The sequence below is a fragment of the Spirochaetota bacterium genome (assembly GCA_017999915.1).
GTDB lineage: Bacteria > Spirochaetota > UBA4802 > UBA4802 > UBA5550 > RBG-16-49-21.
Map to the genome: position 1 here is coordinate 112,250 of JAGNKX010000014.1, position 45,357 is coordinate 157,606.

A 45,357-nucleotide genomic window follows, 5' to 3' on the forward strand; every position below is an offset into this window, starting at 1 on the left:
CCGCCGTGCTCTCGCCGGTAAAGGGGAAAAATGTCAGCGACCTTATTTCAGGTGACAAGATAAGGGTCCTTCTGACGGGCAAAGACGTTGTCACTGACAAGATATTGAAGCTCCTGAACGCCTACGATGCAGAAGGGGCCCGTACGTCCATCACCGGAAGGGTGAAGGCGAAGGTTCCGCTGGAAAAGAAGGGATATATTCTCTATGCCCTTGTCGCCAAGGGCGTGCTGACGAAGATCATCGAGGAAGAGAACGTCAAGATCATGCTAGATCAGCCCCTGGATGAATTCGCCGAGGAACCGTCCGGCTTTGACAGCCGCCTGGTGTATATCATTTCCGCCATCGTAGGGCTGGTCATCCTGCTCGGAATAATACTCTTCGTGCTACTCTGAGTATGGGCAGTCGACTAACATGGGTTCTCCCGCTCATTTTTGCCGTTTCACTGACCTTCATGGGACAGATGCCCGACTGGAAATATTTCAGGGACCGTGAAGGCAACACCTACTTCATCGATCAGGCCGGGAAAATACGCCTTACCACCGTGAAGAAATACCGCTATAAGGCGGTATCACCCCGCGGTATCGATTATTACCTCGAATACGGCGCCGAGCTTATCAAGGAGCACCGTCCCATTGAGGGCCTGTCCGTTCTCAAGTCCATCTGCGCCCTCCCGAACGATAACAACAGGATTTACCGGGCCCAGGTAAAAGCCGCGGAGCTTGTCATGGCCCTGAGGAAGCGCAACGGCAATCGTTTCGACAGGATGAACGAGTCAGCGTCTCTCATGTTCTTCCAGACGGATGAAGGGATTGAAATCATCAATGACCTGATGCGCTATTCTCTCAGGGCGCCCGGACCGGTCGAGGTCATCCGCAAGGTCGACCGCGCCGGCCTGGATTACCGCTATTCCGGGATTCTCCTCGGCATTCTTCCGGCCGGGGCCGGCGATGGCCGCGGCGAGGCGGCCTATGAAATGCTGGTGGCCGTTGACACTGAGAAGTTTGCGGTTCCCTATAAGAATCTTTCCGAAGCCATTGAAAAATGGAAAGGTAACATCGGGTATGAAGGCCTCACCCGCGAGGTGCTGGCGCAGGACGGTAAACGGTTCATCTGCTCATTCAGGAACGGCGGGGAGCCGCGGTACGCCGGGATCGAGGGCGTTTTTCTCAACGGGACCTACAGCCATTACGTGAGGCTCATTTCATCGGGAAAGGCATATCCAGGCCTGGAGAAGCGCATGAGGACCCTCATGGACGGGTTCCGAGTCGTTGGCCGGAACGACTGACGGCGTTACCATGACGTGAATTCCAGGGCGGTTTCGGTGCAGTTGTCCTGCCTGTCGCAGTACATGCAGTCCTTCCAGATCTTTTCGGGCAGCGTGTCCATGTTGATCACGGAGAAGCCGTTTTTCTCGAAGAACGCCGGCGTATAGGTCAGGACGAAAATCCGCGGCGTGTTGGTCGCCCTGATCCGCGTGATGAGCGCTTTCAGCAGCTGCGAACCGATGCCCCTGCGGAGGTAGCCTTTGTTTACCGCCAGGGAGCGGACTTCCTTCAAATGGTCGCCGTAGTCGAAGAATGTTATCACGCCGACCGCGGACCCGCCGATTTCGGCGACCAGGAAATTATCGAGGGTGCGGGAGATGTCATCGAGGGTTCTCGAGAGAAGAATGCCCTCCGCCGAATAAGAAGTTATCATCTCGTGGATCGAATCGATATCGTTCGATGTGGCATCCCGTATAGCGGCGTTTTCTTTCAATGACCATACCTTCATGTTGTGATGCGGCTTCAGGGCCCTGCGGACGCCCCGGTCCTCCGGCGATCAAATGCCGAAAAGGCATGGCCCTTTCTTTTGCGTATGACAATGCCTACCGACCGCCGTGGACGCGGCGGACCCTGCCGATGCGGGGCCCCGCATACGGAAGCACAACCGCCTGTTTCCGTTCGGTGATGTTACCTTTTTATAATCCGTGTATTTTCCGCAAGCGAATATTTCTGGTAGGTGGCAATTTTTTTCAATGCCTCTTCGGCGTCGGCGCTGTTCTTGTAGGGGCCGACGAAGATGCGGTAGCGGGCGTTATTTTTTGATAGAATGACCGTATGGCCGCGGCGGCTTAAAAAGCCGGCGATTTTTTGGGACATATCATGGTCGTACTCGCTGGTGAGCCTGATGGCATAGGGGTAGCTTTTCTTAGGGAAAAGATTCTCCTGGGAAACCGATTCAGCGGGCTTTTCCTTGCTGAAGAGCGGGAGACTCTTGCCGATGTCGGCAACGGCATTGTATGTCTTTTTATCGACAAGATCGCGCTGGGCGCCGCCGACAAACTTTATCCCGATGACAATTCCCGCCGTGAATGATATGATGCAGAGGGACGTTATCAGGAAGAATATCCTGCTGGCTTTCTTTCTGACCCTCTCCATTTCACGCGGCGTGTTCTGGGCCATTCGGGGCAGGTATTCAGGGTCGTAGGTATCGGTGAATTGCGGAGGGGCTATCCGTATATTTTTTCTTTCATAGAAGTCGATATTTTGCATGTCCGGATCCTGTATGATAGTTTCGTTTTCATGGCGCGCGACCGGCCCCCAAAAGGTATCACGGTCTGAATGTACCATCCTTATTAAAATTCGACATTAGCAACCATTTGCATAAGAAAATATTTTAAGGCGGAGGACCCGGGGCATGGCGTGATCTGTCAATAAATGCAGATAAATTTTTACGAGGCAGTTTTTTTCTTGATTAGTTATGAATATATTGATTATTTCGTTTTCAATCCCAATCAAGGAAGAAACGGTTTAAACGTATTGTCGGAACCGGGAAGGCCCTTTATCCGGCCGGGGAAGGAACGACGTGGAACCTTTTATGCTCTATAACTTGGTATAACACATGATCGATGTAACAGCATATGATACCTACGCAATAATTTCGATCAAGATCGAGGAAATTGACTTTGTCAAAACCCCCCGGCTGTCGGAGATTATCAATCAGAACCTGGAGAAAATAAAGTATCCTGACATTATACTTAACCTGGATAATCTCTATTATATTGATTCGACCGGGCTCAGCTCCCTGATCAACATCAGCCGCAAGATCAAGGAGTATGATAATGAGATGGTCGTGGTCTGCAGCAGCGCGAAAATCCTTCAGCTCTTCGATATAGCCAAGGTGGGAATGTTTTTTAAGATTTTTGACACCGTGGAACGGGCCGGCCAGTATCTGGCAACGCGGAAAAAGCCGTAACCGGCCTCTTCACGGGCCGGCGGTTACTTCATGGCGGCCGCTTTTTTCAGATTTCGTATCTCCGTTTCGGTCAGGGTCCTGTGGGCCCCTTTCTTGAGGCGGCGCAGCGATAGCATGCCATAGGCGGTCCGCTCGAGGCTCTTCACCTTGTACCCGAGGTTCAGGAAGGTATACCGTATCTGCCGGTTTTTCCCCTCAGTCAGTACGACCCTGACACGCAGGCGGGCTTCATCGACGCACTCCACACGGGCCGGTCCGGTTTTTATCTCAAGCTGATGAATGTATACGCCCCGGGCTATGACCGCCCTGTCGGCTTCCTCGAGGGGCCTGTCCAGCACTACCTCGTATTCCTTCGTTACATGAAACTGAGGCTTGTTCAGCCTGTAAGCGAGATCGCCGTCATTGGTGAAGAGCAGGAGGCCCGAGGTGTCGCGGTCGAGCCTACCCACGGGGAACACGCCGGCGCGGCGGTATTTTTCAGGGATCAGGTCCATGACGGTGAGGCGGCCGCGGTCGTCGCTGACGGTGGTGACGTATCCTCGGGGCTTGTGCAGGATGAGATAGTGATGCCCGGTGCGCGGCTCCACCGGCGAGCCGTCGAGGGCCACCCGGTCGCCCGGCTCCACGAGGGTCCCCAGGGCGGTGACCTTCTTCCCGTTGATGGATACGCGGCCGGAGGATATGAGCTCCTCCACCGAGCGGCGCGATCCCAGGCCTGATTGCGACAGGTATTTATTGAGTCTTGTTGACATCGCCCGTGCCGGCAGGTTTCTTCTTTCCTGTTGCCTTGATCTCTGGTTCGGGGCTGGTCTCTATTGAAATCTTGGTGAAGCGCAGCTCGAAGTCCTTCATGCTTTTCTTTATAATGTAGTCGTTGCCGCGCTTGGCTATGCTCAGGTTGTGCTTGAACGAGGTGCCGTTGGAAAAGACGATCTCATTCTTGTTGAAGTCAAGCTTGTATGCGCCCACGATCGGCTTTTCCTCGTTTCCCTTCATGTAGGATTTGTACTTTTCGCTCTCGTACAGCTCGAGGCAATGGTCGGTAAAATCGCCGAATTCGTTGGTGCTCCACCACTTGCCCATGAGATACTGCTTTATCTGGGCGTGTTCGGCGTTCATGAAGCTGGAAACGACGCGGTTCATCGAATCCTTCGACTTCGACGAGTAGATGGATATATTCGGCCCGAAGACCCAGCCCGTGAGTCCTTCCTTGGTCGATACCTTGTACCAGTAGCCGCTTGTCTTTCCGACCCAGCTCTGCTCCCTGGATTTTTCCAGCACCTGCACCGAGGTGCCCTTGTTCAACTCCGTAACGATGCCGGAAAAAATCATCGGATCGATCCTCATGGCCGTGTATCCCTTGAGAATGATGCCGTAGGTGTCCTTGGTTATGGCGTCCCCGCTATTCGAGCAGGAGAGGCCGGCGATGGCGATAATGGCGGCCGTAATGAGGCCGAAAAATTGTGTGCTGGTTTTCATGGCACGATCACGCTATATCCTATTGATTGTTGTTCATCAGAGTTACAGGCATTCCATTTTTCAAGTATTTTCTTCAACCGGCGGTTATTTTATTGAACCGGGGCGGGATTGGATAGGAATACCCCGGAGAATAATGGACTTGCTTCGTAGAAATTATCTTGACGACTGGCGCTATTTTTGCAGTTATAATCAACCATTTGATGGGAAAATTCCGGTTAAACACATTTCCATATTCTTGGTTGTCCTCTTCTATATGCTCGGCGGCATAGAATATGTCAGGACATACGCACGGTACTATCGTGAAAAAAAGGCTCAGAACCTGTTTTATCATTTCGCTTCTTTTGTTTATGGCACTACCGGCATCCGCCTCATCCGAAAGCATGAGCATAATCCGTGCCGACGGCGGCGACTACCTGCCCCTCGATGAATTGATTTCCCGCGCCGGCCTCGATCATTCCTTTGACATGATATCCCAGAAGGGAAGGCTGTACCGCAAGAATCACACCGCGGTGTATGGGGTCGGCCTGGCGGTAATGCTCGTGGACGGCAGCCTGTACAAGTCATCCATGGCGGTTCGGCGTATCGGAGGAAGAGTGCTGATTCCCCTTGACGGGGGTGAGCGCATCCTGCTGGCCCTCAATCCGGACATGCGGACCCTTCGAAAGGGGGGAGCGCTGGAGTTGGAACTGGGGACCGGAGAGGAGAAGGTCCCGGACCGCAAGAAGGATACGCAGCGGCCCGGTGCAAGGGACCGGATAAGTTTCATCGTCATCGATCCGGGACACGGCGGGAAAGACCCGGGAGCGCTCGGACGGGGCGGCCTCAGGGAGAAGGATATCACCCTGAAGGTGTCGCGCTACCTTGAGAAAAAATTAAAGGCAAAGCTTCCGGAAATACGGGTGTACATGACGCGCGGGGATGACCGCTTCATCGAGCTTGCCCTGCGGACGGAGATAGCCAACCGCCTGCTGAAAAAGAACGAGAATGGACTCTTCGTCAGCGTACACGTCAATGCCTCCCTGTCGGCGCGCATATCCGGGTATGAAACCTATTTTCTCTCGCAGAATCCGACCAATGAAGAGGCGCGCAACACGGCCGCACTGGAGAATAATGTCGTCGTCCTTGAGAATACGCCAAAGAAGCGGGGGAGCCGCGATGACGCGGATTATATAGAGGCGATGATGATCACCACGCAGATACAGAAGGAAAGCTCGGCCCTTGCCGGGTCGATACAGGAGGGGATGGCGAAGATAAACAGGGCTTTCGCTTCCCGGGGGGTCAAGAAGGCCGATTTTTTCGTCCTCCGGGGCGTGTTGATGCCGGCGGCCCTGGTTGAAATAGGGTATATCTCCAATAAAAAAGAGTCGCAGTATCTGAAAAAGGATGCCCACCGGGAAAGCGTGGCGGAGGGCATAAGCAAGGGTGTCGAGCTTTTCATCAAGAAGTACAACAGCCTGATCAAGGTCAATTGACGACGGATCCCCGTGGAGAGCGTCCCCAAACCTGCATCCATTTAATCGGCGGCGCCGAAAAAAATCCTTGATTCTACGAAGGCCATTTCCTAATGTACCTCAATCGCGGTGCCGCATATGAAATTTGACATGAACAGCACGAAGAACAACATTAAGCGCATGGTCCGGGCCCTGGCGGAAAGAATACGCGCCTTCTATGATGTGCGGATAAAGAGAAGGATCGCTGCGGCGGTTACCATGGTGCGGACTGAATTTATCGATTATCCCGCCGGAAAGGAAAGGAACCGCCGCCTCATCCTTCTCTTCACCGGGATTTTCATCGCCGACTACCTGATGTACTGCCTCCATACGGATAAGAACATCGTCGACATATTCCCGGAACTGCCGTCCATGGCGCAGGAAAAGAATATATCGGTGTATCTCCCAGCCCTAGACGGGGCAACAATCTTTCGCGAGAAGCGCGCCATTCCCGTTTACAACAACGATGAAAAGACGGCTAAGCTTCTTTTTGAGATCGTCGCGAAGGGGTCTCTCTATGACAACACCGCCATGGCGGTGCCCGCCAACCTTTTTGTGAGGAAAGTCTGGATCCATGGACCTGCCGGGAAAGGCGGCACGGTGTGCGTCATTGACCTGGAGCCCGCCGAGCTGCGGTCCGCCGCGACGGTCATACGGAATTCAGAGAGCCTGTTCAAGCGGGCCCTGGAAAAGACCATAACCGAGAACATACCGTCGATCAAGACGGTCCTGGTGCTGGAAAAGGGAGTTTCCGGCACCGCTCTCTGGGAGCTTTAACCGGGCCACTCACCCTTAAAAACCTCCACTGCGGGCCCGGAAAGATAGATCGTGTTGTCGTCTTCCCTCCATTCGGTTCTTAGATCGCCACCCCTCAGGTGTATCAGGATTTTTCTCTCCGTCAGCTTGTTGAGAACACAGGCGGCCGTGACCGCGGACGCGCCGGTTCCGCAGGATAGGGTCTCGCCGGTTCCACGCTCCCAGGTCCGCTGCACCACCTCGTTACGATTGAGCACCTTGATGAATTCGACATTGGTCCTGTTGGGGAAGAGCCTGTGGTGCTCTACAAGGGGGCCGTATTTGTCGACGGGGAACTTATCTATCTCCTCCACGAAGATGACGGCGTGGGGATTGCCCATTGAGACGGCCGTAATGGTGAAGCGGGACCCGTCTTCCATTTGCAGCGACTCGCCCACCACCATGCCCTGGTTGCCGATCATCGGGATCCGGTCGCGCCGCAATATGGGCTCGCCCATGGTGACGGTGATGCTCGTCACATGCTTGTTCTTAACCACGAGCTCCAGGCTCTTCGTGCCCGCCGCGGTCTCGATCCGGAGCTCCTTTTTATTTGTTATCCGGTTATCATAGAGATACCTGGCAAAGCAGCGGATCCCGTTGCCGCACATTTCGGCTTCGCTTCCGTCCGGATTGAACATCCTCATGCGGAAATCGGCCGTTTTGGATTCGAGAAGAACCAGAATGCCGTCGGAGCCGACGCCATAATGCCTGTCGCTCATGGCCCTGGCGAGCTTGCCGTATGAGGCGGTTTTCAGCTTCCTCCCGTCAATGATGACGTAATCGTTGCCAGTCCCGTGCATTTTTGTAAATTTTATCATCGCAGTTTCCCCGTTGTCATGGCCCGGTATGGAATTCAGCGCCTTGCAGTCCGTTGTCTGAATGGAAATATCATACCATACCCCATTGAATTGTAAAGTCATAAAAATAATTCCTTGATTGAAAGAGCCTTGTTGTACGATACAATACTATGGTGGCGCTGCTCTGCCGCCGTCAGATTCTGTAATGGGTATTGAAACCGGGGCACCAGGCATGAAGAGCATCTATATTCTCATAGTCTCCATGGCCCTCTCCTTGGGCGCGGCACTCTTCTTTTATATAAATGACTACAATGAATTTTCCAGGGGGAGGATGGCGTGGCTCCACAAGGACAGGGAGATGCGATCGCGCCTGCTGATCATACCGATACTGCTCTATCATAATATCGACGGCAAGGGCGCCTTTTCGATCGATGCCGACACCCTGAGAGAGCATTTTCAGCTGATCAGGGACCGCGGCATACGGGTCATTCCGCTGCGTGAACTCATCCACAAGCTCGAGCACCCGGCGCCGTACCGGGAGCGGGTGATCGCCATCACCTTTGACGACGGATACGGATCGATGTATACCAAGCTGCTTCCCCTGGTGCGTGAATTCGGATATCCGGTCACCCTGTTCGTGTATACCGATAACGTTAAACAAAAATCGACGAAGAATCTCACCTGGAACAAGCTGCGGGCCATGGACCGGCAGGGAATCGATATCCAGGCCCATTCCATCACTCACTGCGATCTGACCCAGCTTTCTAAAAAGAAGAATGATCCGGAAGCTCAGAAACGGCTTTATGAGGAGCTCTATCTTTCAAAAAAGATCATGGAGCTTTATATGAAGAAGACGATCGATCTCTATGCCTATCCCTATGGTAAATATGATCTGTCCATTATCGATATGACGTCAAAATCCGGGTATCGCCGGGCGTTTTCAACGGATTACGGTTCCAATATCATCACAAGGGATAATTTCTGCCTGAGGCGGCAGCATGTGAAAAGCAGTTATACCCTGAACTTCATCGACAACATCATCAGATAATGCCTTCCAAAGAATGGTCCTGAGAGAGGTATTGGGGGACATAAAAAAAATATTTTTCATAAAAATTGAATAATTTACCAATATTGTATACAAAACAACGGGATTAATGAAAGCAGTCACTTGTTATGCGATTATTATACCGGGCAATATCCCATTTTTTTATTGACAAATATAATAAGTGTTAATTAATAATAAAATCTTCGTGAAAATTGTCTTCGGATCAATTTCAAAATACATAGAAAAACCACAAGGAGTGGACGCGGTAATGAGAAGCATAATCGGGACAGCCATATTTTTATTTTTTTTCTGTGGCGCTTCCTTTGCTGAGGAAGTAATCCGGGTTGATAATCAGTATGTTCAGGAGTACAAGGGCCGTCTAGGCATCTGGACTACGGTGGATTCGCAGCCCAAACTCAATTCGTATATCAGCAAATTCTATATTACATTGAAGGAATTCCAGGAAATTAATGGAACCTCAATAACCTGGGGCCAGTTCGTTTTCATACCCTATTCGGAGAAATATATCCAGGAACTGGAGGCGCAGGGAGTGAAGCGCGACAGCCTGATCAGCCAGAAGAGCGATTTTATCTGGCCGCTGACACAGGTTGAGATTATCTCATCTACGTTCGGGATTAGAAACGGCAGGCTGCACACCGGCACTGACATGCCGGCCACCAATGGAACGCCGATCGTCGCCGTCATGGACGGCAGGGTCCTGGCGGCCCGTTATGAGGGCGGCTTCGGCAAGACCGTCACCATGGAGCACAGGGATAATTTTATAACGAAATACGCCCACTGCGCGGAAATGTTCGTCAAGGCGGGTGACGTTATTAAAAAAGGCCAGGTCATAGGAATGGTGGGCAGCACCGGAATCTCGACGGGCAACCATCTTCATTTTGAGATAAGGTACAATGACATTCCCCTGAATCCCCTGGATTTTCTGCCCTACAAGCAGAACCTGACCCAGTTGCATTTGCTGCGAAACTGGAAATAAAATAATTGCAGTGGAAAATGAAAAGGCGGCATTCAATGCCGCTTTTTTTATGATTGCCGTAATCCCTTAATCGCCTGTCACTTCGTTTCTGATTTCGTATCGCTCTTCACTTCGGTTTTTGAAGCCTTATCCACGGCATCCTCGAGATTGATGTTGTTGCTTTTCAGGAGCCTGGCCGTATCCCCGTCGATATTGTAGAGCTCGTCGATCATGGCTTTGACCTTTTCCGGCGTGGGGAAGGTCTTCTTGATTATCTGCTCTTCCTCGGGAGAACCGTTATAGGCAAGGTAGGCGATCCTGCCGATTATTTTTTCCACGTCCTTCTGCGAGTTGTTTATGATGCAGACCAGGTTCGGCCCCGAATTGAAGCCCCATTCAAAACCATCGTTGCAATCGACTGTAAAGGTTTCGGTAATGCCATCGCCATTGGCGTCCTCCGCGGAATATATGGTTCCGCCGTCGGGAGTCCTGCCCGTGACGCGCGTCAGATATTTAACGGGACCGGTGTCCGATATCTTTCTCGATATCCTTTCGCGGGAAATGCTGATTTCCGCCTCCTTTCTGTTCACTATCAATGAAAGGAAGATCGCCACGTGTTTTTTCAGGACCTTGTCCCTCACATTGAGGTAGAAATCCTTGTAGTTGGCGCTTACATAGTCCTTTGAGGAGCTCTTCTGCAGCTCAATTTTTCGATCTGTTATAATGATGAAATTCGGGCTGCCGGAGATTTTATTGACCCACAGATCGGGGATGGCCTGTTTTCCGAGCTCATGGGTGAGCCTGTTGTTCCTGACTTCTTCCGGGTTGTCGTATCCGTCCTCGATGAACAACACTTTCTTGTCCTTGATGACCATCAGGGCCGCGAATGAGTTGTCGGTGTACTCATACTCATTGGAGTTCTCATCATGGATTTTTTCAAATTGCTGGTACATGACGCGGTTCTCGTCGTATCTGCTCAACTGTTTGATATCAATCATCAACATGGCTTTTTCTTTGGACGAGGAGGACGTCACCGGCATGAGAAACGCGATGACAGCCGCGAAGACCAGGATTTTACGAATTATATGTCTCATTGGGGTTCCTCCATGATTAGTGGCGTGATCACCGCCTTTCCATAGTTAATTGTAAGGTAATAGTAATCGGCAATTTGTCAAATATTTTTCATGGATTGTCGTTTTTATCATTGCGGCGTCGTTCTTTCCGCCACCGCGCCTTGTCGTACTTGGTCCAGCTTTCCACCGCGTGGCTGGTCAGCTTCTTTTCTTTATCAGCCTGTGTCAGGGGTGCTTTTTTCGGCTTTTTATGGCTGTGCTTGAGGCGGGCATTGAGCTCTTCCAGCTCCTTTGCGGTCAGGGTCGCTTCCTGGGCCATGAATTGTTCCAGGTCATGGGGCGCGCCGGTTGCGCCGTTCAGCGAATCGACCAGGGCCAGGATCTTTTTCCTGTTCACGAGATTGGTGACGAGGGTGTCAGGCTCAGGCGCTGCGTCATGGAGGCACGCGCCGATGGCGCCGGTCATAGCGGCAAGGGCCGCGGTCGAGCCCCCCTCGGACACGGCTGCGCCAAGGGGTATCGGTGGGGCAGGCGTCAGAAAAGTCAGCGCAAGGGCGTAGGGCAAGAGAGCCGACGGGTGATTGATCGTCGCGCGGGTAACCGGTGTCTTCAGGCTCCGGTTGACGCCGGAGACGATGATATCCTCAGCCGCCTGGAGCGTGTCCGCGGATGCGGTTTCGGAGAGGATGTCCATGAGGGATTGCAGCTCCTTCGTCAGGGAGCCGGGATTCACGGCCCGGGCGAACACGGCCGCTGAATCGTTCTCAATGGTGTCCAGGATGCGGTGGGCTGCTTCAATTGAAGATGTAATGGGATCTGCCGCAGGGCCTCCGCCGGCCTTCAGTATCCTGAGAAGTGTTGAGTAAACCAGGGCTGCCGCGACCGTGGACAGGTCAATTGTGAAAAGGCGCACGGCCGAAATGACATCCAGGATGTGGTCAATGGAACCGGAACTCCTGAAGCTGAGAGCCGAGATTATCGGGATGATCCGCGCGCAGGGCTGCTCGCTTGCCTGCCGGGGGGCTGCCGGATCCAGCATCCGGGCAATGAAATTCCGTTCCACGGCGCCGGCATAGCGGAAGATGCCGTAATCCGACCCTGCGACCCCGGGAGAGGAGGCGACTGCTCGCTGGAAGCTATCGGCGCAGGAGCCTCGGCGCGGGATGGACAGCGCCATGATGAGGGCAAGCTGGGAGATCGATGAGTAGAGGCCCGGCTTGCGCCACTGGTCGATCTTGTTTTTAAGGGCCTTTTCGGGATCGATATAGTCATTGATGGTCTTGAAATGGGAGCGTATGTGGCCCTTTGACATGCCCTCAACGGCCGATCCCAGGGCGTCACCGATAATCATGAATGTCACTACTCTTTGCAACATGGATCGCACTTTGCACCGGTCGCTGTTTTCATGCAATTATTTTTCTTTCTGCTGTGGAAGGGGCTGGCGCATTATGTTCCATATGTCCCCATAGCCGCGGCTAAGCCCCGGGATTTCCGAAGGGGTGCGTTCAAATTTGACATTTCGAGGCGTCCTTGACCTCGATTTTTATTATTTTTCTTGCATTATCCCCCTCACAGTTGGTATAATAATCAGAAATGCGTGGAACGACGGTGCCACTCCCCGGGGATGTGCCGGGGGATAAAATAAACATAATACGGGCACATCATTCACGGTTTCAAAAAGGAGGAGTTCTTATGAAAAAAACAATCGCTCTGGCGGTTGCCCTCGCGGCTCTGTCATGGGGCTGCACCAGGGAACGGGTAGATGAATACGCCATGGTCACCTTCATGATCGGCGATGTGATGAAGAACAGCGCGGCGGTTCAGATAGGAGATGTCATTCAAGAGAAAGATGTTATCCAGACGGGAACTGATTCCTTCTGCGACATAAAGATCGGTCAATCCCTCATCAGGGTCAAACAAAAGACGAAGGTCGTCCTGGCGACCCTGATCAGGCAGGGCGGCATGGAAAACACCGCCATTGACCTGAGTTCCGGCAAGATGCTCTGCAAGCCGAAAAAGCTCATCAAGTCCGAATCGTTCATGGTGAAGACCCCGACGGCGGTCGCCGGCGTGCGCGGCACGCAATTTACCGTTGAAACAGACTCCACCGGCACCTCCCGCATCAAGGTGTTTGAAGGGTCCGTGAAAGTGGCGAAGAGGGTGAAGGAGCTGGAGGAAAGCATGCCCGAGGTCCTGAGCATTGCCCCGGACCTGAACAAGGAAGAAAAGGTCGTCATAACCAAGGAAGACGTTGATAAGGCAGAGAAGATCGTGCGGAAAATAATGAAATCCGAATCGGCAAAGGGCGGCGAAGCCGCGAAGGAAGCCCTGATCAAAAAGGCCGGCAAGGAACTGACGGTGAGCAAAAAAAATATCGAGAGATTCGCCGCCAGTGACTTTGAGAAGGACAACCGCGAGATCATCGACATAAAGCCGAAGTCGGCCGAGGTCATCAGGGAGATCAGCAAAGCCGTCGAGGAGGAAAAGGAGGAGCCGCGGCCCAACGGAAGGCTCCTCATAACCCGCTTCGAGGTGTATTTCATTCAGAACGGCAAGGTCGAGTGGCAGGGCTCCCTTGCGGAGGAGCCGGTCAAACAGGGTGACAGGATCTATGTCGCATCCGGCGAATATGTGTTCTGCGCCTCCGTGGACGGGCCGGTCATCTGGAGAAAGCAGGTGGCCAACGAGGGAAAGCTGCAGATACGGGACAGGGCGCTGGTCATTTCCGCCCAGGGCCGGGAAACCAGGCTGGACCTCAAGACCGGGGAGAGGTTGTAATTTAATCCTAACTCCTCTTTTGGCTAAGGAGAATGGGGTTGGAGCCTCCTGATCGTCTTACCTTCTATTCAGCAGAAATTTATTTCAGAGAACGTGCCCATATAAGGTCCGCCCGAAGGGCGGACACCTATCGGGCGTCTGTTTGAAATCGAACCCCGCGCAGCGGGTTCGATGAGTTACGCCCGTAGCCAACGCCGGCACCTGAGGCGGCGGGGTGATGAAGAGCGCGAGAGGAAGAGGGAAGCCACCCTCTTCCTCTCGCAAAAATTGCAAGACCGGCTCCCGGTCACACCCCCTGTCAGGGGGAAATAGAAAAAAATATTCACATCAAATCGATAATCGACAGCACCACTTTCGTCCCGTTGATCAGATCGCGGATCATGATGAACTCGGCGGTGGTGTGCACCTTCCGCATGCCGGCGGAGAGGTTTATGGCGCTGATGCCGGCCTTGTTGAGGATATTGGTATCGCTCCCGCCGCCTGAGACCTCGAACTGGTGCCGGATCCCGACGCGCTTCATGGCGGCAGCCGCGAGCTGCGCGATGCCGTCATCGGGGCTGATGGAGAAGCCGGAATACTCCATGGTCCTGGCAATGGAGCAGCCTGCGCCGTAGCCGGCGGTGACCTCCTTCGTCCGTGCCCGGATGACGCGTTCCTGCTCGTTGAGCTTCCGCAGATTGAGGGAGCGCGCCTCGAGGACGCACTGGGCCTTTTCAGGCACGATGTTTGTGGCGCGGCCGCCTGCTATGGTCCCCACGTTGACGGTGGTTTCGTGATCGATCCGGCCCGCCGGGAGACGGGTGATGACATCGGCGAGAACATTGATGGCGTTGATGCCCTTTTCCGGCTCCATGCCGGCATGGGCGGCTTTCCCCTTTACGGTGATGGTCATGGTGGAATGATAAGGCGCCTGGAGCACGATCTTGCCGACGGGCCCGTCGCTGTCGAATACGAAGGCGTGCTTGGATCTAAGCACCGAGGTGTCGAAGCCCTTCATGCCGTGAAGCCCCGTTTCCTCAGCGCAGCTTATCAGCACCTCGATGGCGCCGTGGGCCATGCCGTTTTCCGCCATATACCGCAGGCTTTCCAGGAACATGGCGATGGCCGCCTTGTCGTCGCTTCCCAGAATGGTGGTGCCGTCCGAGGTGATCCTGGCCCCCGTCACCCGGGGTTTTACATGATCGCAGGGCGTGACCGTGTCCATGTGGGCCGAAAAGAGGACCGGCCTGCGCTTCGGGTCCCCCGGCTTGGTTAAAAGGAGGTTGTATGAATCGCCGCAGGGAATGGATCGTGCCTTCACGCCGAGCTTTTTCACCGCGTTCATGATATAGGCCCGCATCTTTTCTTCATGCCACGACGGCGATGATATTTTCGCCATGTCGGTGAAGGTCTTGATCAGGCGCTTTTCGTTGAGCTGAAACATTGATAAACCTCGTAACGGCGGATTTTATTGTCCACGGGCCCCTTGGGTCCGGTCATATGCTGCTCAGGTAGCTTTTTATCCTGAGGGAATACTTCTCCATGACGGCATCGCGGTCCTGCGTGGTCTCGCCCTCCCCATAGAGGTGTATCAGCGGCTGCGACGCATCGGGCAGTATCAGCACCCAGGCATTTTCCTCGCATATGCGGATTCCGTCAATCAATTCAATTTTTTTATCAGCCCCGGCCGTCGTCATCTCGCGCATGACCGCAGCCTTTTCGTCGGCGGTGCAGTATATGGAGGTGTGGATGATGTTGCCCTTGGGAAGGGACTCCTTGATCGCGTGGAGCGGCTTATTTTCGAGGGTGAGAAAGTCGAGGAGCAGAAGGAACACGATCATCGGGTCGTACCGCAGCTCGAGGTGGGGATAGCGGCCGGACCCTCCCCGGAAGAGGTCGGTGATCCCCTCCGGCGCGCGGAGCGTGGTGCTGGTGCGCGTCACGGTCCCGCCGGCGGCGCTCACCAGACGGTCGAGGGTCATTGACGAGGTCACCGGTATGTGTATGACCGTGTCGCCGCGGTATTTCAGGTGGTAGAGGCAGAGGATGGCGATGATGTCGTCGTCCGTGAGGATCTGTCCGCGCTCGTCCGCCACGGTTATATGATTGCTGTGGGGACCCACGATAACGCCGATCTCGCCGTTCATGCGCGCCATCTGCACGATGCTCTCGATGGCGTTGCGGGTGTCGGATTTGGTCTCCTCCTCCCTTGTGAATTCCTTGATCTGCCCCCGCAGGACCGTCGTGCCGCAGCCGTAGGCCGAGAGGAGCTCCGGGAATACGTGCGCGGCGGTGCCGTTGAAGCAGTCCATGATGACCTTCCATTGCTTCACGCCGGGGAATGATTCGGTGACGTAGAACCGTGTATTGTGTATGTAGGATTCGATGTGGTGGCTCGGGTAGAAGATCTTCCCGGTCTCGAAGGCCTCTTTCCGGGGATAATCGCCCCTGAAGAAAATGTTCTCGATCTTCTTTTCGCTGCCCAGGGGTATGTCGAAGCCGTGCTTGTCGAAGAGGCGTATCTGGATGAACTGCAGCTCCGTGAGCGGCGCGATCTGAATGTATACGCCCATGTCCGCGTTCAAAAACCGCGTTGTGTAGCGGTTCACCGGCATCGATTCGATTTCCATGTCGTAGACATCGACGCCCATGGAGAGGAGCCCGGCGGTGAAGGCCCGCATGATGAGGCGCGCCGCCGTCGTGGTGTCGCGGCTCACGGTCATCTTCGCGTCCTTGCCGAGAAAGGCTCCGATGGCGGATCCGAGCTTGGAGGCGAATTCGGGCGTTATCTTCACGTTGAAGGTGCCGACGATGCCGTCGGCTGAAAAGAGGGTCTTCTTCTCGCGCTGGCCCCAGACGATGTCCTCGGCGAGGCGGGTACCCGGCTCGATGTATTTGTCCGGCCAGATCCTGATGCCGGCCGCGATCTCGACGCCGGCGCCGATGCGGCAGTCGTCGCTGATGACGGAGCTCTCGTACACCGCCACGTGCTGCTCGAGGACGCATCGCTTCCCGATGACGGCGCCGCGGAGCTCGCACGTGGGGCCGATGATGGTGTTGTGGAGTATGACCGATTTTCGTATCGACGCGTTCTCCTCGATGACGCAGTTGTCGCCTATCACGGAGAATTCGGCCACTTCGGCCCCCTCCTTGATCTTTACGAAATCGCCCATGATAACCGGTCCTCTGATGAGCGCGGTTGGGTGTATCTCGATGTCCTTTCCCGCCCAGACGTCCGGGGCGATCTTTTTCCCGGGAAGGTCGATATTCACCAGGCCGCCGAGGATGTCCCGGTGCACCTCGGAATAGGTCGTGAGATTGCCGATGTCGCACCAGTACCCGTCGGCGATGTACCCGTAGAGGGGAATGTTTTTCTCATGGAGGAGCGGGAAGAGGTCCATGGAAAAATCGAACTTGGCGTCCGGCGGGACCAGCTCGTGTATGACCGCGGGATTCACCACGTAAAGCCCGGTGTTGGCGGTGTCGCTGAAGACCTCGCTCCATGAGGGCTTTTCCAGGAACCGCTCGATCCTGCCGTCCTCGCCGGCGATCACGATGCCGTAATCCGTGGGCTTGCTCACGCGCTTGAGGACGATCGTGAAGGAAGATTCTTTCCGCCGGTGGAATTCCAGGATGTCGGAGATATTGAAGTCGATGATACCGTCGCCGGAGAGGACCACGACGGTGTCCGTGCTGTCACCGATGGCCTTCTTGACGCCCCCGGCCGTGCCCATGGGCGTTTCCTCGAGGGAATAGGTCATTGAGACGTTCCACTCGGATCCGTCGCCGAAGTAGTTCTGCACGTTTTCCGGCAGATAAAAGAGGCTGATGATGATGTCCCGTATCCCGTGCCGCTTTAGAAGATTGATGGTATGTTCGATGACCGGCTTGTTCACAATGGGAACCATCGGCTTGGACCTGTTGCAGGTCAGGGGCCTGAGCCTCGTTCCTTCGCCGCCGGCCATGATGACCGCTTTGATCATGAATGCTATCTCCTCATTAGCGCGGTAAAGCGCTATACAGATTTGAACCGGGATGCCTCTGATATATCAAATGAAAAGATGCTCTGACCGGGATATGCGTTGATGGGCGCCTCTAAAAATTTGAATTTTCAAGAGAGCAACATTGAAAAATTCTAATTTTTACCCTGAAAGTGCCCCAAGGGAACATCCATATTTGATTTTTCGTGGTTCCCTTATTGCAGAGCGCGACGCATGGTGAAGGTAGTATGGCAGGGGAATCGGGAATGTCAACTACATTACTGGTATCACAGGGTACGGGCCCTCAATAGGTTGATTGGTTGATTTTTTGGATTTATCGAAATGACAGGATCGCGGCAAGTTTAATACTTGTAGATCATCCTGCCGATGACAAGGTCGTCCGCCACGGGGCCGAAAGTGCGGCTGTCGAAACCGTTGTCAAGGTCATCGCTCAGGACGAAGTAGCGGTTCCTCCCGACCTTAAGGGCCGGCATATTGTCCCGGAAGGAGAAATTCATGGGGAACACTCGGGTGTCCCGTGACCGTGTCTTCCAGGGGAAGCTGTAGGCGCCGTTATTCACGCGGAAGGTCTTGTCGCGGATCTCCACCGTGTCACCCTCAACGGCGGCGACCCTCCGGAGGAGGACCCGGTCCGGCTCGGAGGGATTTTTAAAGAGTATTATGTCCCCCTTTGCGGGTGAGATGTGCCTGAGGGCAAAAACATGGGCCCCCCTGGTAACGTTCGGCTCCATGGATGCGTCGGGCATGGTGAATGAAATGAAGGCTATTCTGCAGATTATGAAGCCCGTGATAATGCCCGCCACGGCGGATAGTATTTTAATGAGGATCCCGTTCCCCGTTCGTTCCTGGTAGTTCATGGTCCTGCCGGCAGATTCTTATAGTGTACGGGGATATCCGTAGGCCTTGTGTGAAATAAAGCAATAATAATTTTAATCGATTATGTCGTAAAACGGCATCTATGATGGCGGTCTAATTGAGGGAATGCACAAAGACTCATCATTAATTTCTTGACAAGGATGATTGAATCTATATTATTCATGTAAGTGAGGCCATTAGATCAATAGGCGGTACTTTTTTGGCCCCTGTTGATATTTTTTTGTGCTAAATATAAAATAGTAGGAAGCCGAATATCTATTAAGATAGTAACAATGTGGTGTACTTATCGTAAGGATATTATACTATAGAGAATATCATTTTCAAAGGAGTTGGCAATGAAAAGGATGACCCGGTTAAGTACATTGTCGTTAGCAATCGGATTGATGATGTTGTTTTTCGGCAGTGGAACAATAAATCTCAAGGCGCAGCAAGAGCCTAAATCGGACACCCAGAAGTCAGAGACCCAGGAAAAGAAGCAGAAGCAGGACGGGTTGGTCGTGGACTGGGTCAACGATTTTGAAGACTGCGAGGATTGGCGGGCCGTTGCGACCTGTCCTCTCGGCGATACCAAGACCAGAAAGATCCCCGGCAAGCCCCGTCCCGTCAATGATCAGGGACAGGCCGTCAACGAAGACGGTCAGGCGGGAGAATTCAAGAATGAGGTAACCGACGAGAACGGTATATCCCATAAAAATGATTTCGTGCTGGGCATTAAAACATATTTCATTGACAGGGGTTTCGACCGGGTCGAAGTGTTCCCGCCCAATGAATATATCATCAGGGGCAAGGCCCGCGAAATGAAGTTCTGGGCCCTGGGACGCAAGTACAGGCATACCATGTATATCAAGCTCCGCGATTACAAGGGCCATATTCACAAGCTGAAAGTCGGCCGCCTCGATTTCTGGGGATGGAAAGAGATGTCGGTCATCATACCGGGCTGGCTTCCCCAGTCTGCGAGCTACGCTCTGCTGGACAAGAACCTTCATTTTGTATCGTTCTTTGTCGAATGCGATAATTATGAAGTACCCGGTACGTTCTACACGTATATAGATCAATTCAGGGTCGTTACCGATCTGTCCGAATTCACCGGCGATGAAACGATCAAGGACACCTGGTAGAATTGAGATATGTTAAGCAAGATAGGATAAGAAGGGAGGCTTCTAATGAGAAGGTTTAATACAAGATCAGTTGCATTCATGTTAAGCATACTAACGGCCCTATGCGTAGGAATTATGGGGACCAGAACGGCGCAATCTAAGATTGTGACTAATGTTCCCTCCGACATCAGCGGCAATGAGCTGAAGGCCCTTGTGGTGGAGGATTTTGAGAATGTGAACATCGGAGATAATGGCTGGCAAATAGAGTCGGTTCCGAAAAAGTTTGTCAAGGCCGAGACGGAGCAGAAGCTCAAAATGAAGAACCCGGTGAACCGGCTGGATATGAAGATAATCAGCGCCTCTCCCAATGACATGAACGTTGAGGAGTGGTCTCTCACCGAAAAAGGCAAGAAGAAGGAAAAATGCCTCGGCGTGAGCTTCCAGTTCAGGTACCCGGGCGCAAACGAGGTCCATATCCTCGCTCCGCCCCAGTTGGACTGGAAGGAGAAGAGCCCGAAGCTTACTTATAACCCGAGCACCGGCAAGGATGAGCAGGAGCGCGGCCTCGAACTTCCCGGGCAGTCCAAGGGCATCTCTGTCTGGGTCCATGGCCGGGGGCACCCCTATAATCTGGAAGTGTGGGTCAAGGATTACCGCGGCTCAACGCATATCCTCAAGTTCGGGTCCGTCAATTTCGTGGGCTGGCGTCCGCTGAAAGTGGAGATCCCCTCAAGCGTGCCGCAGCAGTTCGAGTCTTTTCCGCAGACCCGGATAACCAAGATCACGAGGTTCGTCCTCAGGGCGGTTCCGAACGCCCCGCGGGAAGAGCTCATGGAAACAGCGTACTTTTTCTTTGACCAGATTAAAGTTCTGACAGACACCTACGAAGTCAATTTCGACGGCAACGAGCTTCACAAATTGATGGATGGCGGCTCCAAGGGAGGAAGCCAGGGACAGGACAAGGGTGGTGAAAAGAAACAGCAGTAGATAGATAGCTTTACATTCCTTTCATTTCTTTTTTTATTGTCTGCAAATACCCATCTTCTTCAATGATGGGTATTTTGTATTTTTGAAATATTGATTTTCCGGCGGGGCGGCCGGGGGGCGCCGCTGCCGCCGTGATCGCCGGGAACAGCGGGCCGATTATCTCGCCGGCGGGCGCCGGCTTTTTCAGGCGCTATCCCGATACTATACAGGCAGGTTGATGGTATGGCAAAACAGAAAATAATGGAAAAACTCGATTCCCTTTTCAAGGAAGAAATGTGGGGGAGGATCGAACCGAAGGACATAGGCATCTCAAAATTCAAGATCCTCGACGATCTCTTCAATGCGATTGTTTCGGAAGAGGCGATCCAGGAAACGCTGGACGCGTGCAAGAAGCACATGGAGGAACACCCTGATTCGATCACGTCCATGTACCTCATCGGTGAGCTCGGGTATCACCTCGATCGCCCGGAGGACGCCAAGCAGCTCCGGCGCCTCATCGATATCTTCACCGGATACCACAAGTGGGCCGTGGTGGAGCTGATCGCGGAAAAGATCCTGGAATACGGCGAATCGAGCGCGGCCCTGCGCGCCATGGCGCTGAGCCTCGAGCGGCTCGGCCGCAACAAGGACGCCATCCCCGTCCTGGAAAACCTCCTGAAAATCGACCGCTTTGACGCGGACCTGTCGAAAAAGCTCGCCTTTGCCATCATCGACGAGGAGCCTGACAAGAGCATCCACTACATGAAGCTTTCCATCGAGGGCTTCATAAAGAACAAGAAATACGAGGAGGTCACGAGCCTCTGGACGAGACTCGTGTCCGTGTCGTGGAGCGACATACCCTTTTTCGAGCGTATCGAGCGCTTCCTGGTTGAGGCCAAGCAGTTCGAACTGGTCGCGAACCTGATAAAGATATTGCTGGGGAAGTACCGGGACGAGGAGAACCCGGACCTGTCCATCGAGCTTCTCAAGAAGGTGCTCAAGTACCGTCCGGATGACGCCCACGCGCGGCGCGACCTGATCGCCCTTTACCGCGTCAAGTACAAGGATCACTCGCAGTTCGAGCAGTTCATGAAGCTCTCGAAGCTGGCGAACTACAAGACCCCGGTCAAGTACGCCATCCAGGACTTCGAGAAGAACATCGTCTTCGACAAGGGGAACCACGCCTATCACAACACCTGGAAGCTGGGCAAGATCGTTGAGATGGACAGCGAGAACATCGTCATCAATTTCAGCGGGAAGCCCGACCACAAGATGTCGATCCAGATGGCGCTCCAGTCGCTGACGCCGATACCGAAGGACCACCTCTACGTGATGCAGTACGAGGACCCGGACCTGGTGAACAACCTGTTCAAGGACGACTTCATGCAGTTCTTTGAGATACTGATACGCTCCTACGGCGGGAAGATCCTGCTGGAGGACATCAAGCGCGAGCTCATCCCGGCCTACGTCTCCGAGAAGGGGTGGTCCAAGTGGTGGAGCAAGGCGCGCACGAAGATCAAGCGCGACTCCCACTACGGATTTTCCGAGAAGAAGAAGGACCTCATCTTCACGCGGGACAAGCCGGTAACCTTCGCGGAGGAGCTCCTGGAGAGCTTCTCGACCTCCGACTCCTTCAGCAAGAAGCTTGATTTCGCCATCGAGTTCGTCAACAACATCGAGAAGGAGGAGGGACTTTCCGTCGTTCCGTACTTCATCGACTATTTCACCGAGGAGATGAAGGGAGACTCGGAGACGCGGCAGGTCCTGTCGTACATGATCCTGAAGGACATGACAAAGTTCGTGGATCCCTCGAAGCTCAAGCTCGATGCGCTCCGCCAGAAGGTCATCGATTTCATAAAGGGGAGCCATGACCTGGCGCTCCTCTCGATGAAGATATCGTCCTACGACTACAAGAAGGACCTGGTCAACCTCATCGAGGAGTCCCGCGAGGACTGGCCGCACGTCCTCTCCGAGCTCCTCTTCGAGACGCCGGTGAGGATCCACAAGTATATCCTCAACAACCTGATGAGGAACCACTCCTACTCGATCATCAACGGTTTCATAGACCGGGTCATCACCGGGGCGAAGCAGTACCCGGAGATTTTCATATGGGTCGCCCGGAACCTCCTGAGCAGGCAGTGGGATTACGACTGGCTCGATTATTCCCGGGAGCGCCTCGCGGTCACCGGCTTCAGGCTGATGAATGAGCTCAAGAAGATCGAGCTGGAAGGGAACCGGCTGAAGAACATGGTTCTCGACGTCCTGTTTGACAGCAATTCGACGGTCCTGAAAACGATCGTCGATCAGTTCGAACCGGCGTTCCTGGGCAAGCTCTATGACCTGTTCTGCAACGTGTCCTACGTCGAGGAGGCGCAGAAGGAGACCTTCCTCGGCGTCATCCGCTCGAAATACGGCGACTTCCAGCCGGTAAAGACCCAGCCCGACGAGGCGTGGGAGTTCGACGTGGAGAAGCTGATCGTGTCAAAGGAGGGTCGCGATAAAATGAAGGCCGAGCTCGACCGCCTCGTCTCGGTCGAGCTGGTGAACATATCCAAGGAGCTCACCAAGGTAGCCGATGTTTCCGCCGACATCAGGGAGAACGTGGAATACAACGCCCTGATGGAAAAGCAGGCGACGCTGGAGCTGTCCATTTCAAGGCTTGACAGCGAAATGAAGAAGGCCCAGATCCTGGACCGCAACGAGATTTCCACGGAATCGGTCAACATCGGCACCACGGTCATAATCCAGGACGCCGAGCAGGGAGAGGAACGGGATTACACCATTCTCGGCCCGTGGGACGCGGATTTCGAGAAAAGGGTCCTCTCGTACCGCTCACCCATCGCGCGGTCCCTCCTGGGATTGAAGGCGGGCGATACGGTAAGCCTTGATATCGAGGAAGGGAAGAAAAATTACAAGGTGAAGGAAATACAGAAATACAGGATATGATGCGATGGCCGGCTGCGGGAAGCAATCCCGGCATAAAAAATGAGAATTTTATTTGACAAATAAGGCCTTTCGCAACTATTGATTAATCCTGATATGCCGCGATGGTGGAATTTGGCAGACACGCAAGATTCAGGATCTTGTGGGCATTACGCCTGTGAGGGTTCAAGTCCCTCTCGCGGCACAGAAGCGACGATGAAGATCGTCGCTTTTTTTTCGGAAACACGCTTTTTTTTTCGCAGGCCCGCCGGCGGATCGTTTAACTCCGTAGAACCATGTTCACACGGAGGGCCTATGAAAATCATCGGTGGAGCCTGCCTGTCTCTTCTTTTCCTTATTGTATCATGCGATTATCCCGGACGATACAGACCGTTCCTGGCTTTAGGGGAACCACGGGTAGTGGGCATCGAGCTATTTTTATCAAATTCGTCGATCCTTGAGCGGGAGACCCTTCAGGCAAAGGCCTACGTCATCCTTGACGACGGGAGGAAAAAGGAAGCCCCATCCGCGGTGTGGCAGACCATGAACGAGGACATCCTCTCCATCGATCAGGGGGGTGTCATTACCGGCCTGAGGCCCGGCATCGGGACCGTGTGCGCGGCCATTGACGGCATCCAGGCCGCGGGATCGGTCGAGGTGCGGCGCAGGATCGATTATTCAAGGATCATGATAAGCGAGGTCTTCTATGACGCCGCGGGGGCCGATGACGGGAAGGAGTTCATAGAGCTCTACAATGATAACGATTATGCCTGCGACATAGGCGGCATGATGGTGGTCGATGGAGCCGCGGCGAGCAAAGCCTTTGTGTTCCCCCCGTCGAGTGTCATGGGGCCGAAATCATGGGCGGTCATCGCCCAATCAAGTGAAGGATTCGCCGCGGCTTTCGGGAAGAGCCCCGATTACGGAAATTTTTCCTTCAGCCTGAACAACAGCGGGGAAACGGTGCTGCTCAAGCTTCCGGACGGCGCCGTGATGGACACGGTTTTTATCAAGGGGGGCACTGAGGATTTCATGACCCCTGAGTCGTGGGGATCGGCCGCGCTTCCGGCCGCGCAGGCTGGGCAGTCGGTGTTCCGGATTAATTTTACATCAAGCATCTCTTCCGCCGGCTGGTCCAATGGCTCTCCGACCCCGGGATTCTAGTGAGCAACATCACTGCGACATAAAGATGATTATTATCATGATGAGGGGGTACGCTGCTCCCGCTCACCCGCCAAAAATAGTACCTCCAGTACTATGGCGGGCGGGGGCATCCTGCCCCCTGTTAGCGTGAGCAGCATACCCCCCTCTAATGAAATTTAATGCGAATAGCTGAAGCGGTTTTATGCTCCATTATTTGGTCCCATTATGAAAAATCTAGCCATCCGTCATGAAAAAATTTCATTTTTCCCAATCCCCTTCGTTACCCCTGTATAAACCAAAACAACAGGGAGGCTGTCAATGAAGCAGCGCATGAGAACAAAACCGGCCGTCGTCATCTACAGCGTTAACGCGCGGTGCCTGGACCTCAAGGAATTTTCAGGGTTCTTCGGCAGGAGGAAAAAGGAGAAGCTCTATGAATCGACAATGATGGAAATCTCCGAAAAGGTCCTGGACCTCTTCCATGACGTGGAGACCTTCTCCTTCGCCATGACCGAAGAGGGGTTCCATATCCTGATATGGACCGCCATGGACCGGAACAGGGTTGCCAGGATCATGGTCTATGTCCAGGCCAGGTTTTCCGAGATGGTCAACAGGAGCCTTGGCCGTACAGGCCCGGTCTGGGACGGTACCTGGTCCTGCGATAGTATCGATGAGCCGGAAGAGTAGGGCGCGAAAGAAAATATTATGTCGAGAAATTGGGGGAATTGTCCGAAAATATCAGTATATGATCATCAAACAGGTCAAAAAAACCGGCAAGGAGCGCCCCATGGAACAGGTTGTAAACATCGGTGATGTCATGGAAAACACCAGGGAGGAGATCCTCTTCGCCATTAAAGAGCGGATTTTCGCTATGACCCGCGGGACCAGCGCCCCGGTACAGCTCCATGGATTGATCATCAGGGATAAGGTCGGGTCCGGCCGGGATTCACTGTTTTTCTATGAGATAACCAATGTTTTCGTCGATGACGATGACCGCCTCTGCGGGGACCTGGCAAGCTCCGATGACCGGCTCTGCGAGGGCATCCTCTTTGGAAAGGATATCGAGGATCTCCCCAGCGATGATCTGAAGCGGGTCCTGGACATACTCTACACGGACAATTGCAAGATCGACATTGATAATTATAACATGTCCTCGGCGATCAGGCGTGTCGGCCTGTTCGGATTTCTCATGGATCGGAGGGCCGGGATATCCCGGCTTATGCGCAGGGGGGCATGAACCATGAACATGAGGGATACTACTGTTGACGCGAGGTTAGGGGATATGCTGGTGGAAATGGATATGAACCTTTTCAGCCTTCAGGTCAAGACGACGCGGCTCGTCATGGCGATCCTGTCGGAAAAGGCCGAATGCTCAGCCGATATCAGCGTGAGCATATCCCACGCCCGGGACGATGAGCACCATGTCGTCCGGTGCAGCAGGATATATATTGACCCTGAAGACGAGCTCATCAAGATAGAGGGGATCCGCCGGGAAAGCCCGCTGGCGTGGGATGATTTAGAAGTATCGGCGCAGTACCGTATCGCCCAGCACCTGTACACGGAACATCTTTCCGGCACCCTGAAACGCGTTCTCACCTGCTGATCACGGACGATTCGGCTGCGGCTAATTCTTCATCGACAGGGGCTGTCCCGTGGCATCGATCACGGAGTGCCAGAACCGCGAGGCCGGATCGATCACTTTCCTTTGTGATACCGCCAGTTCGATGGGCACATGGGTGTATATATTGTTCCAGAGGCCGATGACCATGTCGGTTTTTCCGGCCATGCCGGCGTGAACGGCGAACTGCCCCAGCTGGGCGCAGAAGATGGAATCATTGGGCACCGGCGGCGCGCTCCGTATTATGTAGCTCGGATCTATATACTTCAGGTTGATCTCTATTCCTTCTTTTTCGAAGTGCCGGTTAATTTCATTTTTTAAAAAAATACCGATATCCTCCAGCTTGACATTGCCGGAGGCGTCATGCTTCCGGGAGGCCATGTCTTTTTCCAGCAGGTCCTGGCCGGCTCCCTCGGCGACGCAGATGACCGCGTGATGGCGTTTGAGCATCCTGTTTTTAAGATGGACCAGGAAGCCGTTGTCCCCATGGAGATCAAAGGGAACCTCCGGGACCAGGATAAAGTTGGCGTCGTTCATGGCCAGGCACGTGTGCGCGGCGATAAAGCCTGAATGGCGTCCCATGAGCTTAACCAGGCCGATGCCGTTGGGGGCTCCCTTTGATTCGATGTGGGCGGTGTAGATCGAATCCACCGCTTTGGAATAGGCGGTTTCGAACCCGAAGGTGCGCTGAACAAAGCTGATATCATTGTCGATCGTCTTGGGCACGCCCACCACGGCGAGGTCCATGCCGCGGCCAAGGGCTATCTCCGCTATTTTATGGGCGCCCCGCAGGGTCCCGTCACCGCCGATCGTGTACAGGATATTGATCTTAAGGCGGTAAAGGGTCTCGACCAGGCGTTCCATATCCTCGGTGCCTCCCCGGGAAGAGCCGAGAATGGTGCCCCCCTCCAGGTGGATGTCCTCCACAAGATCGGGGGTGAGTTCCACCGGATCGTATCCCTTTTCAGGGTCAAGGCCGCTGTAGCCGTAGCGGATGCCGATGATCGAGCGGACGCCATAACGGTAATACGACTCCATGACGATGGACCGGATGACATCGTTGATGCCCGGGCAAAGGCCGCCGCAGGTGACAATGGCCGACCGGACCTTTGGGGGCTCGAAATAGATCGATTTCCGCGGCCCGGCCAGTTCGAAGCTCTGGTCCGTCTTGAGGCAGGAGGTATCGTTATTTACCATAAGCGGATTGAAAATCATGCGATCCTCGTCTCTACCAAAGGATGTATCCTGGAACTGGTAGATATCAACCAGGGGCGATGGCACGGTTCGTGCTCCCAGGTTTTTTATGGTAAAATCCATGTGATTCCTCCCTGTTTGTGCGGGGTTTGGCCCCGGTGTTATTCAGTCAAGAGATCATCAGTCCCGATCGCAAAATAATCAAGAAAAAAACCGGAATCCGGGCCCGGGCTAAAAAAGATGAATGTGCTTGACAGGGTGGAATTTTTGTTTGAGAGTACAGATTAATTTTTTTCCGGGGTGGAAACATGAAACCGAAATACAACAGGGTAGGCGTCCTCTTTTCGGGCGGGCCGGCTCCGAGCGCGAACGCGGTCATATCGTCGGTGGCCCTCAATTTCCTTGACAACCATGTCCCGGTCATCGGCATCATGCGGGGCTATGAGTTCCTCCAGGACTTCAACAAGAGCTATCCGAAGCTCCGGAAGGACGTCCATTACGGCACCATCACCTACGACATCACCAAGGCGAGAAACAGGAGCGGGATTTTCCTGCGCACGTCCCGGGCCAACCCGGGCAAGGACATCAAGACCATGGAAGACCTGAACAACCCGGAGAAAAACGCCCGCCTCAGGAACATCCTCGACGCCTTCGAGCACCTGGAGATCGGCGCCCTGGTGTCCATCGGCGGCGACGATACGCTCAAGACCGCCAACTACCTCTGGCTCATGGGCTTCCCGGTGATCCACATCCCCAAGACCATCGACAACGACTACTACGGCATACCGTGGACCTTCGGCTACTGGACCGCGGTGGACGTGGCGCAGAAAATTCTTTTGAACCTGAAGGCCGACGCCCAGGCGACGGACAGCTTTTTTATCGTGGAGCTCATGGGAAGGAAGTCCGGGTGGATCACCTACGCCGCGGGCATCGCATCGGAGGCGATCCTGATGATATCCTCCGAGGACATAGAGGAAAGCGTGCTGAACCTGGAGCACCTCGTCGAAAAGATAACCGATATCATCATTGCCCGCGAGAACGACCAGAAGCCCTATGGCGTCATCGCCATTTCCGAGGGGATCGTGGACAAGCTCCCGGATGAGCTCAAGCCTAAGGCCACTGACAAGCATGGCAACATCCGTCTCGGGGAGGCGAAGATATCGACCATCCTGGCGGAGCACGTGAAGGAGCGCTACAAGGACAAGACCGGCCTCGATGTGAAGATAACCCCGAAGCAGGTGGGTTACGAGATCCGCTCAGCCTATCCCACGGCCTTTGACGTGGTCATGGGAAGCATGCTCGGCTACGGCGCGGCCAGGTACTTCGTGGACGGCAATTTCGGCATCATGGTCTCCGTTACGGACAATTTCGACCTGAAGGCGGTGCCTTTTTCCGATCTGATCGACAAGGACACGCTGCTGACCAGGCTGCGCGATGTCCCGCGGGGAAGCGATTTTTTCAACATGAAAAACAGGCTCCAGTACACCAATATCTTCGAATGAGGCCAGGCGGTGACATCATGAGGCGTGCACTGTTCCTTATCGCGATGACGGCCCTGACCCTTGCCGGGGTATCCTGTTCCCGCGGGAAGGTGTCGACGAGCTTCGGCGGCGTCTTTGAAAAGCTTAAACAGGCGCGCGATTTCAGCGAGGCGAAGCCGTACTACACAGACGGCACCGTCGACGCCATCGACGAGGCGGTGAAGGGCGGCGTTATCAGCGAAAAGGAGAGGCTCAGAATCCTTCCCCTCTTCAATGAAAAGACCGCCTGGGACGAGCTTTCCCGGAAAAACGACGGCTCCCGCGGCTCGATCCGCATCCGCTACACCGGGCACCCTGTCGAAAACATGATCGGCTTCGAGATGGATTTCAATCTGCTCAAGGAAGGCGGCTCGTGGAAGATCGACCTGGAGGACGAGATACGCCAGGCACTGCGCGGCCGCGAAAAGGGGAGCGCCGCGGAGTATATCCAGAGAATAAAGAGGAAGTACTGATTTTTCCACCAGCCAGATGAAGTATCTTTTGCAGCAATCCCTCACCCGCGCTCCGCGCGCACTAAGCGACAGGATGTCGCGCATGCAGCATCGTGCATGGATGTACAAGATGCTGCCTCCCATTAAGAATGGAAAAAAGGAGAGGGCTTCCTGGTTAATGGCTTATCTCAATTTCCCCCCTTCTCCTTTATTCATTTCTCAATGGGAGAAGGGGCTGGGGGATGAGGGGTTTAACGACAGAGGATTTGCTTCTCAGTACATCGATATGGCGAGGTTCAGTATGATCTCCTCCATGAGCTCCTTTGCCTCCCCGTCGTCGGGGAATCGCTCGATGAAGGTGATGCAGGCGATGTAGGCCATGTAGAGGGCGCCGCTCTCAATGTAAAGATTGATGAGATTGAAGTGGATCTCCTCAATGTCCTGGTTGATCTCAAGGGACTTGGTGTAGTAGAAGATCGCCTGCTCCGGCTCCCCCATCTCCCAGCACACGCCGGCCAGGTTGGCCAGGGTCACGGCGTCATGGGGATTCAGCTTGATGGAGCGCTCCAGGACCTGCTTCGATTTCTTGAATTTTCCCAGCTCGCAGAGGGTGATGCCGAGGCCGTTCAGTATATCCGGGTCCGTGCCGTCGAGCATAGCGCCGATGCTGAAGAGCTTGAGGGCCTTGTCGAAATCGCCCATCTCGACATATTCATAGCCGGTATCGATGAGGAGGGCGGGATTCTCCCGCAGCTCGCTCAACTCTTCCAAACCGATCTGCATCTCCTTGAGGACAAGGGAGTTGATCTTCTTCTGAACCCGGGTGTTCGATCGTTGATTGTCTGACACGGTCATAACATTATGTCTTTTGCTCTCTTTTTTGACACTATTGCCGAAGATGGTTTATGTCAAGAAAAAATATTTTCCCGCACCCATGGGGCCGACACAGGTAACGATCTCACTCCCACGGTCACCCTCCCCGTAACACTGAGAGAGGAAAAGTTTGCCAGAGACATGATGGAGGCCTATTGAAAGACCCGGGAAAAAGATGCCCCAGGCCGGTCGAAGAGATAGAACGAAAAAACTACTTGACTGATTTCCGGTAATATTTCTTATTGAAAAATTCAAGAGCAAAACCGGAATACGATCCGTCAGGCCTTCAGATAGAAAAGGATAGCGGCGGCATGGGGCGGGATGAGCGTTCGCCCGCCGGCGGCTGAATTTGCACTGCAATAGTCACAGCGAAGAGTAATAACCAAAGGAGTCCTCGAATGCCAAAAGAGAAGATATTTTGCGCAAACTGCCAGCACTGCATAGTGATACGGCAATATGAATCCGAACCGGACCGCTATGTCCTGCGGGTCAAGTGCCTCAAGAAAAAATGGGTCAAGCGGTCGGGAGAAGAGAAGCTGTACAAGTTTTTTACCGTGGCGCGCAGGATCATGGACGACTGCGAATACTACACGGAATCAGGAGAACTGTTCCCGTACATAAAAAACCTCAGAAAAGAGCTGCCGATTAAGGATGAGATATACTCCACCAAGGATGTATAGCGATGTTTTCGCGTTTTGGCGGTGGCATACACCCGCCCGGACATAAAAGCATTACTCAGGACCTGAAATTCATAAATCTTCCGATACCCCATGCCTGCTCCATACCCCTCCAGCAGCATGTGGGCGCCCCCGCAGAGCCGGCTGTTTCCGCAGGAGAGATCGTCTCCGAGGGCCAGCTCATCGGCCGGGCCAAGGGCGTCATCAGCGCCAACGTGCATTCGTCGATCCCGGGCAAGGTGGTCGATATCGCGCCGGTTCCCACCGTGTATGGGCCGCAGCAAGCAGTCATCATCGAGGCCGAAGGGTCTTTTACCTCCTCGGCAAAGCCCCAGGTGGCGGCGAACTGGACGGTCCTCACCGGCCCGGAGCTGTGCGCCATCATCAGGGAGGCCGGCATCGTGGGCCTGGGTGGCGCCGCCTTTCCCACGGCGGTGAAGCTGTCGCCGCCGCCGGAAAAGAAGATCGACACCCTCATCGTGAACGGCGCGGAATGCGAGCCCTACCTTACCGTGGACGATATGCTGATGCGGAGCTTCCCGGAGGCCGTCATCGAGGGGACCCGGATCGCCCTGAAGGCCCTGGGCATCCAGAGAGCGGTCATCGGCGTGGAGGGAAACAAGAAGGAGGCCATCGAGGCGCTGAAAAAGTGCCTCAATGACGGGCCCGCGCGGGAATCCATCGGCATACAAAAGCTCAGGACCATATACCCCCAGGGTGCTGAAAAGCAGCTGATCTACGGCATCCTACGGCGGCGTGTCCCTTCAGGGGGGCTGCCGATGGACGCCGGCGTTATCGTGCAGAACGCGGGTACTCTTTTTGCGATCCGCGAAGCGGTCCTCTTTAATCGTCCCCTCTTTTCCCGCTACGTCACCGTATCGGGTAACGCAATTAAAAATCCCGGCAATTACAAGGTGCGCATCGGCACCCGCTTAACAGACATCGTTGAGGAGTGCGGGGGCCTCACGGAGGAGCCGACGCGGATCATCATGGGCGGTCCCCTCTGCGGCGTCAGCGTTCACTCCCTTGATTTCCCGGTGGTGAAGGGCACCTCCGGCATACTGTTCATTGCCGGGAAAGAAGCGGCGGCCTCGGATTACTCCCCCTGCATTCGCTGCGGGCGATGCGTGACCGTCTGCCCCATGGGGCTGCTTCCCAACGAGCTCGGCGCCTCCGCTGAAAAGAACCGCCTTGACCTCGCCGGAAATCTCCATCCCTTCGATTGCATCATGTGCGGCTCCTGCAGCTACGTGTGCCCCGCGCGGCGGCCCCTGAGCCATTTTATAAAGCTGGTCCAGCAGAGATTGAAGGCCAGCGCCTGAACCCGGTGACGCCATGGCAGATAAGAAAATAAAAGAAACCATGAAAAAGCTGCCGGTCATGACCGGCGCTCCCCACATCCGTTCCGGCGAATCGATACCGAAGATAATGTGGTCCGTGATCGCCGCCCTCTTGCCCGCGGTGGCCTTTGCCGTGTACCACTTTGGCATGCCGGCCCTGAAGCTGATGGCGGTGTCCGTCGCCGCGGCGGTCGCCGCCGAGGCGCTGATGCAGCTTCTGCTGCGGAAGCGCCTTACGGCCCATGACGGATCGGCCGTGATCACGGGGCTTCTCTTGGCCATGAACATTCCGCCCGGGGCGCCCCTCTGGATGGCGGCCATCGGGTCCGTTTTCGCCATGATCATCGTCAAGCACCTCTTCGGCGGCCTCGGGTTCAACATCTTCAACCCGGCCCTGGCGGCCCGGGCCTTTCTCCTGGCCTCGTGGCCGGTGCACATGACCACGTCATGGCACCGCTTCGGCGAGCATAATGTCCTGATGCAGAACGCGCAGAACAGCGCGGAGCTCTCCCCGGCCCTGTTCGACGCCCTCACCGGGGCGACGCCCCTCACCCTCATGAAGGAGGGGCCGAAGATCCTGTCGGACAACCATGTCGCCCTGTCGAAGCTCTATGACATGGTCCTCTCGCCGGACATGCTCAGGTCGCTCTTCCTGGGAACCGTGGGGGGGTCCATCGGCGAGACATCGGCCCTGCTTCTTCTGGCCGGGGGGCTCTTTCTCATGATACGGAAAATCATCACCTGGCACATTCCGGTGTCCTTCATCGGCACCGTGGCCGCCGCAGCGGCCGGGTATCACTACCTTGCGGGCTTCCCAGAGCCGCACCTGATGGCCCTCTACCAGGTCCTGTCCGGCGGCCTCATCCTGGGGGCCTTCTTCATGGCCACCGACATGGTCACGTCGCCGGTGTCGAAAAAGGGGATGCTGATCTTCGGCGCCGGGTGCGGGCTCCTGACCTTCGTCATCCGCCAGTGGGGCGGATACCCTGAGGGCGTTTCCTACGCCATCCTGATCATGAACGCCTTCGTTCCCCTCATCGACCGGTACACGAAGCCGCGGGTCTTCGGCCTGCGCGAAAGAAAGAAACTCGCGGCGGCGGCGAAATGATGAAGGATATCGTAAAACCCACGGTCATACTGACGGCCATCGCCCTGGTCTGCGTCTTCATGCTGTCCCACGTTGAGAGGCTCACCGCGCCCGCCATCGCCAGCCGGGCAAGGGAGAAGAAGGAGCAGGCCCTGGCCCTGGTGCTCCCCGGCTTCGCCGTGGGGGCGGAGCGGAAAACGAAGGTGGACGGCAGGGAATTCACCTGGTGGGAAGGGGAGAAGAAGGTTGAAGACGCCATCTTGAAAGAAAAGATCGTGAAAGGATTCGCCTTTGTCACGAAAAGCCACGGTTACAGCGGCGATATAGAATTCATGGCGGGCGTTGACGAAGCCGGGAAAATCATGGGCCTCACCATCATCGGCCAGACCGAAACGCCTGGCCTCGGGGCGCGGTGCGTGGAAGTGGCCAGCCGCGAGACCCTCTGGGACCATGTACGGGGCGGCATCCCGGTGAGGGACTTGCCCGACGAAGTGCGGATACCCTGGTTCCAGAAACAGTTCGAAGGCCTGGACACGAACAGGAAGATCGGTTTCATGAGACGCGGCGTGTGGAACCCCAACATGCGCGAAAGCCTCATCGAGAAAAACGCCATTTCGGCGATAACGGGGGCGATGATTACATCAACGGCGGTGATCGCCGGCGTCGAGGCGGCCATGACGAAGCTCCAGAAAGCCCGCGCCCTTTCAGCGCCGGCACCGGGCGGGGGCGCCAGATGAGATACTGGAAGGAATTGGTCAAGGGAATATGGTCGCGCAATCCCCAGCTCGTCATCGGGCTGGCCTTCTGTCCCACGCTGGCGGTATCCACGTCCCTGTCCAACGCCCTCTGGATGACCCTGGCCGCCACCTTCGTCCTGGTCTGCTCCAACCTCCTCATCTCGTCGATACGGAAGATAGTGCCCGGCCACCTGCGGATACCGATCTTCATCACCATCATAGCGACCTTCGTCACCGTGGTGGACCTGCTCCTCAACGCCTACCGGCCCGAGGTGTACCGCTCCCTGGGAATCTTCATCCCCCTCATCGTGGTCAACTGCATCATCCTGGGACGGGCCGAGGAGTTCGCCCAGAAGAACGGCATAATCCTCTCGGTCCTGGACGGAATCGGCATGGGGATCGGCTTCGGCCTCACCCTGACGATCCTGGCGGCCGTGCGGGAGGTCCTCGGGGCCAACACCCTCTTCGGCTATACCCTGATACCGGGCATGGAGCCGGCGACGGCTATGGTCATGGCGCCGGGGGCCTTTTTTGTGCTGGCCCTCATGCTCTGGGCCATGAACGCAATCAATTCACGGTCAAAAAGGAAATAGGCCATGGAGATAAAGATATTCGTCACCATACTGCTCAGCACCATCTTCATCAACAACTACGTGCTGGCGCGGCTCCTGGGGCTCTGCCCCTTCCTGGGCGTTTCCAAGAAGCTTGACTCGGCCATAGGCATGGGCCTGGCGGTCACCTTCGTCATGACCCTGACCTCGTTCATAACCTATCCTATCTACAAATACCTGCTGGCGCCCTACGGCCTGACGTACCTGACCACCATCGTCTTCATCCTGGTCATCGCGGCCCTGGTGCAGCTGGTGGAGATGGTCATCGAGAAGACATCCCCGGCGCTTTACCGGGCCCTGGGAATATTCCTGCCCCTGATCACCACCAACTGCGCGGTGCTGGGCGTGGCGGTCCTCAACCTCTCTTCCGGCTTCGCGGAGCCGAATGTTTCCATGGGCCTGCTGAAGAGCGTGATCCAGGGGTTCGGCGGCGGTGTGGGCTTCACACTGGCCCTGGTCATCATGGCGGGGATACGGGAGCGCCTGGAACTGGCCGACATTCCGGAGAACCTGAAGGGTGTACCCATCACCTTCATAACCGCCGGGCTGCTGGCACTGGCGTTTTACGGCTTTTCGGGGATGAAGATCTAGATTGCAGAATTAATCTTTTATTATTGGATACCGGGCTGGATCGGCCAGCTGAAAGTGCCACCATTCCGACGGAAACCGTGAGATTCCCGCGGCTTCCATGGTCGTTCCAAGAATCTCCCTGTTCTCGCATTTACATTGTTCGCTTGCTTTGCATTGGTAACGTATAGAAGCCTTTTCTGAGAACTCGTCGAATTCAGAGGGCATGGGAACAGTCCGACCCTTGCCGTCAACGATTGAACAATCCACGGCAATGCCCCTGTTGTGATTGGATCCCTTTGCCGGGTCCGCTACATAGTTCGGATCCGGCATCACCTTCCACATGGCATATTGAACGGCCAGGGGCCGGTAACAATCCCATAGAACAACCTTGTACCCTTTCTTTGCCAGCATGGCTGCCGCCTTTTCAAGCCTGGCGGAGAGCTCCTTGTGAAGATAGCACCTGGTGACACCAAATTCTCCGTAGAGATTCCGGCCCATGAAGTTCCTGTCTGTATTATATTTCAAATCCACTAAAAAATTATTGCCATGGACCTCCGTAAAGTCTACCGGAACCTTGAACCTTTTTGCGGCGCCGCTTTCAGGATCATCAGAGGAACAGGATAATAAGAAATGAGCGGCCGTCAATAACGTAATGATAATTGTAGTTTTCATATTCACCCGCGGCTTAAGGATTGTACATGCCAACCAAATATCGGTGAAAAGCTCCTGGACGGTACTGGCTGAGCAATTCCTTGCATTGAGCAGGCCTGGAGCGGGAAACAGCTCCCTTACCGTAATTGATGTTCTGTTTTTAAGGCCTCATCAAAGCATTTTTTCGCATCTTCATTTTTACCCAGGGCCTTCAGGGCTCTTCCTTTTTCATTCAGGACCTTAACTCTTTCATGCATCTCTCCGTGCTGTTCCAGTATTGCATCGAAGCATTGTATCGCCTCCCTGTATCTTTCAAGATGGAGGTATGTTATTCCCATGCGATATGCGAGATTTCTCCCCCTCTTCACCCTCTTGAAGCACGCAAGGGCTTTATCATATCGGCCAAGACTGTCATGGGAAACCCCCATGTTCTCCAGCACATAATCATTTATGGTATCCGGCTGCAGGTCCCCGGCTTTGGCGTAGAATTGTATCGCCTCTTCATAGTATGTCTTAATATCCTTTCTGCCGATTTTCGTCTCGGCAATCATGAAGTAGCAGTCTCCCTTGTATTTCCAGGCTTCGGCATAACCCGGCTTCAATTGAATGGCTTTGTCGAAGCAGCCGATCGCTTCATTTGCGTATTTTCTCGCTTCTTCTTTTTCGCCCTGGTTATTGCTCAGGGCCCAGCCGCTGTTCTCAATCAGCATGAGGATGTTGATCCCCCTGCCAGCCCATGCCTCTGCGAAGTCCGGTTTCAGCTTTATGGCCTTGCTGAAATATTCTTCGTTATAGCTGCCGAATTGCATGTAATAATAGGCCAGGTTGAGCCACGCTTCCGCATACCCCGGGTCCAGGGCAACGGCCTTCTGGTAGCATGCCAGGGCGCTGGTATTATGCAATTTATTCAACGCGTAACCCTTGCTGTTCCATGCGGACGCGTCACCAGGCTTCAATGCAATCACCTTGTCGAAGCATTGCACCGCTTCTTCATATTTATTTTCTTTAATCTTTTCGAGGCCGAGCCTGTTGTAGCTGCCGGCCTTTTTTTCGATACTGTCATTGGATGCCGCCGTGGCTTCCCCCGTATGATGTGCAACGAGGACTATGAATAGCAGTAATAAGGCATGGAATCGTGTCATTATATTTTCCTGCTCCACCTTCATCGGGATGATTCCCGGAATCATTATAGAATAGTGATGTCGATACGGGGAGTCAAGAGAATTACGGCAGTGATGAACAGTGCGAATTCAGGCCGATCTTTGAAGTGTCTTTACCTGGAGTGCCGGATCCTGTGCGACATCGGCTTTTCACGGCAGGCACATGCCCCATGGAAAGGGGGGACCTGAACAGTGGAGGGGAGGGATTTCATTTTATTTAATGCTTTTAACTTTTGTTAATTGCAGATCCCCTCTTTCTGTGTATATTAATAAAAACAGATATCCAGGTTGGGTTTTCATTCACCGTGCTCTTATCCATTTATAACGGCATCATCAAAGACCGTATCTTGTATGAGTTGCATGGATTAAAATTGAGGATGAAAAGGAAATGAAAAAAGGAAAAAACATCTGTATCATCACGCTGCTGGCACTGGGAACCGTACTGTTCATTCAGGCAGAGGGGGTATGTGCCGCTGGTTTTGGCGATCATCTTTACAAGCAAAATGAATATTATTACTTTGCGGAAAACAGGCTTCCTGCGCCGGGAGAAGCGAAGAGCGGAGGCGTGCCCTCCACTTCCCTGCCGGTGCATAAGATATTCGGGTACTCCACCCTTGCGTTCGGCCTTGCGGCAATGACCACCGGGATCATTGACCGCGTCGACCGCGAAAGGGGCAGGGTGCCTTCTCACGCCCGGCAGGTTGTTCACTCGGTGGCATCCTACGGGACCGCCGCCCTGGCCATCGGGGCATGCACCTCGGGATTCGTGCAGTACGGGAATATATTCAGCCTCGACAAAGGCATGGCGAAGTATAACGCCCACGCCATCCTGGGGATTGTTTCCACCACCGGTTTTATCGGTTCAATCATTTCCGCGAAGATTGACCGGCGGAATGAACATAAATCGTCAAGGAACAACTATGTCCACCACACCTGGGCAGGAGCAGGATCGGGAGCGGTGATGATGATATCGCTCGTGGTTTTATGCTTCTAGATGAGGCGGTTCCATTCCCGAGCAGGGAAGATCATAGGAACCGGTGGGGTCTGAATTAACCGGGTTGCCAGGCATGGAAAAGACCGTCGGAGCATAAAAAGGGCTGGACAGGGGACGCGGCTTGGAACCTCCATGAAATATCATGGAGGTTTATCATGAGAGAAATCAAGCTTGCCGATGATATTTACTGGGTCGGCGTGAACGACAGGACCACCGACCTGTTTGAAGGATTGTGGCCCATTGATAATACGGGAATATCCTACAATTCATATGCCATCAAGGATGAAAAGAATGTTCTGATCGATCTCGCGAAGGCATTCAAGACGGACGATTTCCTGAATCAGATAGCCGGAATCTTCCCTCCCTCCGCGATAGATTACATAGTGCTCAATCACATGGAGCCGGACCATACCGGCGTCATACGGACCCTGAGAATGCTCGCGCCGAAAGCGGAGATCCTCTGCGCTCCCAAGGCCGTGCAGATGCTTTCCGATTATTACGGCATCAAGGAGGGCATCCGGCAGGTAGGGGACGGCGAAACCCTCGATATCGGCTCGCGAAAGCTGTCGTTTCACCATGTTCCCTTCGTGCACTGGCCGGAAACGATGGTGACGTACGATCCTAAAACGAAGGTGCTGTTTTCATGCGACGCCTTCGGGGGATACGGCGCGCTGCAGGGATCGTTGTTTGACGACGAGTGCCTGAATCTCGATTACTATGAAAAGGAATCGCTGCGCTATTACGCCAATATCGTGGCGAAGTTCGCGACGCCCGTGAAGAACGCCATCAAAAAGCTCGGGGGCCTGGAAGTCGGCTGTATCGCGCCGTCCCACGGTCTCGTGTGGCGTAAATCCCCGTCAAGAATAATCGAGCTCTACTCCAGGTGGGCCGATTACAGCGCGACCGGCGGAGAGAAGGGGGTCACGCTCCTGTACGGGACCATGTACGGGAACACGGAGGTCATGATGAACGCGGTCGCGGAAGGCATCGCGGCGGCGGGCATAACCCCCGAGATATTCGACGTCGCCCGGACGCACACCTCCTACATGCTTCCCGCGCTGCTCGCGAACAGGGGCGTTGTCGTCGGCGCACCCACCTATGAGGCCTCGCTCTTTCCATACATGACCACCGTTCTGGAGAAGGCCGCGCTGAAGAGCATCAAGAATAAAAAGGCGGTGTATTTCGGGAGCTATGGATGGAGCAAGGGGGCATTGAAAAAGACGCTGGAAATAACGGAGCCGCTGACGTGGGAATTCCTGGAAACCCTTGAGTTTGCCGGGGCGGCGGACGCCGATACGATCGCCCGGGGGTATGAGCTGGGCAGGCGGATCGCCGGGGCCGTTATGTAAAAAAGCGCCGTATAGGGGGGGGCAATGGAACTTACCAAACCGACCGTGACGCTCCTGGCGATCACGCCGAACGCGGAGAAGCTCATCGAGGAGGCGGGCCGCACCTGCTACCTGTCCCTCGACCGCATCGCCGAGGGGAGCGAGAAGAGCTTCATCCGCAACTGCATCAGGCGCGGCCACCATTCCATCCTGGAGCACGCTGCGGCGTCGTTTCGCATCACCGGCGCCTCCCGCTCCTTCACCCACCAGCTGGTGCGGCACCGCCTGGCCAGCTTTTCCCAGCAGTCCCAGCGCTACGTGGACGAGGCAGGCTTCAATTACGTGATCCCGGACTCGATCCTGGCCGACGCGGAGGCCGCCGGCATATTCAGGGACTTCATGGCCCGCGCGGAAGAGACCTACCGGCTTCTCAGGGACAGGGGGATACGGAAGGAAGACGCGCGCTTCGTCCTCCCCAACGCGTCGGAGAGCCAGATCGTGTTCTCCGCAAATTTCAGGGAGCTGCGCACCATACTCGCACTCCGCCTCGACCGGAGCGCCCAGTGGGAGATCCGGCGGGTCTGCGCTGCTATGCTGAAGGCCCTTCAGAAGGAAGCCCCGGCGGTGTTCGGAGATTTTGTCATTGATGAAGAGACGATGACGGCGCGGTCGGAGCTCGCCTGAATAGTGCCGGCCTCAGATTTTCACAACGTACTTCAGAAGCAGCGTGAACAACGCCATAAGCACGGTCATGACGAGGGGAAGGGACCAGACCGACCACTTGAGGGTTTCGAATTTTGAATCAATGGCCTCGAAACGGGGGCTTAATTCGTCCATCAGCTCTTTCTTGAATTCACGCCTGAATAGATCCAGCTTTTTGGTGAGCAGGTTTTCGAACCGGAGCTCGCTGATCTCGATTATCTCGTCCTTGATGGATTTATACTCATCAAAGGAGGGTGTTTTGACCGCTGTTTTTGGCATTCTTTTCCCCATGACAATAGAATAGTGCTGATTGAGGGGCCGGTCAAGAATAATTCATCCATGTGAAAATTATCCCGCCGCTCCCCAAAGGGAACAACAAACGGCACGGGGCAATAATGAAAAAAATTTCTGAAAAATGATGTTTGAAACGGAAAACGCGGCGCTATTTCAGCGCCACGTTCATCTCGAGCTGGCCCATGGGGCTGTAGAGATTGATTCCCAGGGTGGTCTGCTTGATGAGGGTGATGGTGAAGTCTTTTCCCTCCACAACGGTGGGCGTCGTCATGTTGATGCTCTTGCCGGTGGTCGCAAAGAGGTTCATGGCGTTTCCGGTGATCATGTTCGCCATCTCGCCCATGACGTCCTTGTATTCCTGCTTCATCTGCTGTTCGTTAAGACCCGGCACCAGGGTTTCAGCGATTTTGTATGCCATGTTGTAGCCCATGCTGTAGACCACTTCGCCGGTGACCCCGCCGGTGATGCCGATAAGGATGGCCACATCCAGTGAAGGTATGGGACTCTCCTTGATGACGAGCTTGCCCCTCCGCAGGTCCACGTTGAGTATCGACTTGAACACGGCGCTGGCCGCCTCAAGGAAAGGATTGACGAATTCGGCGTTTATGTTGGCCATATATGGAATGATCCTCTTTTCTTGCTGTTCCTGGTACAGGTAACACATCGCTGATTATATATCAATCAGTTTTTAAATTTTTTATAATTTTTGCTCCTTCATAGAGCTTCTGCATAAGGTTTCCCGTGATCATCCGGATGCTTTCCTGCTCCAGGTTGCCCGCAATGGCAGCCTGTTCCTTGTCGGGAGCATCGTCCTTTTTGAGGTCTCTCTGGACCGGGGTGTAGATATAGAGCCCGGCGTCGGTGGTTATGATACGGGACGTCTTGTTCTGGCCCACTTCCATGAAATCCTCGAGGAATATCTTGGAGTTGTTCAGGGCGCTGACGGGCTGGCCCTTGTCGTCGGTAAGGCGCTCCCCGGCCTTGAATACCCTGGAAACGGTAACGGCGCCCTTCAGGACGGCCTGGGCCTCGTCAAAGGAGCCGCCCTTGAGGGCAATGGCGTTGACGCGTTCAATGATGTCTTTTTTAATCTTGCCGAGCTTTGCGGTCTCAAGCTTCTTTTTGATGCGCTCCCTGTCCGTTTTCGGGTCCTTCACTTCATTCTTGTTCTTTTCCATCTCGGCGGATATGTCCGCATCGGTCACGGCCGTATCGGCGCCATGCATCTTCTGCATGTCCATGGAGCTCAAGAAGGAGTATTTTATCTGGATCTTCGAGTTTGCGGCCTGGTACTCCGCCTTGACCTCGGAAGAGGGAACGGCTACGCCCATGCGGAGGAACTGGATATAGCGCTCCCGCAAAAGGTCCTTGCGGATCGTCTTCTGGAGGTCGTTGAAGCTGATGTTGATCCGCTCCAGGAAGTAATTAAGGCGCTCGGCGTTGAGGGTCCCCGCGCCGGGGTCTTTCAGGCCCGGGATGTTCAGGATGTAGTTCTTGACCGCTTCGTCGGTGACGTAGAAGCCTGTTTTTCGCGCGTCCTGGAGAAGGAGGACGTCGTTGATGTAGTATGACAGGACCATGGCGTCCATTTTCCTGTCGCCGCGCATTTCGCCGAACCGGCTGTCCCGGTACCGGAGAAAGTCGATACGGTCTACCTTTTCGCCGTTGACGATGGCCACGACGGTCTGGTCGAGGCCCATCCGCGAGATGAAATCGGGCATGCCGAAGGATATGATGATGATCAGGACAAAGAATCCCGTGACGGCATAGCTTACGATTTTTACTATCGGTGATTTTGAATCGAACATGACTCTTTCCTTTATAAATTAACGTATATGCGGACTCCGCCGAAAACCGCAGCGACTACCCATCCCGTTACAACAAGGGGCCGCCGGACCCGCGATGTGTTGATTCCCCCGCCCGCGGAGTGTCCAGGTCCCGAAATCCGGCCTATTGCAACCGCTCCGGGCCCTATTAATGATTAATCGCCTGCTTTTTTGTCAATGAGATTATTCCGACGGAGGCTCCGCTTCGTCGACCAGCATCACGGGGATGCCGTCTTTGACCGGGTAGCGCCGGCCGCATTCTGTACAGATGATCTTTTCGTCTTTCGTGTTATATTCGATGTCGCCCCGGCAGGCGGGGCAGGCAAGGATCTCAAGGAGCTTGGTGTCGATCATAGGGGACCTCGTTTCGTATTGTAGCACGGTTATGGAGGGGGAAAGGATTTACGTCAATAAAAAAACCGTTTCTGTTGACTTGTCTACCCGGTAGCGTGCCTCGACTGCGCTCGGCAACCGTATCTTTACCGCGCCAGAATGGTCATGTGGACTTTGCTGCGAAGCCTGATGTTCCAGGTTTTCGGGGCGCTTAGATTATCCGCCGCTATGTAGTAAATGTTCGATGCGGGCCACATTGATTGGTAGACCATCGCATCGCCGACTTCATACAGGTAGGGCCCGTTCTGGGAGTTTCCTCTTGGGTCGACATATTTGTAATTAAAGAGATTGATGGATCCAGCCTGATAAGAGATGGAGGTAAGAGGGGATGTGCTTGAAAACCAGTTTCCCTTGTTATACATATATCCAGGCAAAAGTGTCGTATCTGTTTTATCGGAGAGAAGAACAGCGACGCCCCATTTCTTCAGAATGGTGGCGAAGGAATCGCTTGAGCCATTCTGCTGGAGTGCGTATTCAATGGCGGTGTAATCGACCTTTGTATTATGGACGATGTCATAGAGGAATTTTACCCCGCCGTAATTACGGGCCAGGTAGGCCCCCAGGGCATAGTTTATGGAATAGCTCAGGATGGCGCTAGAACCGGAGTACCAGGTTGTGACTGATATGTCATTATACAGATTGTACAGTGGAAGCCTTCCTTCCGTATTGCCGGAAGATCCTTCTGTAGCTACATTCCAATCAACGCCCCGCGGTCCGTTGACCTGTAATTTGTAGGCAATCATGTCTTCGGCTGCCATGGAGCACATCTCGTCAATCCAGGTTTCCGTTCCGGTGCCGTTGGTCTGGATAACCGCCTTCTGGTAAAAGTGGATCATGTGCTGAAGCTCGTGGGCCACAGCGGAGATTATTTCATTGGTGCCGTTGGTAATAGCCGGAACTCTATTGTCATAGATATAGGCGTCCATGTAGAACATGATCCGCTCATTGGAATAGCTGATGGAGGATTTTTTGAAATTATCCTTGGCCCAGAAATAGCCGAGAACATTGCCGCTGGAGGTGTCATTATCTATGTCATAGAGGAGTATGGTTATTTCATCATTGGGGGTAATAAGAACATCCTTTGCGTCTGTGGCCACGCTGCTCCATCCTGATCCACTGAGATTGGAGTTACCGTATTCGGCGCCAAAAATGCCGGTGACCCAATCGTATATATCATTATTAGTATTGGTCGTTGAATCGGTAAGACTTTCGTTTCTAAGAAATTTTATAGCTAGTTTTTCTACTTCTAGATCGTCAATAAAACTGTTACAATTATTTGCGACCCAGATATTCAATTTTTTATTCCCATTATTTGTCGTGACTGTGGGATTAGATACATACCTGCAGATGGCGCTTACAGTGTTGCCATACTCATCAATAATGAATGTACCTGTATTGCCTGCTGTATCATACTTCGGCTCTGTTGAAGGCACGATGCTTAAAAGCATGTTGACGGGATTGACTTTATTCAAATAGGCATAGGGGTTCCGGTTGAATGCGCTTATTTCAGGTTTCCCCTTTACTGCGACGCTTGCCGTGTTAAGGAGTTGTGTCTTATTTGATGTGGCGGTATCAGGGACTATGCTCTGGGTTGCGGTTTGATCGTTGGTGACCGTCGGAAAGGACGTATTGTAGGTAGTGTCGGTGTTGGTGAAGACGAAATAAACATCCTTCGTGCTGCCATTGGGATCAAAGGTGTAGTCAAAGGTTACGTTTTGTCCGCCCGCTTGCTGCGGGATGCTTAAATGATAATATTCGTATCCAACCGTAGGTTTTGAATAAGTATTGCTTATCGGGTCAATTGGGATGAAAGAATAATAATCACTGAGCTGCCAAAGAGTTAATAGCTCATCTGCCGAATAGCCGGATTTCTTGGAAGTACAATTGATTAGAAATGTCATTGAACCAATCAGGGTTAGAGCGACAGGCAGGAAAAGTTTTTTCATAATACGGTTTTATACCCATTATTCCTAAATAATGTCTTTATATAATACTGATTTTATAAAAGGTTAGCAACTAAGAAAATAGTTATCTGTTTGATTAATAAGTGTTATTGGAGTTAAAAAGGAGACAAAAATTTTTTTATATATATGATTTTTTATATGCAATGTAGATTTTTTTAACTCTGACCCCCAAAATTATTACTCGGGTAATTATTACTCTGACCCCAAAATTTTTAGAGTTTGATTTTTTTTAATCATTTTTTGCTCTGACCCCTAAATTGCCACCTAAATTTTTTTAAAAATATCCCCTCCCGTTCGTTAACCAGTTAACAACCCCAGAAACGAGAGGATCATATGGCCAGAAAAACCAGAGAATGCCTGCCCGATACCCACAACCACGCAATTTCGCGGTGCATTGAGAGAAAACCCCTCATGAGACGATCCAGCATGAAAGATCTGATGCATGATGTTCTCAACGAGGCTCTGGAGAAATATCATTTCGAACTGGTCTCTTATTCAATAATGGATAATCATTTCCATTTTTACATAAAAACGCTTAAGGGCGGGGAAACCATCTCCCGTATCATGCAATTCATCAAATCACAATTCGCCCGGCGCTACAACAAGATGATGGATAGAATAGGGCCCTTCTGGAATGAACGGTTTGTCAATATGATCATCGAGCGCACCGCCAATCCTGTCCACTATTTCTGGAATGTATTTCTTTACACGG

General features: G+C 53.9%; 47 protein-coding genes and 1 tRNA gene (1 of these 48 running past the window's edge). 28 read left to right on the plus strand and 20 right to left on the minus strand.

Annotated features, from left to right (window positions below; all coding sequences use genetic code 11):
* Both KA369_18935 and KA369_18940 read left to right on the plus strand, forming a co-directional pair.
* Positions 1–392, plus strand: partial view of a hypothetical protein gene (locus KA369_18935; protein ID MBP7738060.1) — the final stretch only. 637 nt of this gene lie to the left of the window's left edge; the window shows 392 of its 1,029 coding nt (coding positions 638–1,029); the start codon falls outside the window, past its left edge; the stop codon is at positions 390–392.
* 59 nt (positions 393–451) lie between these two features.
* On the plus strand, positions 452–1,285 hold the full coding sequence (locus tag KA369_18940) for a hypothetical protein (GenBank protein MBP7738061.1): 834 nt from the start codon (positions 452–454) through the stop codon (positions 1,283–1,285).
* Between the two features lie 5 nt (positions 1,286–1,290).
* Here the strand turns inward: KA369_18940 and KA369_18945 are convergent, their stop codons facing one another.
* Together KA369_18945 and KA369_18950 are read right to left on the minus strand one after the other, a co-directional pair.
* The gene (locus KA369_18945) at positions 1,291–1,758 is read right to left on the minus strand and encodes a GNAT family N-acetyltransferase (GenBank protein MBP7738062.1); all 468 of its coding nucleotides are present in this window, start codon (positions 1,756–1,758) and stop codon (positions 1,291–1,293) included.
* Between the two features lie 194 nt (positions 1,759–1,952).
* Entirely contained in the window at positions 1,953–2,534 is a 582-nt protein-coding gene (locus tag KA369_18950) for an SPOR domain-containing protein (GenBank protein ID MBP7738063.1), read from the minus strand.
* A gap of 349 nt (positions 2,535–2,883) precedes the next feature.
* Between KA369_18950 and KA369_18955 the strand changes: the two genes are divergently transcribed.
* A complete protein-coding gene (locus tag KA369_18955; GenBank protein MBP7738064.1) occupies positions 2,884–3,237 on the plus strand; it encodes an anti-sigma factor antagonist in 354 nt (117 codons plus the stop codon).
* Between the two features lie 23 nt (positions 3,238–3,260).
* On the opposite strand, the gene KA369_18960 is transcribed toward KA369_18955, so the two are convergent.
* From KA369_18960 to KA369_18970, 3 genes are all read right to left on the minus strand, one after another.
* A complete protein-coding gene (locus KA369_18960) occupies positions 3,261–3,989 on the minus strand; it encodes an rRNA pseudouridine synthase (protein MBP7738065.1) in 729 nt (242 codons plus the stop codon).
* Positions 3,970–4,716: an SH3 domain-containing protein gene (locus KA369_18965; protein ID MBP7738066.1), complete on the minus strand. Its 747-nt coding sequence runs from the start codon at positions 4,714–4,716 to the stop codon at positions 3,970–3,972. The genes KA369_18960 and KA369_18965 overlap by 20 nt, the downstream gene beginning before the upstream one ends.
* A 73-nt stretch (positions 4,717–4,789) precedes the next feature.
* Positions 4,790–5,098 carry a hypothetical protein gene (locus tag KA369_18970; protein ID MBP7738067.1) on the minus strand — a complete coding sequence of 103 codons (309 nt, stop codon included), beginning with the start codon at positions 5,096–5,098 and terminating at the stop codon, positions 4,790–4,792.
* On the opposite strand from KA369_18970, the gene KA369_18975 reads away from it, so the two are divergent.
* Together KA369_18975 and KA369_18980 are read left to right on the plus strand one after the other, a co-directional pair.
* Positions 5,097–6,188, plus strand: coding sequence for an N-acetylmuramoyl-L-alanine amidase (locus tag KA369_18975; GenBank protein ID MBP7738068.1), 1,092 nt, complete (start codon positions 5,097–5,099; stop codon positions 6,186–6,188). The two genes, KA369_18970 and KA369_18975, sit on opposite strands and share 2 nt — an antisense overlap.
* Positions 6,189–6,305: 117 nt before the next feature.
* Positions 6,306–6,983: a hypothetical protein gene (locus tag KA369_18980; GenBank protein ID MBP7738069.1), complete on the plus strand. Its 678-nt coding sequence runs from the start codon at positions 6,306–6,308 to the stop codon at positions 6,981–6,983.
* Here KA369_18980 and KA369_18985 read toward each other — a convergent pair.
* Positions 6,980–7,816, minus strand: a complete 837-nt coding sequence (locus KA369_18985; GenBank protein MBP7738070.1) for a diaminopimelate epimerase — start codon at positions 7,814–7,816, stop codon at positions 6,980–6,982. The two genes, KA369_18980 and KA369_18985, sit on opposite strands and share 4 nt — an antisense overlap.
* Positions 7,817–8,030: 214 nt before the next feature.
* Here KA369_18985 and KA369_18990 point away from each other — a divergent pair, with 214 nt between their 5' ends.
* Positions 8,031–8,846: a polysaccharide deacetylase family protein gene (locus KA369_18990; GenBank protein MBP7738071.1), complete on the plus strand. Its 816-nt coding sequence runs from the start codon at positions 8,031–8,033 to the stop codon at positions 8,844–8,846.
* 265 nt (positions 8,847–9,111) lie between these two features.
* Complete coding sequence (locus KA369_18995; protein ID MBP7738072.1) at positions 9,112–9,840, plus strand: M23 family metallopeptidase; 729 nt, start codon at positions 9,112–9,114, stop codon at positions 9,838–9,840.
* 77 nt (positions 9,841–9,917) lie between these two features.
* Here the strand turns inward: KA369_18995 and KA369_19000 are convergent, their stop codons facing one another.
* On the minus strand, positions 9,918–10,913 hold the full coding sequence (locus KA369_19000; GenBank protein MBP7738073.1) for a hypothetical protein: 996 nt from the start codon (positions 10,911–10,913) through the stop codon (positions 9,918–9,920).
* Between the two features lie 88 nt (positions 10,914–11,001).
* The gene (locus KA369_19005) at positions 11,002–12,243 is read right to left on the minus strand and encodes an ADP-ribosylglycohydrolase family protein (protein ID MBP7738074.1); all 1,242 of its coding nucleotides are present in this window, start codon (positions 12,241–12,243) and stop codon (positions 11,002–11,004) included.
* A 341-nt stretch (positions 12,244–12,584) separates the two neighbouring features.
* On the opposite strand from KA369_19005, the gene KA369_19010 reads away from it, so the two are divergent.
* Complete coding sequence (locus tag KA369_19010) at positions 12,585–13,670, plus strand: FecR domain-containing protein (protein ID MBP7738075.1); 1,086 nt, start codon at positions 12,585–12,587, stop codon at positions 13,668–13,670.
* Positions 13,671–13,992: 322 nt separating this feature from the next.
* Here the strand turns inward: KA369_19010 and KA369_19015 are convergent, their stop codons facing one another.
* From KA369_19015 to lepB, 3 genes are all read right to left on the minus strand, one after another.
* Complete coding sequence (locus KA369_19015) at positions 13,993–15,093, minus strand: M20/M25/M40 family metallo-hydrolase (protein MBP7738076.1); 1,101 nt, start codon at positions 15,091–15,093, stop codon at positions 13,993–13,995.
* A 52-nt stretch (positions 15,094–15,145) separates the two neighbouring features.
* Positions 15,146–17,632 carry an NTP transferase domain-containing protein gene (locus KA369_19020; GenBank protein ID MBP7738077.1) on the minus strand — a complete coding sequence of 829 codons (2,487 nt, stop codon included), beginning with the start codon at positions 17,630–17,632 and terminating at the stop codon, positions 15,146–15,148.
* A gap of 359 nt (positions 17,633–17,991) precedes the next feature.
* Positions 17,992–18,507: a signal peptidase I gene (gene lepB, locus KA369_19025; protein ID MBP7738078.1), complete on the minus strand. Its 516-nt coding sequence runs from the start codon at positions 18,505–18,507 to the stop codon at positions 17,992–17,994.
* Positions 18,508–18,909: 402 nt separating this feature from the next.
* Here lepB and KA369_19030 point away from each other — a divergent pair, with 402 nt between their 5' ends.
* From KA369_19030 to KA369_19065, 8 genes are all read left to right on the plus strand, one after another.
* Positions 18,910–19,644, plus strand: a complete 735-nt coding sequence (locus tag KA369_19030) for an endoflagellar filament sheath protein (GenBank protein ID MBP7738079.1) — start codon at positions 18,910–18,912, stop codon at positions 19,642–19,644.
* Between the two features lie 114 nt (positions 19,645–19,758).
* Positions 19,759–20,610: a hypothetical protein gene (locus KA369_19035; GenBank protein ID MBP7738080.1), complete on the plus strand. Its 852-nt coding sequence runs from the start codon at positions 19,759–19,761 to the stop codon at positions 20,608–20,610.
* 222 nt (positions 20,611–20,832) lie between these two features.
* The gene (gene greA, locus KA369_19040) at positions 20,833–23,535 is read left to right on the plus strand and encodes a transcription elongation factor GreA (protein MBP7738081.1); all 2,703 of its coding nucleotides are present in this window, start codon (positions 20,833–20,835) and stop codon (positions 23,533–23,535) included.
* A gap of 95 nt (positions 23,536–23,630) precedes the next feature.
* Positions 23,631–23,716, plus strand: a tRNA-Leu gene (locus KA369_19045).
* Positions 23,717–23,826: 110 nt separating this feature from the next.
* On the plus strand, positions 23,827–24,675 hold the full coding sequence (locus KA369_19050; protein MBP7738082.1) for a lamin tail domain-containing protein: 849 nt from the start codon (positions 23,827–23,829) through the stop codon (positions 24,673–24,675).
* A 297-nt stretch (positions 24,676–24,972) separates the two neighbouring features.
* Positions 24,973–25,341 carry a hypothetical protein gene (locus KA369_19055; protein MBP7738083.1) on the plus strand — a complete coding sequence of 123 codons (369 nt, stop codon included), beginning with the start codon at positions 24,973–24,975 and terminating at the stop codon, positions 25,339–25,341.
* A 100-nt stretch (positions 25,342–25,441) separates the two neighbouring features.
* On the plus strand, positions 25,442–25,891 hold the full coding sequence (locus KA369_19060) for a hypothetical protein (protein ID MBP7738084.1): 450 nt from the start codon (positions 25,442–25,444) through the stop codon (positions 25,889–25,891).
* Between the two features lie 3 nt (positions 25,892–25,894).
* Positions 25,895–26,257, plus strand: a complete 363-nt coding sequence (locus KA369_19065) for a hypothetical protein (protein MBP7738085.1) — start codon at positions 25,895–25,897, stop codon at positions 26,255–26,257.
* A gap of 21 nt (positions 26,258–26,278) precedes the next feature.
* Here KA369_19065 and KA369_19070 read toward each other — a convergent pair whose 3' ends face one another.
* Complete coding sequence (locus KA369_19070) at positions 26,279–27,589, minus strand: ATP-dependent 6-phosphofructokinase (protein ID MBP7738086.1); 1,311 nt, start codon at positions 27,587–27,589, stop codon at positions 26,279–26,281.
* Positions 27,590–27,774: 185 nt separating this feature from the next.
* On the opposite strand from KA369_19070, the gene KA369_19075 reads away from it, so the two are divergent.
* Both KA369_19075 and KA369_19080 read left to right on the plus strand, forming a co-directional pair.
* Entirely contained in the window at positions 27,775–28,968 is a 1,194-nt protein-coding gene (locus tag KA369_19075; protein MBP7738087.1) for a 6-phosphofructokinase, read from the plus strand.
* 17 nt (positions 28,969–28,985) lie between these two features.
* Positions 28,986–29,459: a hypothetical protein gene (locus tag KA369_19080; GenBank protein ID MBP7738088.1), complete on the plus strand. Its 474-nt coding sequence runs from the start codon at positions 28,986–28,988 to the stop codon at positions 29,457–29,459.
* A 252-nt stretch (positions 29,460–29,711) separates the two neighbouring features.
* Here the strand turns inward: KA369_19080 and KA369_19085 are convergent, their stop codons facing one another.
* The gene (locus tag KA369_19085; protein ID MBP7738089.1) at positions 29,712–30,293 is read right to left on the minus strand and encodes a tetratricopeptide repeat protein; all 582 of its coding nucleotides are present in this window, start codon (positions 30,291–30,293) and stop codon (positions 29,712–29,714) included.
* 416 nt (positions 30,294–30,709) lie between these two features.
* On the opposite strand from KA369_19085, the gene KA369_19090 reads away from it, so the two are divergent.
* Genes KA369_19090 through rsxA form a run of 6 tightly spaced genes read left to right on the plus strand, consistent with a single transcriptional unit; the run spans position 30,710 to position 35,354 of the window.
* The gene (locus KA369_19090) at positions 30,710–30,991 is read left to right on the plus strand and encodes a hypothetical protein (GenBank protein MBP7738090.1); all 282 of its coding nucleotides are present in this window, start codon (positions 30,710–30,712) and stop codon (positions 30,989–30,991) included.
* 2 nt (positions 30,992–30,993) lie between these two features.
* The gene (gene rsxC / locus KA369_19095) at positions 30,994–32,310 is read left to right on the plus strand and encodes an electron transport complex subunit RsxC (protein MBP7738091.1); all 1,317 of its coding nucleotides are present in this window, start codon (positions 30,994–30,996) and stop codon (positions 32,308–32,310) included.
* Positions 32,311–32,323: 13 nt separating this feature from the next.
* A complete protein-coding gene (locus KA369_19100) occupies positions 32,324–33,436 on the plus strand; it encodes an RnfABCDGE type electron transport complex subunit D (GenBank protein MBP7738092.1) in 1,113 nt (370 codons plus the stop codon).
* A complete protein-coding gene (locus tag KA369_19105; GenBank protein MBP7738093.1) occupies positions 33,433–34,152 on the plus strand; it encodes an FMN-binding protein in 720 nt (239 codons plus the stop codon). The genes KA369_19100 and KA369_19105 overlap by 4 nt, the downstream gene beginning before the upstream one ends.
* On the plus strand, positions 34,149–34,745 hold the full coding sequence (locus KA369_19110) for an electron transport complex subunit E (GenBank protein ID MBP7738094.1): 597 nt from the start codon (positions 34,149–34,151) through the stop codon (positions 34,743–34,745). The genes KA369_19105 and KA369_19110 overlap by 4 nt, the downstream gene beginning before the upstream one ends.
* 3 nt (positions 34,746–34,748) lie before the next feature.
* A complete protein-coding gene (rsxA, locus tag KA369_19115; GenBank protein MBP7738095.1) occupies positions 34,749–35,354 on the plus strand; it encodes an electron transport complex subunit RsxA in 606 nt (201 codons plus the stop codon).
* Between the two features lie 9 nt (positions 35,355–35,363).
* Here rsxA and KA369_19120 read toward each other — a convergent pair whose 3' ends face one another.
* Positions 35,364–36,005: a M15 family metallopeptidase gene (locus tag KA369_19120; protein MBP7738096.1), complete on the minus strand. Its 642-nt coding sequence runs from the start codon at positions 36,003–36,005 to the stop codon at positions 35,364–35,366.
* Positions 36,006–36,121: 116 nt separating this feature from the next.
* Entirely contained in the window at positions 36,122–37,126 is a 1,005-nt protein-coding gene (locus KA369_19125) for a tetratricopeptide repeat protein (GenBank protein ID MBP7738097.1), read from the minus strand.
* 406 nt (positions 37,127–37,532) lie between these two features.
* Here KA369_19125 and KA369_19130 point away from each other — a divergent pair, with 406 nt between their 5' ends.
* From KA369_19130 to thyX, 3 genes are all read left to right on the plus strand, one after another.
* Entirely contained in the window at positions 37,533–38,138 is a 606-nt protein-coding gene (locus KA369_19130) for a hypothetical protein (protein ID MBP7738098.1), read from the plus strand.
* 155 nt (positions 38,139–38,293) lie between these two features.
* Positions 38,294–39,487: an FprA family A-type flavoprotein gene (locus KA369_19135; GenBank protein ID MBP7738099.1), complete on the plus strand. Its 1,194-nt coding sequence runs from the start codon at positions 38,294–38,296 to the stop codon at positions 39,485–39,487.
* A gap of 24 nt (positions 39,488–39,511) precedes the next feature.
* Complete coding sequence (gene thyX, locus KA369_19140) at positions 39,512–40,150, plus strand: FAD-dependent thymidylate synthase (protein MBP7738100.1); 639 nt, start codon at positions 39,512–39,514, stop codon at positions 40,148–40,150.
* A gap of 12 nt (positions 40,151–40,162) precedes the next feature.
* Here thyX and KA369_19145 read toward each other — a convergent pair whose 3' ends face one another.
* The 5 genes from KA369_19145 to KA369_19165 form a co-directional block, all read right to left on the minus strand.
* Positions 40,163–40,447: a hypothetical protein gene (locus KA369_19145; GenBank protein ID MBP7738101.1), complete on the minus strand. Its 285-nt coding sequence runs from the start codon at positions 40,445–40,447 to the stop codon at positions 40,163–40,165.
* 163 nt (positions 40,448–40,610) lie between these two features.
* A complete protein-coding gene (locus tag KA369_19150; GenBank protein MBP7738102.1) occupies positions 40,611–41,078 on the minus strand; it encodes a chemotaxis protein CheX in 468 nt (155 codons plus the stop codon).
* Between the two features lie 61 nt (positions 41,079–41,139).
* Positions 41,140–42,270, minus strand: coding sequence for a SurA N-terminal domain-containing protein (locus KA369_19155; protein MBP7738103.1), 1,131 nt, complete (start codon positions 42,268–42,270; stop codon positions 41,140–41,142).
* Positions 42,271–42,471: 201 nt separating this feature from the next.
* The gene (locus KA369_19160) at positions 42,472–42,642 is read right to left on the minus strand and encodes a Trm112 family protein (protein ID MBP7738104.1); all 171 of its coding nucleotides are present in this window, start codon (positions 42,640–42,642) and stop codon (positions 42,472–42,474) included.
* Between the two features lie 125 nt (positions 42,643–42,767).
* On the minus strand, positions 42,768–44,627 hold the full coding sequence (locus KA369_19165; GenBank protein ID MBP7738105.1) for a hypothetical protein: 1,860 nt from the start codon (positions 44,625–44,627) through the stop codon (positions 42,768–42,770).
* 351 nt (positions 44,628–44,978) lie between these two features.
* Here KA369_19165 and KA369_19170 point away from each other — a divergent pair.
* Positions 44,979–45,357, plus strand: a 379-nt coding sequence (locus KA369_19170; GenBank protein MBP7738106.1) for a transposase, incomplete at its 3' end; no start/stop codon positions are given.

Excerpts from the sequence above, each read along its gene's own strand:
- KA369_18940 (MBP7738061.1), top strand. The coding sequence starts at position 452 with ATGGGACAGATGCCCGACTGGAAATATTTCAGGGACCGTGAAGGCAAC.
- KA369_18950 (MBP7738063.1), bottom strand. The coding sequence starts at position 2,534 with ATGCAAAATATCGACTTCTATGAAAGAAAAAATATACGGATAGCCCCT.
- KA369_18955 (MBP7738064.1), top strand. The coding sequence starts at position 2,884 with ATGATCGATGTAACAGCATATGATACCTACGCAATAATTTCGATCAAG.
- KA369_18960 (MBP7738065.1), bottom strand. The coding sequence starts at position 3,989 with ATGTCAACAAGACTCAATAAATACCTGTCGCAATCAGGCCTGGGATCG.
- KA369_18965 (MBP7738066.1), bottom strand. The coding sequence starts at position 4,716 with ATGAAAACCAGCACACAATTTTTCGGCCTCATTACGGCCGCCATTATC.
- KA369_18975 (MBP7738068.1), top strand. The coding sequence starts at position 5,097 with ATGAGCATAATCCGTGCCGACGGCGGCGACTACCTGCCCCTCGATGAA.
- KA369_18970 (MBP7738067.1), bottom strand. The coding sequence starts at position 5,098 with ATGCTTTCGGATGAGGCGGATGCCGGTAGTGCCATAAACAAAAGAAGC.
- KA369_18980 (MBP7738069.1), top strand. The coding sequence starts at position 6,306 with ATGAAATTTGACATGAACAGCACGAAGAACAACATTAAGCGCATGGTC.
- KA369_18990 (MBP7738071.1), top strand. The coding sequence starts at position 8,031 with ATGAAGAGCATCTATATTCTCATAGTCTCCATGGCCCTCTCCTTGGGC.
- KA369_18995 (MBP7738072.1), top strand. The coding sequence starts at position 9,112 with ATGAGAAGCATAATCGGGACAGCCATATTTTTATTTTTTTTCTGTGGC.
- KA369_19000 (MBP7738073.1), bottom strand. The coding sequence starts at position 10,913 with ATGAGACATATAATTCGTAAAATCCTGGTCTTCGCGGCTGTCATCGCG.
- KA369_19005 (MBP7738074.1), bottom strand. The coding sequence starts at position 12,243 with ATGATTATCGGTGACGCCCTGGGATCGGCCGTTGAGGGCATGTCAAAG.
- KA369_19010 (MBP7738075.1), top strand. The coding sequence starts at position 12,585 with ATGAAAAAAACAATCGCTCTGGCGGTTGCCCTCGCGGCTCTGTCATGG.
- KA369_19015 (MBP7738076.1), bottom strand. The coding sequence starts at position 15,093 with ATGTTTCAGCTCAACGAAAAGCGCCTGATCAAGACCTTCACCGACATG.
- KA369_19020 (MBP7738077.1), bottom strand. The coding sequence starts at position 17,632 with ATGATCAAAGCGGTCATCATGGCCGGCGGCGAAGGAACGAGGCTCAGG.
- lepB (MBP7738078.1), bottom strand. The coding sequence starts at position 18,507 with ATGAACTACCAGGAACGAACGGGGAACGGGATCCTCATTAAAATACTA.
- KA369_19030 (MBP7738079.1), top strand. The coding sequence starts at position 18,910 with ATGATGTTGTTTTTCGGCAGTGGAACAATAAATCTCAAGGCGCAGCAA.
- KA369_19035 (MBP7738080.1), top strand. The coding sequence starts at position 19,759 with ATGGGGACCAGAACGGCGCAATCTAAGATTGTGACTAATGTTCCCTCC.
- greA (MBP7738081.1), top strand. The coding sequence starts at position 20,833 with ATGGCAAAACAGAAAATAATGGAAAAACTCGATTCCCTTTTCAAGGAA.
- KA369_19050 (MBP7738082.1), top strand. The coding sequence starts at position 23,827 with ATGAAAATCATCGGTGGAGCCTGCCTGTCTCTTCTTTTCCTTATTGTA.
- KA369_19055 (MBP7738083.1), top strand. The coding sequence starts at position 24,973 with ATGAAGCAGCGCATGAGAACAAAACCGGCCGTCGTCATCTACAGCGTT.
- KA369_19060 (MBP7738084.1), top strand. The coding sequence starts at position 25,442 with ATGGAACAGGTTGTAAACATCGGTGATGTCATGGAAAACACCAGGGAG.
- KA369_19065 (MBP7738085.1), top strand. The coding sequence starts at position 25,895 with ATGAACATGAGGGATACTACTGTTGACGCGAGGTTAGGGGATATGCTG.
- KA369_19070 (MBP7738086.1), bottom strand. The coding sequence starts at position 27,589 with ATGGATTTTACCATAAAAAACCTGGGAGCACGAACCGTGCCATCGCCC.
- KA369_19075 (MBP7738087.1), top strand. The coding sequence starts at position 27,775 with ATGAAACCGAAATACAACAGGGTAGGCGTCCTCTTTTCGGGCGGGCCG.
- KA369_19080 (MBP7738088.1), top strand. The coding sequence starts at position 28,986 with ATGAGGCGTGCACTGTTCCTTATCGCGATGACGGCCCTGACCCTTGCC.
- KA369_19085 (MBP7738089.1), bottom strand. The coding sequence starts at position 30,293 with ATGACCGTGTCAGACAATCAACGATCGAACACCCGGGTTCAGAAGAAG.
- KA369_19090 (MBP7738090.1), top strand. The coding sequence starts at position 30,710 with ATGCCAAAAGAGAAGATATTTTGCGCAAACTGCCAGCACTGCATAGTG.
- rsxC (MBP7738091.1), top strand. The coding sequence starts at position 30,994 with ATGTTTTCGCGTTTTGGCGGTGGCATACACCCGCCCGGACATAAAAGC.
- KA369_19100 (MBP7738092.1), top strand. The coding sequence starts at position 32,324 with ATGGCAGATAAGAAAATAAAAGAAACCATGAAAAAGCTGCCGGTCATG.
- KA369_19105 (MBP7738093.1), top strand. The coding sequence starts at position 33,433 with ATGATGAAGGATATCGTAAAACCCACGGTCATACTGACGGCCATCGCC.
- KA369_19110 (MBP7738094.1), top strand. The coding sequence starts at position 34,149 with ATGAGATACTGGAAGGAATTGGTCAAGGGAATATGGTCGCGCAATCCC.
- rsxA (MBP7738095.1), top strand. The coding sequence starts at position 34,749 with ATGGAGATAAAGATATTCGTCACCATACTGCTCAGCACCATCTTCATC.
- KA369_19120 (MBP7738096.1), bottom strand. The coding sequence starts at position 36,005 with ATGAAAACTACAATTATCATTACGTTATTGACGGCCGCTCATTTCTTA.
- KA369_19125 (MBP7738097.1), bottom strand. The coding sequence starts at position 37,126 with ATGACACGATTCCATGCCTTATTACTGCTATTCATAGTCCTCGTTGCA.
- KA369_19130 (MBP7738098.1), top strand. The coding sequence starts at position 37,533 with ATGAAAAAAGGAAAAAACATCTGTATCATCACGCTGCTGGCACTGGGA.
- KA369_19135 (MBP7738099.1), top strand. The coding sequence starts at position 38,294 with ATGAGAGAAATCAAGCTTGCCGATGATATTTACTGGGTCGGCGTGAAC.
- thyX (MBP7738100.1), top strand. The coding sequence starts at position 39,512 with ATGGAACTTACCAAACCGACCGTGACGCTCCTGGCGATCACGCCGAAC.
- KA369_19145 (MBP7738101.1), bottom strand. The coding sequence starts at position 40,447 with ATGCCAAAAACAGCGGTCAAAACACCCTCCTTTGATGAGTATAAATCC.
- KA369_19150 (MBP7738102.1), bottom strand. The coding sequence starts at position 41,078 with ATGGCCAACATAAACGCCGAATTCGTCAATCCTTTCCTTGAGGCGGCC.
- KA369_19155 (MBP7738103.1), bottom strand. The coding sequence starts at position 42,270 with ATGTTCGATTCAAAATCACCGATAGTAAAAATCGTAAGCTATGCCGTC.
- KA369_19160 (MBP7738104.1), bottom strand. The coding sequence starts at position 42,642 with ATGATCGACACCAAGCTCCTTGAGATCCTTGCCTGCCCCGCCTGCCGG.
- KA369_19165 (MBP7738105.1), bottom strand. The coding sequence starts at position 44,627 with ATGAAAAAACTTTTCCTGCCTGTCGCTCTAACCCTGATTGGTTCAATG.